We start from the raw sequence: 56,276 nt of genomic DNA, 5'->3' as shown, positions 1-56,276 counted from the left end.
GCCGTTCTCGCCGAGGATCTGGGTGATGGTGCCGGACTTGTCGGCCTCGATCTCGTTGAGGATCTTCATCGCCTCGATGATGCAGACCGTGTCGCCTTCCTTGACCTGGCTGCCGATCTCGACGAATGCCGGGGCGCCGGGGCTGGAGGAGCGATAGAAAGTGCCCACCATGGGCGACTTGATGGCATGGCCGGTGGAAGCGGCTTCGACCGGCGCAGCCGCAGGAGCGCCGACGGGAGCGGCAGTCGGCTGCGCCGCGATGGCAGGCCCCGCGGCCGGCGTCGCTATGGCCTGGACGTACTGCACCGGTGCGGCCACGCCGCCCTTCACGATGCGGACCTTGCCTTCGGTTTCCGTGATTTCCAGCTCGGAGATGTTCGATTCAGACACCAGGTCGATCAGTGTCTTGAGCTTGCGTAGATCCATGGGACTCCAGCGTATGCCGGTTATTAGAGTGTAACTCGCCTGAAGATCGGCTTATTTCGGCGTTTCAACGCCAACTGCGCGATTTGTGGGGCTGGATTCTAGCCGTGAACTATGCCCGCCGCCATGATTGGAGATCGCCGGCCTCGAGCTTGCCCATTTTACGCGCCGCCACGGCGCCGCTCCCGTCGACAAACAGCGTGAAGGGCAAGCCCCCCGCGGTATTGCCCAGTTGCTTGACCAGTTCGGTCCCTTGCAACCCGGCCAGCCCGATCGGGTAGCTCACCGGCGTCTTGCCCAGGAATTTTTGTACCGCGCTCGGTTGGTCGATGGCCAATCCGACAACTTGCCAACCGTTGGCCGCATTTTCGCGGAAAAAGGCGTCGATCATCGGCATTTCCTCGACGCAAGGGGGACACCAGGTCGCCCAGAAATTGACGATCAGCGGCTTGCCGCGCAAGGCGTCGAAAACCAGTTCACCGCCTTCCGGGCGCTCGAAGCGCTGCGACCAGAAGCCGTCATCCAGGCGTTCACCTCCTCCGCGTGCGGCTTGGCTTCGCCAGAAGGCACCCCCCGCCCCAGCGAGCGCCGCGACTGCGGCCACGCCACCATAAAGCCAGCCACGACGCGTTGGCCCGGAAGTCATCCGCTGTCCTTTTCGATGAGCCGCCTCAGAGCGGCCAAATTGCCTCGTGGCACGCGCCCCTGGGCGTCGTGCTTGAGCGCCCCCCTCAGATCGTCCAGGTCATAGACCAGCAGGTGCACGCCGATTTCCTCGCCAAGCGCGCGGCTGGTCGCGTGCACGCTCAAAGCTTCGACCTGCTCCCCGTGGAAGCCGGTGACCATGCGCGGCTCGTAGTCCACATGGTGATCGATGAGCGCGATCTCGGCCGACTTCGAGTCGTCGCAGAAGAGCTGGATATAGATATCCGACAAACGCGTCGCCGTGCCATGCCACACCGCGCCGCCCACGTGCGGCCGGAACTGGGCCATCCGCTCCATCCATTCCAGCGCCAGCACGCGCAGGGCGTGCAATTCCTTGGGCTGGGTGTCGGCGCAATAGAGCTGGATGTAGTCACGGACCTCGGCCTCGACTTCGTCGTTGTTCGGCAGTGCGGTGCGCACGGGCAGCCCCAGGTCGCGCAGCGCGCGGCGCTTGGCGGGCCCGTACTCCAGCCCTTCCTCGACGACGAGGCGGGCCGCAGCGGCGGCGATTTCCTGCTTGGACATGTCCATCGGTTCATTTTGCCCGCAGTACGGCCCTCGCAGAAGTCCGCATCACCTGCGTCCCTAGAATCGCCGCATGCACATTCACATTCTCGGCATCTGCGGGACCTTCATGGGAGGCGTCGCGGCACTGGCGCGCGAAGCCGGCCACCGGGTGACCGGCTGCGACGCCGGCGTCTACCCGCCGATGAGCGATCAGCTGAGAGCGCTCGGCATCGACCTGATCGAAGGCTTTGGCGCCGACCAACTGGCATTGAAGCCGGACGTCTTCGTGGTCGGCAACGTGGTGTCACGGGCCCGGCTGGCCGACGGGACGCCCAAGTTTCCGCTGATGGAAGCGATCCTCGACGCGGGCGCGAGCTACACCAGCGGCCCGCAGTGGCTGGCCGAGCAAGTGCTGCAGGGACGGCATGTGCTGGCCGTCGCCGGCACGCACGGCAAGACGACCACGACATCGATGCTGGCCTGGATCCTGGAGCGCGCCGGACTGGCGCCCGGATTCCTGGTGGGCGGGGTGCCGCTGGACTTCGGCGTGTCGGCCCGGCTCGGGCGGGGCACTTCTTCCACCTTCGTGATCGAAGCCGACGAATACGACACGGCCTTCTTTGACAAGCGCAGCAAGTTCGTCCACTACCGGCCGCGCACCGCGATCCTGAACAACCTCGAGTTCGACCACGCCGACATCTTCGATGACCTGGGGGCGATCGAGCGGCAGTTCCATCACCTGGTGCGCACCGTGCCGGGCACGGGGCGCGTGGTCGTCAATGCCACGGAAGAAAGCCTGCAGCGCGTGCTGGCCCAAGGCTGCTGGAGCGAACTCGCCCGTTTCGGCGCCGGTGGCGAGTGGCAGGCCCAGGGCTCGCACGACGCCTTCGACGTGCTGCGCCAGGGCGAGCGCGTCGGCCGGGTCGAATGGGCGCTTTCAGGCCTGCACAACCAGATGAATGCACTCGCCGCCATCGCGGCGGCCGAGCATGTGGGCGTCTCGCCCGCCGCCGCGGCCGATGCGCTCGGCAGCTTCCGCAACGTGCGCCGGCGCATGGAACTGCGCGGCACGGCGAACCGCCGGCAAGGCACTGTCACCGTCTACGACGATTTCGCCCATCATCCGACCGCAATCCGCACGACCCTCGACGGCCTGCGGCAGAAGCTCGACGCCGAAGGCAGGAAAAGCGACCGCATCCTTGCAGTCTTCGAGCCGCGCAGCAACACCATGAAGCTGGGCACCATGACGGCCCAGTTGCCCTGGAGCCTGGAAGCGGCCGACCTTTCCTTCTGCCACAGCGGCGGGCTGGACTGGGACGCCTGCGCGGCTCTCGCTCCGATGGGCGATCGCGCGCAAGTCGCAGGCAACATCGAGGCGCTGGTCGAACAGGTCGTCGCGGCCGCCCGAACCGGCGATCACATCGTCTGCATGAGCAACGGCGGGTTCGGCGGCATCCACGAAAAGCTCCTTTCCGCGTTGAACGCGACAGAATGAGCCCCATGCGAGCGAAGCAACTCATCGAGACCCTCCAGTTGCAGCCCCACCCCGAGGGCGGATGGTTCCGCGAGATGTTTCGTTCTTCGAGGCAGGTGATGCCCGCCGATGGCCGGCCGGCGCGCGACGCGCTCACCACCATCTATTTCCTGCTCGAAGCACACCAGCATTCGCGCTGGCACCGGGTGCAGTCCGACGAGGTGTGGATCCATCTCGAAGGCGCCCCGCTCGCGCTCTGGATCAGCGATGCGGCACTGCGAACCGCGCCGGCCCATGTGCGGCTGGGGCCGGTCGACGTGCACGGCATGCGGCCCCAGCACACGGTGCCGGCTGGCCAGTGGCAGGCGGCCCGGCCCATCGTTTCGCCGCAGGCGGCCGACGACGACTACACGCTCGTGAGCTGCACCGTCGGGCCCGGCTTCGACTTCAACGACTTCTCGTTCATGAAGACCGATGGCGACGAAGCCGCGCTGTTGCGCCACCACTGGCCCGACCTGGCGGCGCTGATCTGAACAGCGCCGCGGCCCGCCTCAACCGCGGCGCTGCTTGACGGCCTGCGACAGCACGTCCAGCACCTGCGTCGAATCGTCCCAGCCCAGGCAGGCGTCGGTGATGCTCTTGCCGTATTCGAGACCGGCGATCGGGTCCTTGCCCGGTGTGAACTTCTGGGCGCCGGCCGTCAGGTGGCTCTCGACCATCAGCCCGAACACGCTGCGGCTGCCGCTCGCGATCTGCCCGGCGATGTCCTTCGCCACGTCGATCTGCTTCTGGTGCTGCTTGCTGCTGTTCGCGTGGCTGCAATCGACCATGAGAGTCTGCGGCAGCTTGGCGGCTTCGAGGTCCTTGCAGGCGGCCGCGACGCTGGCCGCGTCGTAGTTGGGCGCCTTGCCGCCGCGAAGGATCACGTGGCAGTCCTTGTTGCCATTGGTCTGCACGATCGCGACCTGGCCGTTCTTGTGCACCGAGAGAAAGTGATGCCCGCGTGCAGCGGCCTGGATCGCGTCGGTGGCGATCCGGATGTTGCCGTCCGTGCCGTTCTTGAAGCCGATGGGTGCGGACAGCCCCGAGGCCAGTTCGCGGTGCACCTGGCTCTCGGTCGTGCGAGCGCCGATTGCGCCCCAGGAAATCAGGTCGCCAATGTATTGCGGCGAGATCACGTCGAGGAATTCGCTGCCCGCCGGCAGGCCCATGCGGTTGATGTCGATCAGCAACTGGCGCGCGATGCGCAGGCCCTCGTCGATGCGGAAGCTCTCGTCCAGGTACGGGTCGTTGATCAGTCCCTTCCAGCCCACCGTCGTGCGCGGCTTCTCGAAGTACACGCGCATCACGATCTCCAGCGTGCCGGCGTACTTCTCGCGCTCGGCCTTCAGGCGGCGGGCGTATTCGAGTGCCGCAGACGGGTCGTGGATCGAGCACGGGCCCATGATCACCAGCAGGCGGTCGTCCTTGCCGGCCATGATGTTGTGAATTGCGCGGCGGGTGCCGGTGATCAGCGATTCCACCGGCGTGCCGCGGATCGGGAAGAAGCGGATCAGATGCTCGGGAGGGGGCAACACAGTGATGTCCTTGATGCGTTCGTCGTCGGTTCGGCTGGTCTTTTCGACGTTCGCATACCAGGTGTCGCTGGCCGGGGCGGCTTTCGTGCTCATGTGTCGTCCTTTTCGGGTGTCTTGATTTCGCGAGGGCAATAAAAAAACCGCCGGGCTTTTGGCACCGGCGGTTTTGGGAGGTTCTGCTGTCTGCTGCTTTTACGCGCGCGCCTCTCGTCCGCCGGAAACCGGGAACCAAAAGTAGGCAAAGTAAAAAGCGCGTGCGGCGGACATAAGTCGCGAATGTAGCACAGGAAGGGCTCAGGCAGTGCCGCCGACGGTCAAGCCGTCGATTCGCAGAGTTGGCTGGCCCACGCCGACCGGCACGCTCTGGCCTTCCTTGCCGCAGGTACCGACGCCCGAATCGAGCGACATGTCGTTGCCGATCATCGTGACGCGCGTGAGCGCATCCGGACCGTTGCCCACGAGCGTCGCGCCCTTCACCGGGTACTGGACCTTGCCGTTCTCCACCCAGTAGGCCTCGCTCGCCGAGAACACGAACTTGCCGCTCGTGATGTCGACCTGCCCACCGCCGAAGTTCGTGGCGTAGAGCCCCTTCTTGATGCTCGCAACGATTTCTTGCGGCTCGCGGCCGCCGCCCAGCATGTAGGTGTTGGTCATGCGCGGCATCGGCGCGTGCGCGTAGCTTTCGCGACGGCCGTTGCCGGTGGGCTTGGCCTTCATGAGCCGCGCGTTCATCGAATCCTGGATGTAGCCCTTGAGGATGCCGTCCTCGATCAGCACATTGCGCTGAGTCGCATTGCCTTCGTCGTCGACGTTGAGCGAGCCGCGGCGGTCGGCGATGGTGCCGTCGTCGAGCACCGTCACGCCCTTGGCGGCCACTCTTTCGCCGATCCGGCCCGAGAACGCGCTCGACCCCTTGCGATTGAAATCGCCTTCCAGCCCGTGGCCGATGGCCTCGTGCAGCAGGATGCCGGGCCAGCCCGGGCCGAGCACCACGGTCATTTCGCCGGCAGGGGCGGGACGCGAATCGAGGTTGACCAGAGCCGACTTGACGGCCTGGTCCACGTATTCGGCGATGTGCTCGTCGTCGAAGTAGGCGAGCCCGAAGCGCCCGCCGCCGCCACCCGAGCCCACTTCGCGGCGTCCGTTCTGCTCGGCGATCACGGTGACCGACAGGCGCACCAGCGGCCGTACATCGGCGGCCAGCGTGCCGTCGGCGCGCGCGACCAGCACCACGTCGTACTCGCTCGCGAGGCCGGCCATCACCTGCGCCACGCGCGGATCGCGGGAGCGGGCGAGTTTCTCGACCTTTTCGAGAAGCTGGACCTTCGCGGTGCTGTCCAGCGTGGAAATCGGGTCGACCGCGCCGTACAGCGATCGGCTGGAAGCGATGCGACGCGCCGGCGCCTTGACCCGCGCCGTGCGTCCTGCGGCCGAAATCGTGCGAACCGTGCGCGCGGCGTCGAGCAGCGACGCCTCGGATATGTCGTCCGAATACGCGAACGCCGTCTTTTCGCCGCTGACCGCGCGGACACCGACGCCCTGGTCGATGCTGAAACTGCCGGTCTTCACGATGCCCTCCTCTAGGCTCCAGCCCTCGCTGCGCGTGTACTGGAAGTAGAGGTCGGCGTCGTCCACCTTGTGCGCGGTGATCTCGGCAAGCGCACGCGAGAGGTGCGTTTCGTCGAGACCAAAGGGCGTGAGCAGGAGTTGCTGCGCCGTGGCGAGGCGCTCGATGGTGGGTTCGCGAGAGATCATCGAGGCATTCTAGGGCTCGCCCCCAGGCTGCGCGCACTTCGTGTCGCTTCGCCCACCCCCTTCCGGGGGCAACACCGGCGGCCCGGCGAAGCCGGTTCCGCGGTGTTCACCGAACATCAGGACTGCATGAGCCGCTTGGCGCGGGAGATGGACATCAGGATGCCCAGGCCCAGCCCCAGCGTCACCATGGCGGTTCCGCCGTAGCTGATGAAAGGCAGCGGCACCCCCACCACCGGCAGGATGCCGCTCACCATGCCCATGTTCACGAAGGCGTAGGTGAAGAAGATCATGGTGACCGCCCCGGCCAGCAGGCGGGAGAACAGCGTCGGCGCATCCAGCGCGATCGCGAGGCCGCGGAAGATCAGGAAGGTGAAGGCCGCGATCAGGGCCAGATTGCCGGCCAGGCCGAATTCCTCGGAGTAGGCCGCAAAGATGAAGTCGGTGGTGCGCTCGGGAATGAACTCCAGGTGCGTCTGCGTGCCCTGCATGAAGCCCTTGCCGCCGACTCCACCGGAGCCGATCGCGATCATCCCCTGGATGATGTGGAATCCCTTGCCGAGCGGGTCCTTGGTCGGGTCGAGGAGCGTGCAGACGCGCTGCTTCTGGTAGTCATGCAGGATCCTCCAGTCGAATCCGTCCGCGCAAAGCTGCGATTCGAAGCTCACGATGAGCGTCACCGCCACGATGCCGATCACCACCGGCGGCACGATCAGCTTCCACGACAGGCCTGCGAAAAAAATCACGGACAGCCCCGTGGCCAGCACCAGCAGCGCGGTGCCCAGATCGGGCTGCTTCATGATCAGGCCGACGGGCACCGCCAGCAGGACCGTGGCCACCACGAAATCCAGCGCCCGCAACTGGCCTTCGCGCCGCTGGAACCACCACGCCAGCATCAGCGGCATCGCGATCTTGAGAATTTCGCTGGGCTGGATCACCACGCCTACGTTGATCCAGCGCTGGGCGCCTTTCTTGGTGATGCCGAAGAGCGCCACGGCCACCAGCAGGCCCACGCCCACGGTGTAGATCGGCACCGCGAAGGCCATCAAGCGCTGCGGCGGCACCTGGGCGACCACGAACATGATGAAACCGGCCAGCAGCATGTTGCGGCCATGGTCCATGAAGCGGGTGCCGTGGTCATAGCCCGACGAATACATCGTCATCATCCCGGCGAAGGCCAGGAGCAGAACGGCAAAGGCGAGGAAACCGTCGAAACCCTGGAACACGGGCAACAGGCGTCGCGCGAGCGAGGGTTGATGGAAAACGGCAGACATAAGAGAGCGAAAATTGGGAAGCGAATTATCGCGCCCCGCGCACCCGGGAGCGGCTCCGAGCGCAATTTCGGCCGGAGTGCCCATAATGCGCGCCATGCCGCGAACCACCCACCTGCTCTACCTGCATGGCTTTCGCTCCTCGCCCCGCTCGACCAAGGCCTCGCTCATGGCCCAGCGCGTTGCCCGCGAGCATCCCCATCTTCGCTGGTGGTGCCCCCAACTGCCACCGTCACCGCGGGAGGCCATCGACCTCGTGATGCGCGGCATCGCCGACTGGCCGCGAAGCTCGATGGCGGTGGTCGGCTCCTCGCTGGGCGGCTTCTATGCCACTTATGTCACCAGCACGACGCATTGCCGGGCGGTGCTGCTGAACCCGGCCGTCCATCCGGCCCGCGACCTGGTCCGCCAGATCGGCGACCAGACGCTCTGGCACAACCCTTCGGAGCATTTTCATTTCCGGCCCGAATACATCGGGGAGCTGCGTGCCCTCGACGTCGGCCCGCTGGCGCGGCCCGACCAGGTCTTCGCCATCATCGCGAAGGGCGACGAAGTGCTCGACTGGCGTGAAATGACCGATCGCTATCCGGGAAGCCGCATCGAGCTGCTCGAAGCCAGCGACCACGCGCTGTCGGATTTCGAGGAGCGCCACCTCGACGACGTGCTGGCCTTCATCGACCCTGTCTGAGGGTCTGCGAGCAGCCGGAATGCGCCGCAGCGCATGGGACAATCCGCGCCATGTTTGTATTGTTCGAAGAAGCCGGCAAGTACCTCGGTGGCCGCGTCCTGTCCGAGGCCGAGGCCTCGGCGCAGGTCGAACTCGAGACCGGCAAGCGCGTCAAGGTCAAGGGCGCCAACATCGTTCTGCGCTTCGAGAAGCCGGCCCCGCCCGAGTTGCTGGCCGAGGCGCGCGCCCTGGCCGCCACGGTCGATCTCGACCTGGCGTGGGAGTTCGCACCCGAGGGTGAGTTCAGCTTCGGCGAGCTGGCTGCCGAGTATTTCCAGGCCCAGCCGAGTCTGGTCCAGCAAGCCGCTGCGCTGCTCGCGCTGTTCGAGGCGCCGCACTATTTCCGCCGCGCCGGCAAGGGTCGCTTCAAGAAAGCGCCGGCCGAGATCGTCCAGCAGGCGTTGGCCGCGATCGAGAAGAAGAAGGCCGTTCAGGCGCAGATCGCCGAGTGGTCGGCCCAACTGGCCGCGGGCGAGTGCCCGGCGCCGGTGCGCGAGCAACTGTTCAAGATCCTGTTCCGGCCCGACAAGAACGCTCCGGAATACAAGGCCGTCGTCGAAGCCTCCCGCGCCACGCAGCGCGCGCCGCTCGACCTGCTGAAGCGTGCCGGCGCCATCGATTCGTCCTACCAGTTTCACTGGCGGCGCTTCCTGTTCGAGAACTTTCCGAAGGGCACGAACTTTCCGGCGCTCAGCGCGCCCGTCATCGCCGACGAACTGCCGCTGGCCGAAGTACAAGCCTTCTCCGTCGACGATTCGCAGACCACTGAAATCGACGATGCGCTGTCGGTGCGGGGCCTCGGCACCGGCACGGTGGTCGTTGGCATTCACATTGCGGCACCGGGGCTCGCGCTGGTGCCGGGCGGCCCGATCGACCAGGTGGCGCGCACGCGCATGTCGACGGTCTACATGCCGGGCCACAAGATCACGATGCTGCCCGACCACGTGGTCGAGGCCTACACCTTGCAGGAAGGGCGCGACTGCCCGGCCGTCTCCATCTACGCGACCTTCGACGAAGGCTCGCTCGCCCTGAAGGGCACCGAAACGAAACTCGAGCGTGTACCTATCGTCGCCAACCTGCGGCACGATCAGCTCGACACCGTCGTCACGCAGGAGTGGCTCGAAGATGCATCGGTCAACGCCGACAGCACGCCCGAGGTCGCCCAACGCGTGCGCGAACCGCTCTCCTTCCTGTTCCGCCTCGCGAAGCAGCTCAAGGCGCAGCGCGAAGTGGTGCGCGGCAAGCCCGAGAGCTTCAACCGCCCCGACTACAACTTCCGCCTCGTCGGCAACGACGGCGAGCCCACCGGCAACGAGCAGGTCCAGATCACCACCCGCCAGCGCGGCGCGCCGCTCGACCTGATCGTCTCCGAAGCGATGATCCTGGCGAACAGCAGCTGGGGCGGCTGGCTGGGCGAACTCGGGGTGCCCGGCCTCTACCGCAGCCAGGCCAGCCTCGCGCCTGGCATCAAGGTGCGGATGGGTACGCGCGCCCTGCCGCACGCCGGCCTTGGCGTGAAGAGCTACGCGTGGAGCACCTCGCCCCTGCGTCGCTACACCGATCTCGTGAACCAGTGGCAGATCATCGCGGCCGCCCGCCACGGCAAGACCGCGGCGTTGGCGGCGCCGTTCAAGCCGAAGGATGCGGATCTCTTCTCGATCCTCTCGGGTTTCGACGCGGCCTACAGCACCTACAACGCGCACCAGGGCGGCATGGAACGCTTCTGGACGCTCAAGTATTTGCAGCAGCAGGGCATCACCGAACTCGACGCGACCCTGATGAAGGACGTGCCGAACGGCGCGCTGGTGCGCGCCGACACGATACCGCTGGTGTTCCAGGTCACGGGAACGCAAGGCTTGCAGCGCGGCGCGCGCGTGCGCGTCAAGCTCGGCGAGATCGACGAGATCGCGCTCGACGTCCACGGCACTGTCATCGAGCGCCTCGATGCGGCGCCCGCCGAAGCGACGGCCGAGGACGAAGCCGGCGAGGACGAGGAAGAAGTCGCCGGCCCGATCGCGATCGCGGTCGACCTCACGGACAGCGAGGCTGCACCGGAGAACACGCCCGCATGAGCCCGAGGGAGACTGCCCCATGAACCTGCGCGACCTCAGCACACTGCAGATTGCGCTCGGCCTGTCGGTGATCGCCCATGCGGCCTTGCTGACGGTCCGCTTCGTCGACCCGGAGTCCTTCAACCGCGTCTTCAAGGAGACGCCACTGGAGGTCATCCTGGTCAATGCCAAGACCAACGAGCGCCCTGACAAGGCGAAAGCCATTGCCCAGGCCTCGCTCGCCGGCGGTGGCGATCTCGACAAGGGGCGCGCCACCAGCCCGCTGCCGCCCTCCACCTTCACGACGATCGGCGACGCGATGGAAGAGCAGCAGCGCCAGGTCGAGGCGATGCAGCAGCAACAGATGCTGCTTCTGGCGCAGATCAAGCAGCAGCTCGCGTCGATGCCGGTGCCCGACCCGCGCAGCCAGGGCAACCCGAGCGAATCCGCCGCGCGCGAGGAAAAGCGCCGCCAGCTCGTCAACCTGCTCGCCGAGATCGAGCGCCGCGTCAACGAAGAGAACGCACGTCCCAAGAAGCGGTATATCAGCCCGGCCACGCGCGAAGCGGCCTATGCGGCTTATGTCGATGCGCTGCGCCGGAAGATCGAGGTGCGGGGCACCGAGAACTTCCCCGAGGCCGCGGGCAAGAAGATGTACGGCGAGCTCACGATGATGGTCACCGTCAACCACGACGGCTCGATCCTCGCGACCGACGTCGTCGAAAGCTCGGGCAACCGCCTGCTGGACCGGCGCGCGCAGGCGATCGTGCGCAGCATCGGCAGCTTCGGCAAGTTCACCGACGCGATGCGCCGGCAGACCGACCAGATCGTGCTGCCCTCGCGCTTCAAGTTCACCCACGACGAGACGCTCGAGACGCAGCTTTCGTCCAGACAATGATCGGAGACGCCATGGACCTGTATTGCGTGATGGGCAATCCGGTCGAGCACAGCCGCTCACCCTGGATTCATGCGCGCTTCGCCGAGCTGACGGGCCAGTCGCTGAGCTACGGGCGCCGCCTCGCACCGATCGGCGGATTCGCCGACGCGGTGGCAGCCTTCCGTGCCGACCCATCAGGAACGGCGCGCGGCTGCAACGTCACGGTGCCCTTCAAGTTCGACGCGGCGGCGCTCGCGCAGCACCTGACGCCGCGTGCCACGCTGGCGCACGCCGTCAACGTGCTGAGCTTTCGCGAGGACGGCATCCACGGTGACAACAGCGATGGCATCGGGCTGGTCAACGACATCACGCTGCACGCGGGCGTGCCGATCGCTGGCAGCGAGTTGCTGCTGCTCGGCGCAGGCGGTGCCTCCGCAGGCGTGCTCGGCCCCTTGCTGGAAGCCGGACCGCGCCGCGTCGTGGTCGCCAACCGCACGCTCGCCAAGGCCATCGCGCTGGTCCAGCGCCATGCGGCGCTTGCGCTCCAACATCACGTCGCGCTGGAGGCGCAAGAACTCCACGCCGTGCCCGGTACCTTCGACGTGGTGGTGAACGCCACTGCGTCGAGCCTGGCCGGCGGCGAAGTACCGGTCGACGGCCGCGTGCTGAAGACCGGCGCACTCGCGATCGACATGATGTACGGCCCCGCGGCGGCCGGCTTCATGGCGTGGGCGCGTGCGCACGGCGCCGTGCCGCGCGACGGACTCGGCATGCTGGTCGAGCAGGCGGCCGAAGCCTTCGAGACCTGGCGCGGCGTCCGGCCGCCCGCGGCCACGGTGCTCGCCGAGCTGCGCGCCATCGTCGACGCGAAGTGAAGCCCTTTCTTCGTTGGCTCGGCTGTCTGCTGGTCGCGGCCTTCGCGCTCGAACTCTTCTTCATCCTGCGGATCGCCGCGATGGCGGCCATCGATCCGGAATCCACGGCCTTCCAGCGCTCCGAAGCCTGGCAGGTTGCCGTCCACGGACGCAGCAACGGCGAGCGCGACTGGAAGCAGCAGTGGGTCCCCTATTCGCAGATTTCCGACTCGCTCAAGCGCGCCGTGATCGCGAGCGAGGACAGCGAATTCATCTACCACCAGGGCGTCGAGTGGGAAGCCATCGAGCGCGCGCACCAACGCAACGCCAAGGCCGAGGAGATGGCTGCCCGGCGCGCAGCTCAGATGCGCGCACGGGGCAAGGAACCTCGCGCGCCCCAACTGCGCGGCGGCTCGACCATCACACAGCAGCTGGCCAAGAACCTGCTGCTGTCCGGCGAGCGCACCTTGCTTCGCAAAGGCCAGGAGCTGGTGCTCGCCACGGCGCTCGAAGTGATGCTGAGCAAGCAGCGCATTCTCGAGATCTACCTCAACAACGTCGAATGGGGTGAAGGCATCTTCGGCGCCGAGGCTGCCGCCCAGCACTATTTCAGGAAGCCGGCTTCGCGGCTCAACGCCGGTGAGGCCGCAAGGCTCGCAGTGATGCTGCCGAGTCCGAAACTCTTCGAACGCCGGCAAGGCTCGGGATATCTGGCGAGCCGCTCGGGCACGATCGCGGCGCGCATGCCGGCCGCGGAACTGCCGTAGGTACGCAGACGGGCACCGCTCGGACCGGCAGCGCCCATCGAGGTGTCAGCTGTTCTGATCGGTCAAGCGAAGTACCGCCGATCCCCCATCGAAATAGCGCGGCTCAATTCGGGCCAGAAGATGGCGGGGAGTTCCTTCGGCACACCACTGGCGCAGCATCGTCACCGCCGACTTCCAGCGAGATTCAGCATTTGGACCGCCTTGCCTGTACACCAGGTACTGAACTTCATGGTCTGACAAATTCAGATCCGGGCAGGCGTAGAAGTACGGGTCGTCGCCGAACGACGCGGTGTTGCCTTTCATCATCTTGAATACTTCAGCCGTACTAGCCACCCAACGTCGCCCCAAAGGCTGCTCACCATCCAGCACGATGACTATTCGCACGTACTCCCGAGCCGCCTCCATGATCTCGTCCGAGTCCAGCGGCTCAAGGAACACGGGGATACCGCCAGCCATGTCGGGATAGCGATGCACCATCAGCCGTTCGCCGGCTTTCGGCTGCTCGAACATGCGACTCATGGCATCGGCCCTCCCATCACGAGCCGTCGCTGCCGCTCGACCTGCGCCCGCTGGGCCTGGTATTCAGTCTGCTGGATCGCCTGCTGCTGATCGAAGGCCTGCACTTGCTGCATGGACTGCTGTGGTGTGGGCATCGGCGCATTCAGGTCCACCTTGGCGAACGGACCCGGCGGCCACGTCCGTTCGAACCAGACTTGCTCGGCCTTCTCGAGCATGCGGATTTTCCCCATGTTCTCGGCCGTGATGCCCTTCAGGTGACAGGCCGCCGTGAACTGCACCAGCCGCGACTCGGGTGCATCGGGGATGGCGCTTTTCAGTGAGTCGTACAACGCATGGAGGCGATGATGGGGATCGCGCGGGTCATCCAGTGCGGGCACGGAAATGGCACTGTGTCGCTGCCGGATGGGAATCGGCACATCGCGCTGGCGGCTCAGCCCGGTGTCGCCATCGTAGGCCGGAAACGGCTCCCGGCCGGGACCACGCCCGGCATCGTGCGGCGCATGCACGGATGAGCGGAGAGGGGCCATGCCGCGCGACGGCAGTTCGCGCCACGCGGGCAGAGGCCGGCCCTGTTCGTCGGTCAGCAGATCACCGTTGCGCGCGACCTGATGAACCTCGGTGTAGCGGGGAACGGGCCGGCTGGGATCGAAGCGGCGCTCGGGCGGCACATTGGCCAAGGGCACGTCACTGTTCTGAAGGAACGCGGTGGCGCCCTCCAGCGAAACGGCCCCGGTGCCGTGCAGGTCGTAGCTGCCGCCGATGCCGGAGTGGTTGCCGGCGATCTCGACCACCCGAACGCGCGGATCGTGGCGGTAGTCGGCGAGCCTGAACTCGCTGCGCAGTTCGTCCTTCGCTGCGAACACGAGGACCTGGCCCACGACATTCGGGGGCAGCGAGAGGTCTTCCTGGATGAAGGTGTGCACGGGATCGAAGAGCACCATGCCGGTGATGGGGATGGAGCCCGGTGGGGCGACCACCGTACCGTCTGGCAGCACGAGGCCTCGCTCGTGCAGGAGCTTGGCGAACATCACCGCGGTGCCGGTGCCACGGCTGAAGCCGGTCGCGGCGACGGAGAGATCGGCGTAGGTGGCGGTGGGGGTGGCTACTAAATAGTCAGAGGCTCGTCTTGCAAATTCCTCGAGCGCCACCTCAGCCGCCCGACGAACGGCGCTCGTCGGCAAAACCCCGGCATTGATCCAGTTGCCGTTAGTGCCGCCAGTGCCAACTCCTGCGTAGTACGCCGTCCGGAAATTTTCGCTCTCGTTCACCTTCGCCTGATCGTAGAGGTTAGCCACGTTGGTCTGGTACGGCTGTCCAGACAGTTGCAAGTTATTTTTGTCATTGTTGGTACCGTCAAAAGCTGCAAAGAAAAGAAACTTTTTGGTTGCAACGCCCGAGCTTTCCGGCAGTAGACGGCTTCGTATTGCCTCGAGCTCTGCGACTTCAGCGGGCGACAGATATCCTGCGATTGATGTTCCCATTTTTGAGGATCCCTGTTGATTTAAATCATTGTCTAAAAGTATTAACTGGATAAATTTCGTAAGTCACAAGATACCGGGATTCTGTGGTTTTCAGAATTGGCAAGTCGTACTGCCCCTTTGCTTTTGGGGTGACTAGATAAACGTACAACTGACTGCCGTCGATCACAAAAAGAACTCCGTGATCATCCATCCTTGCTGGCAGAAGATTGCGTAAATCGACTCGATCTTCAATGACTTCGCCCGTACTCTTGATGCGCCATTTCACATATAAAAATTCTCCGACAGGCATCAGTCCATTAACACTGGATTGCGGCCCAAGCCGATCCTTATCGAGTGGCACTCTATCTCTTACCATGTGATATTGATCTCCATAGCTGTATTCCAGCAAATCTATTTCCTTACCCCATTTGTCAGACTTTCCATCGAAAGAAAATCGATGAAATGCCTGTTTTGGTTCTATTGCACAGGCCGACAGCCCAACTAGCATCACTAGCAAGAATGAAATTTGCAGCCAGTGCGATATTCTTATAACTATTTTCATATTTCATTGCCTCCTATCAGAGAAACAGCTGCTTCGCCATAGAGTCAGCATCCATAAGTACTGTTCCAAAAAAATACACACTGCGTTGACTGACGGCTTCATCCTCCACGGTCAACGGCGCAATCCGCCTACTGTCCGCAAAAAAAATAGCCACCGGAATCGATTCCGGCGGCTTGCTATTGAAAATGAGAGTGCTCTGGCATTCCAGAGGCAAGTTCTGGAACGGTGGCAGAACGATCTTGAAGAGGGCCAGAAAGATGAGTCCGCGCCGAAGAAGACGCGGCTTTACCTCAACAGGCCCCTGATCAAGCGGCAAGGTTACGTATCAGACCAAAAGCGGATTGACCCGCCCCTTTCCAGCTTCTTCACCATCGGATGCTCGACGTTCACCGGCAGCCCGGGCTTCTCATCCGGTAGCGGTTGGCCAGCCTGCTTGAAGCACGCGTGCGAACCGCGTGCCCATGGACTACCCTTGGCTTTGCTCAGCGGGTTCAATCTCCACTTTCGGCAGCACTCGCTTCTTGAAGAGCGGGTCCTTGAAGTAGCGGATCTTCGAGCACCTGATGGGTGGGCAGCCCTCTAAAAAGATCAGTTCTTCCTCGGTCCCAAGTGCCTTTAACTCTTGCGGGAGCATCAGCGCGCGACGCTCCTCGGTGTGGGAATAGCTCGTCCCGCCCTGGCCCACCGTGCGATTGCGGCGGCGCACGGTGGTATCGCCGAGTTGCCTGGAATACTCCTCCGCATCACGCTGCTCACGAGGGGTGAACACGATGCTCGCCGCATGGTTGGTGATGTACGTACGCGCCTCGTCGGCTCCATAGGTCGAATCCAGTTGCGAAAGACTCTGGATGATCGAGAGGTCGCGCACCCAATAGCCGGCAGTGAGCGAGATTCGCTTGGACAGCACGTCCACCCGCCCCATGGCCGTGAACTCGTCCAACAGCAAGAGCAACTGGTTCTTGATCAATTTGTCTTCCTGAGGGGTGACTCTCAGGTTCTGTCCGACCACGGTAGAAAAGAAGATGTTGAGCAGCTTGCTTGCCTCGCCCAGTTTGTCGGGAGGAATCACGACGTAGATCGTGGTGGGCTCCTTGCGCAGTGTCGCGACGTTGAAGTCGCTGGCATTGGTGGCTGCGGCCAGGATGGGACTGAGGAATTGCTGCAGCGGCTCCTGCATCGAGCCGATGACCGACGAGAAGGTTTGCTCTGCCAGCGACACCACGCTACGAAAGGCAGTGCGCGTGACCTCGCTGGTAAAGGCATGTTCGCTTCCCTGGAGGATGTGCTGAATCAGTGCCTTCGTGTCCTTTCCGCCGGAGCCGGCAGAAAGTTTGTAGATGCGCTCGAAGCTGGGGAATCGCGGATCGGTGTTGGGGTCGAGGGTGAGTTCGGGAGCCGCCACCTGATCGACAAGTTGCCGGACCATATGGTCCCAGTGCTCGAACAGGTACGAAGCAAAGGCAAAGAATGCAGTTCGACTTTGGTTCGTCCAGAAGGGATCCTTGTGGGGCGCGTCGGGATAGAGGATGGCACCGATGGTCTGGATCTCGCTGATTCGAATGCGCGGATCGCCCGACATCATCTGAAAGGGGTTGAAGCGGTGCGTGCGACCCGCTTCGTCGTACGGCGCAAACACGCGAATCTTCTGCCCCTGTCGCGCCCGCCAACCACTTGTGAGTTGATAGAGCTCGCCTTTGAGGTCCATTGCAACGATGGAATGCCCATAGGTAAGCAGCACAGGTATGGCAACGCCCGTGGTTTTGCCCGTTCGCGTAGGCGCGGTCATGATCACGTGTTGCGTGCCGCCCAAGCGCAGGAGGTCACGACCAAAACGGCCGATGACGATGCCCTCGGGCGAGTCGTCGAGGAGTCCGGCTTTTTTCAGGTCCGCGCGCGTCGCGAATCGCGCATCGCCATGGATGGATTGCTGGCGCGGTTTGAACAGCGCGAAAGTCAGGGCGAGCCAGAGCAAGACCGGCAACCCGAATCCTAGACCGCCTGCCAATTTGATCTTGGTCGCAAACGGAGCAACCTGAGCAAGATCGAGTGCGCTCGCATAGCGCCAGTAAGTGTCCCAACCGATCGGCACGTCGTGCAAACCGAGGAACAGCAGAACCAGATAGCCCGAAAGAAACACGCCCGTGACAAGGGCGGCCAGCAACAAGCCCACGGCCGATGCCGCTTTTGCTTTTTTGACCACGAATTCACTCCCTGCATTTTTTGCTGATTATTGCGTCCGCCCAGACACGGCGCAAACACGCACGTCTGAAAGCGCGCGATATCTCTCTATCATCGCCGCCATGCTCGCAAAGTTCACAGGGTGGGGATTGCTGGCCTTGATCCGGTTGCTCACCGGCGCCCAGGCGCGATGGTGGGGCTGCCCGCCCAAGGCCGAACAGCGCATCTATTTCGCCAATCACCAAAGCCATCTCGACCTCGTCATGATCTGGGCCGCCCTCCCCGAGGAGTTGCGCAGCATCACGCGCCCGATCGCCGCGCGCGACTACTGGGCCAACACGCCCTTCAAGCGCTGGATCACGACCGAGGTCTTCAACGCGATCTATGTCGAGCGCGGCGGCGGCGCGCCGGTGGTGCCCCCAGCGCCGCCCGAGCCACCTCCGGTCGTGCGTATCGAACCGTCATTCGACGACGTCCCGCCGCCGGACCCGGAGCCCGTCGAGCCCTGGACGTCCCAGGTCGAGCTGCCGCTGTCGCAGCGAGCCGCGGAACCCGTACCGGCCGCGACGCCCGGCAGCCTGGAGGCACTCGCCCCGCTGCAGCCCCTGATCGAGGCCCTGCAAAGCGGCGACTCGATCATCATCTTTCCCGAGGGCACGCGCGGGCACACGGGCATGCCGCAGAAGTTCAAGTCGGGCCTCTTCACGCTCGCACAGATGTTCCCCGAGGTGGTGCTCGTACCGGCCTGGATCGACAACGTCCAGCGCGTGATGCCCAAGGGCGAGGTGGTGCCCGTTCCAATCCTCTGCTCGGTCACTTTCGGCGCGCCGATCCGCCTGGAAGAAGGCGAAGAGCGCCGTCCCTTTCTCGATCGGGCTCGCGAGGCGGTCGTCGCGCTGCGCGAGGTCTAGATGAACCAATACCTCCGCAATCTTTCATCGACCCATCAGGTCGCAGCGCTGTTCTTCATCGTGTTCGGGCTGCTCTTTGTCGTGAGCACGGTGGCCTTCCTGCTGAGCTTCAGGGAGCGCCGCAACCCGGTGCACGACGAGATCTGGCAACGCGAGCTGCTTCATTTCCGCTCGCTGCTGCGCACGACCTGGGTGATGGTGATCGTGTTCTGGGTCGGCTGGGCGCTGGGCGAGAAGGTCGCGACATTGCTCTTCGCGCTCATTGCATTCTTCGCGCTGCGCGAATTCATCTCGATGTCGCCGACGCGGCGCGGCGACCATCGAAGCCTGATCCTGGCCTTCTTCGTCGTGCTGCCGATCCAGTTCTGGCTGGTGGCAACGGCGCACTTCGACCTGTTCACGGTGTTCATCCCGGTCTACGTCTTCCTCGCGATTCCGGTCGTGAGCGCGCTGGCCGACGACCCGAGCCACTTCCTCGAGCGCAACGCCAAGCTGCAATGGGGGATCATGGTCTGCGTCTATGGCATGAGCCACGTGCCGGCGCTTCTGCTGCTCTCCTTTCCGGGCTATCAAGGCAAGAACGCGTTCCTGATCTTCTACCTGGTGTTCGTGGTGCAGACCTGCATGCTGGTTCAGCACCTGGTGTCGCGACGCAAGACGATGCCGGTCGAAGGCGCTCCGCCTCCGGAGCCGCCTAGCGGCTGGCTGGCTCAGGCGAGGTACCGCCTTTTCATGCAGCCGCCCTTCGCTCCGAACGTGAGCCGCAGCTTCAACTGGACGAGCTGGGCGCTGGGCATGGCGATTGCGAGCGTGTTCGGCGCGCTCCTTTCCTTCATCACTCCCTTCAAGTTCGGCCAGGCGCTCGCGATGTCGTTGATCGCCTGCGTGGCGGGCTCGATGGGCCATCTGGTGATGAAGGCGCTTAAGCGCGACCGCGGCATCCCCAACTGGGGCCGGCGCGGTGTCGGCGTGACCGGCGCCAACGGCCTGCTGGACCGCGTCGATGCGCTTTGTTTTGCAGCGCCGGTGTTCTTCCACGCAGTGCGCTGGTACTTCGACGTGTGAGCCGCTGATGCGCATCCTCGGCATCGACCCCGGACTGCAGACGACCGGCTTCGGCGTGGTCGACATGGACGGCCATGCGCTGCGCTACGTCGCCAGCGGCACCATCAGCACCAGGCACCTGGCACGCGGCGAACTGCCGGCGCGGCTCAAGGTGCTCTTCGACGGCATCGGGGAAATTGCCGAGCGCTACAAGCCGGATGCGGCGGCGGTGGAGATCGTGTTCGTCAACGTCAATCCTCAATCCACGCTGCTCCTGGGCCAGGCGCGAGGCGCCTGCATCACCGCGCTGGTCACCAGCAACCTCACGGTGGCCGAATACACCGCCCTGCAGATGAAGCAGGCCGTGGCAGGCCATGGCGGAGCCGCCAAGGCGCAGGTGCAGGAGATGGTCAAGCGGCTCCTCCAGCTTCCCGGCTTGCCGGGCAGCGATGCCGCCGACGCGCTCGGCATCGCGATCACGCATGCCCACGTCGGCAGCTCGATGGCGCGGCTCGGGCAAGCCACGGCACTGGGGCGCAGCATCAGCGGGATGTACAGGCAGGGGCGGACGCGCTAGCTAGCCAGCTAGAAGGCCCGCTCGGCAATGAGCACCGCGAAGAAGCCGAAGGCAGCCAGCAACGTCCACTTGAGCACGATCCAGCCGAACCGCCGGTACTTGAGCTGCCCGGTCCCGGCATAGAACGCGAAAGACACCCCGGCCACGAGCAGCAGCAACAGGATAGCCCACCGGAAGATCAGCATCGGAGAGGGAGAGCTACCAGGCGCGCGCGACCTCGGCGAAACCGGCTGGTGCACGCTTCTCGTCGTCGAAGGTCACGATCTCGTGGGCGTCGTCGTGCGCGAGCAGCTCGCGCAGCAGCTTGTTGTTGAGCGCATGGCCCGAGCGGAAGGCGCTGTAGGCGGCCAGCAGGGGCTGCCCGATCACGTAGAGGTCGCCCATCGCGTCGAGGATCTTGTGCTTGACGAACTCGTCGTCGTAGCGCAACCCGCCCGCATTGAGCACCTTGGTGTCGTCCATCACGATCGCGTTGTCGAGCCCGCCGCCCAGCGCCAGGCCCTTCGACCGCATGTATTCGACTTCCTTCGTGAAGCCGAAGGTGCGCGCGCGCGCGATGTCGCGGCTGTAGGAGCCGCTGCCGAGGTCGAACTCGACACGCTGGCCGGTCGAGTTGACGACGCGATGGTCGAAATCGATCTCGAAGCTGAGCTTGAAGCCGTGGTACGGGTCGAGCCGGGCCCACTTGGCATCGGCGCCCTCGCCTTCGCGCACCTCGACCGGTCGGGTCACGCGGATGAAACGGCGTGGCGCGCTCTGGAGTTCGATGCCCGCGCTTTGCAACAGGAACACGAAGGACGACGCGGACCCGTCGAGGATAGGCACCTCGTCGGCCGTGATGTCGATCTGCAGGTTGTCGATGCCGAGACCCGCGCAGGCCGACATCAGGTGCTCGACGGTCTGCACCTTGGCGCCGCCCGACGACACGGTCGAGGCGAGCCGGGTGTCGGTGACGGCCTCGGCCGTCATCGGGATCTCGACGGGCTCGGGCAAGTCCACGCGGCGGAACACGATGCCGTGGTTCACCGGCGCCGGGCGGAGCGTGAGTTCCACGCGCTGCCCGCTGTGCAGGCCGACGCCTACCGCACGGGTGATGGATTTGAGGGTTCTTTGTGGAAGCACGGGCGCGATTTTAGAAGCGCGAGGCGTCCGGCGCACCGCCCGCCTCGCTATGCCCGCAATAGCTTCCACCTTGATCCCGTCAATCGGCCTGGCGGCGCAGGAAGGCGGGGATCTCGAAATCGTCCATGCCGCCCGACGACAGCGCATCCACCTTGGCCGCGGCCATGGTGCGGTTGGTACGCCACACGCTGGGCACGGCCATGCCGTCGTAGTTGGGCTGGCTGCTCGCGTGCCCGTGTCCGCTCGCGCTGCCGAGGGTCGGCACGTTGAACGGGATGTTGTCGGTGCCGGTGCGGATCACTTCGAGCGTCGGTGCCTGGCGGCGTGCGTCCTGGCGCGAGAGGCCGGTCGCGACCACGGTGACGCGCATCTCGTCGCCGAGGTTGTCGTCGTAGGCGGCGCCGTAGATCACGTGCGCGTCCGGTGAGGCGTAGGCGCGGATGGTGTTCATCGCGAGCTTCGATTCGCTCAGCTTGAGCGAGGACTTCGACGCCGTCACCAGCACCAGCACGCCCTTCGCGCCCGACAGGTCGATGCCTTCGAGCAGCGGGCAGGCCACGGCCTGCTCGGCGGCGATGCGCGCGCGATCCGGGCCGCTGGCGGCCGCCGTGCCCATCATGGCCTTGCCGGGTTCGCCCATCACGGTGCGAACGTCTTCGAAGTCGACGTTCACGCCGCCGTACTCGTTGATGATTTCCGAGATGCCGCCCACGGCGTTCTTGAGCACGTCGTTGGCATGCGCGAAGGCCTCGTCCTGGGTGACGTCCTCGCCCAACACGTCGAGCAGCTTCTCGTTGAGCACGACGATCAGCGAGTCGACGTTGGCTTCGAGCTCGGCCAGGCCGGCGTCGGCATTGGTCATGCGGCGGCCGCCTTCCCAGTCGAAGGGCTTGGTCACCACGCCCACCGTCAGGATGCCCATTTCCTTCGCGACACGCGCGATCACCGGTGCGGCGCCGGTGCCCGTGCCGCCGCCCATGCCGGCCGTGATGAACAGCATGTGCGCGCCGGCAATCGACTCGCGGATGTCGTCGATCGCGGCCTCTGCGGCGTCACGGCCCTTCTCCGGCTTGCTGCCGGCGCCGAGCCCATTGGTACCGAGCTGGATGGTCTTGTGCGCATTGCTGCGCGACAGGGCCTGCGCATCGGTGTTGGCGCAGACGAACTGCACACCCTGGACGCCACGCTCCATCATGTGGGCGACCGCGTTGCCGCCGCCGCCGCCGACGCCGATCACCTTGATCTGCGTACCTTGATTGAACTCTTCGATCTCGATCATTTCGATAGCCATTTTTCTGACTCCTTGAATTTGCAGTTGCCGTTTGTTTGCGAATAAGTTGTTGTTGGAACCGAGAGCGCTCATGGGGGTGGACCAGTCCTTCGCCATCGCTCGTTGAAGTGACGAGGTGGACCGGCTCGCGCCAGCCAAAGAGGAAATGAATTCATCGCGTCGCCTCCCTGCCAGGAACGCCGCGGAACAGGCTCGGCCGGTCCTCTGGCTTTGCCCCCTGCAAAGGGGTGGGAGGCCGCACGCAGCGGGAAAGCCTGGAGGTCATCAGAAATTCCCCACGATGAAGTCCTTGAAGCGGCCGAAAGCCGTCTTCACGGAACCGTTCTTCTGGGCCACCTTGAAGCCGCGCAGGCGCGCGTAGCGCGCTTCCTCGAGCAGGCCCATGACGGTGGCAGCGCGCGGCTGCGCCACCATGTCCGACAGCGCGCTCGAATACTTGGGGATGCCGCGGCGCACGGGCTTCAGGAAGATGTCCTCGCCCAGCTCGACCATGCCCGGCATCACGGCGCTGCCGCCGGTGAGCACCACGCCCGAGGACAGCACTTCTTCGTAACCCGACTCGCGGATCACCTGCTGCACGAGCGAGAAGATCTCCTCGATGCGCGGCTCGATCACGCCGGCCAGCGCCTGCTTGCTCAGCATGCGCGGGCCGCGATCACCGAGGCCGGGCACTTCGACCTGCGTATCCGGGTCGGCCAGCAATTGCTTCGCATAGCCGTTCTCGACCTTGATGTCCTCGGCGTCCTTGGTCGGCGTGCGCAGCGCCATTGCGATGTCGCTGGTGATCAGGTCGCCGGCGATCGGGATCACGGCCGTGTGGCGGATGGCGCCGTTGGTGAAGATCGCCACGTCCGTCGTGCCGGCGCCGATGTCGACCAGCACCACGCCGAGCTCGCGCTCGTCCTCGGTCAGCACCGCCTGGCTCGACGCCAGCGGATTCAGCATGAGCTGGTCAACCTCCAGCCCGCAGCGGCGCACGCACTTGATGATGTTCTCGGCCGCGCTCTGCGCGCCGGTGACGATGTGCACCTTGGCTTCCAGGCGCATGCCGCTCATGCCGATCGGCTCCTTCACGTCCTGGCCGTCGATCACGAATTCCTGCGGCTCGACCAGCAGCAGGCGCTGGTCGCTGGAGATGTTGATCGCGCGCGCCGTCTCCACCACGCGGGCGACATCGGCCGGCGTGACCTCCCGGTCCTTCACCGCGACCATGCCGCTCGAATTGATGCCGCGGATGTGGCTGCCCGTGATGCCGGTGTAGACGCGGCTGATCTTGCAGTCGGCCATCAGCTCGGCTTCCTTGAGCGCCTGCTGGATGCTCTGCACCGTGGCGTCGATGTTCACCACAACGCCGCGCTTGAGCCCGTTGCTCGGGGCGATGCCGAGACCGGCCAGCTTGAGCTCGCCGTTCGACTGCACCTCGGCTACCACCGCCATCACCTTGGCGGTGCCGATGTCGAGGCCGACAACGAGATCTTTGTACTCTTTGGACATGAATCTTCCTCTAATCGCTATTTCTTCTTGGGGTCGGGAACGACCGTGGTGACGCCGCGCAGCCGCAGCGCGTAACCCTCGTTGTGCCGCAAGTCGGCACCCTCGACCGCTGCGACCGTGCGCCCGTACTGGCTCGCCACCGGCGTCACGGTCTTCAGGAAACGCTGCGTGCGGGCGGCGACCTCGTCGCCCTGCCCCCGCCCCAGTTCGATGACGGCGCCCGAATCGAGAAGCGCGCGCCAGCTGCCGCGGCTCGACAGGCTCAACTGCTCGATCGACAGGTCGTAAGGCTGGAACAGCGGCGCCAGCACCCGGTACATCCCCAGCACCTGGCCCGCCTGTTCGGGCGGCCCGTCAAGGCGCGGCAAGCGGTCGTCCACCTCCGCCACATTGGCCTCGAAGACTTCGCCGTAGCCATTGATGAGCTTCGAGCCGGCTTCGTCGCCCCAATGCGCAACCGGCACGTGCTCGGTCAGCGTTGCGCGCAGCTTGTTCGGGAACTCGCGTCGCACGACCGCCTTGCGCACCCAGGGCACCGACTCGAATGCGGTGCGCGCACGCGCCAGGTCGACCGTGAAGAAGTTGCCCGCCAGTTGCGGCGCAACGTTGGCGCGCAAGGTGACGACGTTGTTGTGGGTGACCTCGCCGTCGACCTTGATGCCGGCGAGCGGAAAGAACGGTTGGCGCAGCACCCACCATGCGCCCGCCGCCAGCAGCGTGCACGCGAACAGCGCGAACACCAGCGTCGCGGTCACGTTCATCAGCTTGACGTCGAAGGGCACGGGGATGCTGTCGCTCACGGACTGGCCTCTTTGGGTTCGGAGCCGGAATCCAGCGTCGCGGTGGCGAGCACGCGCAGGCACAGGTCTTCATAGCCGATGCCTGCGGCGCGCGCCGACATGGGCACGAGCGAGTGCGATGTCATGCCCGGCGAGGTGTTCATCTCCAGCAGGAAAGGCTTGCGGTCGCTGGCGCGGATCATCAGGTCGGCGCGGCCCCAGCCGCGGCAGCCGAGCTGGTGGTAGGCGGCCAGAGTGATGCGGCGGATCTCATGCTCCTCGTCGGCCGGCAGGCCGCTCGGGCAGTGGTACTTCACGTCGTGGGTGAAGTACTTGTTCTGGTAGTCGTAGGCGCCTTCGGGTGCGGCGATGCGCACCACCGGCAGCGCGACGGCGTCCAGCCCGCTGCCCAGCACGGCACAGGTGACTTCCTCGCCCTCGATGAACTCCTCGCAGAGCACGTCGGCGTCGTAGCGGACCGCCAGCGAGACGGCGTCCTGCATCTGCGAGTAGCCCAGGACCTTGGTCACGCCGATGGACGAGCCCTCGCGCGGCGGCTTCACGATGAGCGGCAGGCCCAGCACGTCGGGGACGGCATTGATCTGCTCGCGGCTTTGCTGGTCGAAAGCCAGCCGTACGTAGCGCGGCGTCGGCAGGCCGTCGGCGTGCCAGATGCGCTTGGTCATGACCTTGTCCATCGCCACGCTCGACGCCATGACACCGGAACCGGTGTACGGAATGCCGAGCAGTTCGAGTGCGCCCTGCACCGTGCCGTCTTCGCCATGCCGGCCGTGCAGCACGACGAAGCAGCGCGCGAAACCCTCGCGCTTGAGATCGCTCAGCTCGCGCTCGGCCGGGTCGAAGGCATGCGCATCCACGCCGCGCGAGCGCAGCGCCTCGAGCACGCCCGTGCCGGACATGATGGAAATCTCGCGTTCGGCCGAGCTGCCGCCAAAAAGGACGGCGACCTTTCCGAAGCCCTTGGAATCCACGAGGCTCACAGCGCCCTCCCTTCGCGCGTCAGGCGCTCTGATTTCGGGGGCACCGGGCCGCCCAGTTCAACCACTTTCGCGGGCACGGCGCCGATCGAGCCCGCTCCCATGCAGATCACGACGTCGCCCTCGCGCGCGTTGTCCAGGATCGCCTGCGGCATCGCGGCGATCTCGTCGACGAAGACGGGCTCGACCTTGCCCGCCACGCGCAAGGCGCGCGCCAGCGAGCGGCCGTCCGCCGCCACGATCGGCGCCTCGCCGGCCGCGTAGACCTCGCCCAGCAGCACCGCATCGGCCTGCCCGATGACCTTGACGAAGTCCTCGAAGCAGTCCCGCGTGCGCGTGAAGCGATGCGGCTGGAAAGCGAGCATCAGGCGCCGGCCCGGGAAAGCCCCGCGCGCAGCGGCGATGGTGGCCGCCATCTCGACCGGGTGATGGCCGTAGTCGTCGATCAGCGTGAAGCTGCCCGCGTCGTGCGACGGGACTTCGCCGTAGCGCTGGAAGCGCCGGCCCACGCCCTTGAAGTCGGCGAGGCCGCGCTGCACCGCTTCGTCGGGCACGCCCAACTCGACCGCCACCGCGATCACCGACAGCGCATTGCGCACGTTGTGCTCGCCCGGCAGGTTCAGCACGATGTCCAGGTCCGGCAGCGTCACGCCGTTGCGGCGCTGCGCGGTGAAGTGCATCTGCGAGCCGACGGCGCGCACATTGACCGCGCGCACCTGGGCGTCCTCGCCGAAGCCGTAGCTCGTCACCGGGCACGACACTTCCGTCACGATCTCGCGCACGGCGGGGTCGTCGGTGCACAGGATCGCGACGCCGTAGAACGGCATGCGATGCAGGAAGTCGACGAAGGCCTTCTTGAGCTTCGCGAAATCGTGCCCGTAGGTCTCCATGTGGTCGGCGTCGATGTTCGTGACCACCGCCATCACCGGCAGCAGGTTCAGGAACGAGGCGTCCGACTCGTCGGCCTCGACCACGATGTAGTCGCCGCTGCCGAGCTGCGCATTGGCACCCGCGCTGTTGAGGCGGCCGCCGATCACGAAGGTCGGATCGAGCCCGGCGGCCGCGAGCACGCTCGCGACCAGGCTTGTCGTGGTGGTCTTGCCATGCGTGCCGGCGATCGCGATGCCCTGCTTGAGGCGCATCAGCTCCGCCAACATCAGGGCGCGCGGCACCACGGGGATGCGCTTCTCGCGCGCGGCGACCACTTCGGGGTTGTCGGACTGCACGGCGGTCGAGGTGACGACGGCATCCGCGCCGGCGATGTTCGCCGCGTCATGGCCCACGCAAGTCGTGATGCCCAGGCCGGCCAGGCGCCGCAGCGTCGCGCTGTCGGCAAGGTCCGAGCCCGAGATCTTGTAGCCGAGATTGAGCAGCACTTCGGCGATGCCGCTCATGCCCGAGCCGCCGACGCCGACGAAATGGATGTGACGGATCGCGTGCTTCATGAGCGGCCTCCGTGGGCGAGTTCTTCGCAGGCGCGGACCACGGCGTCTACCGCCTCGGTCTTCTGCATCGTCTTGGCCTTCGCGGCCCGTTCAGTGAGCGCAGGGCGCCCGGTCTTCTGTAGCAAATCAGCCAACAATTCAGGTGTGAGTTCAGTCTGTTGAACGAGCCAGCCGCCGCCCGCGTCGACAAGGAAGCGGGCGTTGGTGGTCTGGTGGTCGTCCACAGCGGATGGGAAAGGCACGAACAGCGCTGCTGCGCCGACGGCCGCGATTTCGGTGACGGTGCTCGCACCGGCGCGCGCGACGATCAGGTCGGCATCTGCGTACGCGCGAGCGGTGTCTTCGATGAAGGGCGTCAATTCGCCTTCGACGCCGGCGGCCTCGTAGTTGGCCCGGAGCTCGTCGATCTGCTTGGCGCCGCTCTGATGCGTGACGCGGGGACGTTGCGCCGGCGCGATCAGGGCCAGTGCCTTCGGGACCACGGCATTGAGTGCCTTCGCACCGAGACTGCCGCCGACCACGAGCAACTGCAGCGGCCCGGTACGGTTCGCAAAGCGTGTCGCCGGGTCGGGCTGCGAAGTGAAGGCGGCGCGCAGCGGATTGCCGACCCACTGCCCCTTCTTGAGCACGTTGGGAAATGCGGTGAAGACCCGATCGGCCACGCCCGCGAGCACCTTGTTGACGAGGCCCGCCACCGAGTTCTGCTCGTGCAGCACCAGCGGCTTGCCGAGCAGCACGCTCATCATGCCGCCCGGAAAGGTGATGTAGCCGCCCAGGCCGACCACGACGTCGGGCCGCACGCGGCGCACGACACCAATGCTTTGCCAGAAGGCGCGCAGCAGACGCATGGGCAGCAGCGCCAGCGTGATCGGCCCCTTGCCGCGCACGCCGCCGAACTGCACCGGCTCGAAGGCAAAGCCGCGCGGCGGCACAAGCTGCTGCTCCATGCTGCCGGGCGCCCCGAGCCAGTGGACGCGCCAGCCGCGCTCGCGCAGCGCCTCGGCCACGGCGAGGCCAGGGAAGATGTGCCCACCGGTGCCGCCGGCCATGACAAGCGCGGTCCGGGTCATACGCGACCTCCGCGCATGAGAACGCGGTTTTCGTAGTCGATGCGCAGCACGACGGCGAGCGCCACCACGTTCATCAGGATGGCCGAACCGCCGAAGCTCATCAGCGGCAAGGTCAGCCCCTTGGTCGGCAGCGCGCCGAGGTTCACGCCCATGTTGATGAAGGTCTGGAAGCCGATCCAGATGCCGACCCCCTGCGCCACCAGGCCGGAGAACACCCGGTCGAGCGCGATCGCCTGGCGGCCGATGTGCATGACACGCCGCGTGAGCCAGAGGAACATGGCGATGGCGAGCAGCACGCCGATCAGGCCGAACTCCTCGCCGATCACCGCCAGCAGGAAGTCGGTGTGCGCCTCGGGCAGCCAGTGCAGTTTTTCGACGCTGCCGCCGAGGCCGACGCCGAAGACCTCGCCGCGCCCGATCGCGATCAGCGAATGCGAGAGCTGGTAGCCCTTGCCGAGCGCGTGCTCCTCGCTCCAGGGATCGAGGTAAGCAAAGATCCGCTCGCGCCGCCACGGGCTCGTCGCCACGATGGTGCCGAAGGCGACGACCACCAGCGTGGCGATCACGAAGAACATGCGGGCGTTGACGCCGCCCAGGAAGAGGATGCCCATCGCGATGACCGCGATCACCATGAAGGCGCCCATGTCGGGCTCGGCCATCACGAGCATGCCGACCACCACGACCGCCACGCCCATCGGCAGCACGGCGCGGAAGAAGCGCTCCTTGATCTCCATCTTCCGCACCATGTAGCTGGCGGCATAGAAGATCATCGCGAGCTTGGCCAGCTCCGAGGGCTGGAAGCGCATGAAGCCCAGCGGCAGCCAGCGGCGTGCGCCGTTGACGTTGATGCCGATGTGCGGAATGAGCACCGCCACCAGCAGCAGCAGCGAAGCGACGAAGAGCCAGGGCGCAATGCGCTCCCACGTCTTCATCGGAACCTGGAAGGTCAGCAGGCCCGCCACGAAGGCGATCACGAGCGAAGCCGCGTGCCGCGTGAGGAAGAAGGTGGGGCTGTAGCCGGCGCGCGCGAAGCGCGGGTTGTCGGGCAGCGCGATGGAGGCGGAATACACCATCACCATCCCCCACGCCAGGAGCGCGACGGTGACCCAGACCAGCGCCTGGTCGAAGCCGAGCACGCGCACGGGCGCGGCCTTTGTTTGCGTCATCCCGGCGTTGCCGAGGCGCACGGGCAGGTGCATGGGCAGCGCGTCGATGCCACTCTTTGCGCGGCTGAACCAGCCGCTGAAGCGGCCGGTCTTGTTCGGGGTGGCAGCAGTGGACGCGGTCATGCGGCCTCCCCCGTGCCGTCGTCGCGCGGCGAATCGACCAGCGCCTCGACGGCCTCGCAGAACACGGCGGCGCGGTGGGCGTAGTCCTTGAACATGTCGAAGCTCGCGCAGGCCGGCGACAGCAGCACGGCATCGCCAGGCTGCGCGCGGCCGGCAGCCATGGTCACGGCTTCGGGCAAGGACGCGGCGGACTGCATCGAAATGCCGGTGGATGCAAGTGCGGCCTCGATCAGCGGTGCATCGCGGCCGATGAGCACGACGGCGCGCGCGTACTGGCGAACCGGTGCGGCCAGCGGCGCGAAGTCCTGGCCCTTGCCCTCGCCGCCGAGGATCACGACGACCCGGCGCTCCTCGCCGAGCCCGATCAGCGCCGCGACCGTCGCGCCGACGTTGGTGCCCTTGCTGTCGTCGAAGTACTCGACCTCGTCCACCACGGCAACCGGATCGACCCGGTGCGGCTCGCCGCGGTACTCGCGCAGGCCATAGAGCATCGGCGCGAGCTGGCAGCCCGCCGCGGTGGCGAGCGCCAGCGCCGCCAGCGCATTGAGCGCGTTGTGTCGGCCGCGGATGCGCAAGGCGTTGGCGGGCATCAGGCGCTGGAAGAAGATCTCTTCCTCTTCGGCGGCGGCGCCGCGCTTGCGCTTCTGCGTCTCGTCGGCTTCCAACGCGCGGACCAGCCAGGCCATGCCGTGGAGGCGCTCGATGCCGTAGTCGCCGGGGCGCTTCGGCATGTCCGCGCCGAAGGTGATGACGGTACGCGCGACCTGGCCCTTGGGCAGCTTGGCCGGCGCGGGCCGCATGGCCATGACCGCGTCGTCGTCGCGATTGAGCACCATCGTGGCCTTCTTGCCGAAGACGCGTGCCTTGGCCGCCGCATAGGCGGCCATGTCGCCGTGCCAGTCGAGGTGGTCCTGCGACAGGTTCAGCACGGTGGCCGCTGTCGGCTCGAAGCCTTCGACGCCGTCGAGCTGGAAGCTGGACAGCTCCAGCACCCAGACGTCGGGCAGCGTCTCGGCGTCCATGCGAGCCGACAGCGTGTCGAGCAAGGTGGGACCGATGTTGCCGGCGACCGCGACCGTCTTGCCGGCGCGCTCCACCAGCTGGCCCGTGAGCGCAGTGACCGTGGTCTTGCCGTTGGTGCCGGTGATCGCCAGCACCGCCGGCGTATAGCCCTTGGGCTCCGGCGGCGGGATGATGACTTCGGGCAGCGGCGCGAAGGAATCGTCGTCTTCGTCGGGCGCCGCGACGGCCTCCGCGGCCTCCACGGCATCGGCGGCATCCGGGATCGGCGTCTCCGACGTTTCCGTCGGCAACGCCCCGGTCGAATCCTCCGGCAGCGGCGGCTGCTCCGCAGCTGCATCGACGTCCTGTGCCGCATCGACGGTTTCGGGCGCCTCGGCGACTTCGACGATGCGCAGGTCCGCTAGCGCGCGCGCAAACAGATCCAGTTCGCCACCGACCGGCAGGCCCACCGCCTTGGCCGCATGGACCACGGCAGCTACCGATGCCGGAGACAGGCCCGGCGACCGGAACACGGCGCGAATCGAAGTGCCTTCCACCAGCGCTGCGGAGAACGGGCCTCCGGCGAATTCCGCATCAGGCAGTTCCTCGCGCAGCGATGCGAGTTGCGGCGGCGCTTCGCGCGTGTCGGCCACCGTGACCTTCGCGCCATGGCGCGCGCACCAGCGCGCCATGGCCAGCCCGGACGCGCCGAGGCCCAGGATGAGAACGTGGAGGTCTTTGAGATGCCGCATCGTCTTAGCGCAGCTTCAAGGTGGAAAGGCCCACGAGGCAGAGCAGCATCGTGATGATCCAGAAGCGCACGACGACCTGCGTCTCGCGCCAGCCGCTCTTCTCGAAGTGGTGGTGCAGCGGTGCCATCTTCAGCACGCGCCGTCCTTCGCCGAAGCGCTTCTTGGTGTACTTGAAGTACGTGACCTGCGCCATCACCGAGATCGCCTCGACCACGAAGATGCCGCCCATCACGAAGAACACGATCTCCTGCCGCACGATGACGGCGATGGTTCCGAGCGCGCCGCCGAGCGCGAGCGCGCCCACGTCGCCCATGAACACCTGTGCCGGATGCGTGTTGAACCACAGGAACGCGAGGCCCGCGCCGGCCATGGCCGAGCAGAACACCAGCAGTTCGCCCGAGCCCGGGATGTGAGGGAAGAGCAGGTAGCGCGAATACACCGCGCTGCCCGTGACGTACGCAAAGACGCCAAGGGCGGAGCCGACCATCACGACCGGCATGATCGCCAGGCCGTCCAGCCCGTCGGTGAGGTTCACCGCATTGCTCGCGCCGACGATCACCAGGTAAGTCAGGATCACGAAGCCGATGCCGCCCAGCGGGTAGCTCACCTCCTTGAAGAAGGGCACCAGCAGGTTGATCTTGGGCGGAAAGTCCAGGTCGAAGCCCGAGCGGACCCAGGTGAAGAAGAGTTCGAGCACGCGCCAGTTGGAGCTCTCGGAAATGCTGAAGAGCAGATAGAAGCCCGCCACCAGCCCAACCACCGATTGCCAGAAATACTTCTCGCGCGAGCGCATGCCTTCGGGGTCCTTGCGAACCACCTTGCGCCAGTCATCGACCCAGCCGATCGCGCCGAAGCCAAGCGTGACCCACAGCACGATCCAGACGAAGCGGTTCGAAAGGTCGAACCACAGCAGCGTCGAGAAGGCGATCGAGAAGAGCACCAGCACGCCGCCCATGGTCGGCGTGCCGCTCTTCGTCAGGTGGGTCTCCATGCCGTAGCTGCGCACCTGCTGGCCGATCTTGAGCGCGGTGAGGCGGCGGATCACATAAGGCCCGGCGGCGAGACCGAGCAGCAGCGCGGTCAGCGACGCCATTAGCGCGCGGAAGGTCAGGTATTGAAAGACGCGCAGGAAACCGAACTCCGGCGAGACCGTCTGCAGCCATTGGGCGAGGGTCATCAGCATGGCGTGAATGGGCGCGGCTCATGCGGCATGACCGGCCTCCTTGTCTTGTTGTTGTGAGGCAGCGGCAATGGCCTGGACCACCCGCTCCATCTGCATGAAGCGCGATCCCTTGACCAGCACGCTCGCAGTGCTCGGCAATTGCGCGAGCACGGCCGCATTGAGGGCATCGATCTCGTCGAAGTGGCGGGCATCGGCGTCGGTCGCGCCCGCAAAGGCGGCGATGCTGTGCACCGATTCCTTGCCGAGCGCGAAAACGGTCTCGATACCGCGCTCTCGCGCCCAGGCACCGACTTCGGCATGGAACTGCGGACCCTGGTCGCCGACTTCTCCCATGTCGCCGAGCACCAGTACGCGCGGACCGGGCAGGCTGGCGAGCACGTCGATGGCGGCGCGCATGGAATCAGGGTTCGCGTTGTAGGTGTCGTCGACCAGCGTGATCGTGCGGCCGCCGGCAAAGGCGAGTTCACTGGCCTTGGAACGCCCCTTGACCGGCTCGAATGCAGCCAGCCCCTCGCCGATCTTGTCGAGCGATACGCCACTCGCCAGCGAACAAGCGATCGCCGCCAGCGCGTTGACCACGTTGTGGCGGCCGGCGATGCGCAGCGTGCTGCGCACCTCGCCCAGAGGCGTGCGGGCCTCGAACCGCCACGCGCCGTGCTGCCAGTCGGCGGCCACCAGCGCGATGTCGGCATCCTCATGGTCACCGAAGGTCAGGCAGCGGCGGGTCGCGCCTTCGTGCGCGATCTCGTTCCACAGGGGAGTGAACTCGTCGCCGTACGGGAACACCGCGGTCCCGTCGGTCGGCAGCGCCGAGAAGACGGACGCGTTCTCTCGCGCGACGGCTTCGACCGTCGCCATGAATTCCTGGTGCTCGCGCTGCGCGTTGTTGACCAGCGCGATATTGGGCCGCGCGATGGCCGCCAGCCGCGCGATCTCGCCCGGATGGTTCATGCCCAGCTCGACCACGGAACGCTGGTGACGCGCACGCAGGCGCAGCAAGGTCAGCGGCACGCCGATCTCGTTGTTGAAGTTGCCCGCGGTCGCGAGAGCGCCTTCGCCGCACGCGGTGCGGAGGATCGACGCGATCATCTGCGTCACGGTGGTCTTGCCGTTGCTGCCGGTGACGGCGATCAAGGGCAGTTCGAACTGGGAGCGCCAGCCGGACGCCAGCGCGCCGAGTGCGACCAAGGTGTCCGGCACCTCGAGTCCGGCGAGACCGGCGGCTTCGAGCCCGCGATGCGCGATAGCGGCCACCGCGCCGCTCGAGCGCGCATCGGCCAGGAAGTCGTTGGCATCGAAACGCTCGCCCTTGAGCGCGACGAACAGGTCGCCCGCCGCGAGGGTACGCGTGTCGGTGTGCACGCGCAGGATCGGCGTGGCGGCGTCGCCGACGAGGCGCGCGCCCGGGATCCACGCCTGGGCCTTGCCGAGGGTCATCATCGGCACGGGTGCGAGTGCATCGGTCATGCCGCGCTCCTCCGAGTGAGTGCATCGATGGCGTGCGCACGGTCGGAGAAAGCGATGCGCTCGCCCGCGATTTCCTGCCAGGCCTCATGCCCGCGCCCTGCCAGCAGCACCACGTCTTCAGGCCGGGCCTGCGCGAGCGTGTCGGCGATCGCCTTCGCGCGATCGGGCTCGACCTGGGCGGCTTCGGGCCGCGCCAGGCCCAGCAGGATCTGGCTGATGATGGCCGAGGGTTTCTCGCTGCGCGGGTTGTCGCTGGTGACGACCACGCGGTCGGCTTGCGCCTCCGCCACCGCAGCCATCATGGGGCGCTTGGTGTTGTCGCGATCGCCGCCGCAGCCGAACACGCACCACAGTGCGCCGCCACGCTGGTGAGCCAGGGGGCGCAGGCCGGCGAGCGCCTTTTCGAGCGCATCCGGCGTATGGGCGTAGTCGACGACGGCCAGCGGATGGCCGGGCACGCTCAGGCGCTCCATGCGGCCGGGCACGCTGTCAAGCCCCGTGCATGCCTGCACCGCATCTTCGAGCGACAGGCCCAACGCGCGCAAGGTGCCGAGCACGCCCAGCAGGTTGGCGACGTTGTACTGGCCGATCAACTGGGTCGACAGGTGCTGGGTCGTGGCGCCTTGCTCCACGACCGAGAAGTGGAGGCCTTGCGCGTCGTAGCCGATGTCCTCTGCCCGGAGGCGCGCAGGGGCGCCTGCGGCCGACACGGTCCAGATGTCGAGCGCGCCGACGCCGGTCTCGACCAGATTGCCGACCAGGGAGGCGCCGTGCACGTCGTCGATGTTGACGACCGCCGCGCGCAGGCCCGGCCAGCGGAAGAGCTCAGCCTTGGCTTGCCAGTAGGCATCCATGCTGCCGTGATAGTCCAGATGGTCCTGCGTGAAATTGGTGAACACCGCGACGGCGATGCGCGTGCCGTCGAGCCGGCGCTCCACGATGCCGATGGACGAGGCCTCGACGGCGCAGGCACGGAAGCGGCGGTTCGCGAAGCCGCGAAGTTCGCGCTGCAGCAGCACCGGATCGGGCGTGGTGAGGCCGGTGTAGGTGAGTTCTGGCGGAACGCCGACGCCCAGGGTGCCCACGACGGCGCAAGGCGTGTCGACCGAATCCGCCGCCGCCGACGACAAGGCCTGCGCCAGCCACCAGGCGGTGGAAGTCTTGCCGTTGGTGCCGGTGACGGCCAGCACGTCGAGTTGCGCCGACGGCTGGTCGTAGTAGGCCGCTGCGATCGGTCCCGTCGCAGCCTTCAGGCCCGGGTACGTGGCGATCGCCTCGCCCTCGAAACCGAATGCCGCGCTGCCCTCTTCCTCGACGAGGCAAGCCACTGCACCTTGCGCCAGGGCGGCGGCCACGTAGTGCCGGCCGTCCGTCGCGGCACCGGGCCAGGCGATGAAGCCGTCGCCCGCACCCACGGCACGGCTGTCGGCATGCAGCGCGCCGCGCACGCGGGTCAGGAGCCAGCGTGCGGCTTCGTCGGGGCTGCGAAGCGTCATCGTCATCAGAAGCTCTCTTCCACACCCTTGGTCACGACCAGGGGTTTGACCGCGAGATCGGGCGGCACGTTCATCATGCGCAGCGTCTGTTGCACGACTTCGCTGAAGACGGGCGCGGCAACGAGGCCGCCGAAGTACTGGCCGTTGCTCGGCTCGTCGATCATGACCGCCACGATGATGCGCGGCTTGTCGATCGGCGCCATGCCCGTGAACCAGGAGCGGTATTGCTTGCTGGCATATCCCCTGCCGACCTGCTTGTGGGCGGTGCCCGACTTGCCGCCGACCGAATAGCCGATGGTCTGCGCGAGCGGGCCCGTGCCGCCCGGTCCGGCTGCCATCTGCAGCATCTTGCGCACGGCCAGTGCGTTCTGTGCGGAGAAGACTTTCACGCCCACCGCCGGCTCGCTGCTCTTGAGGATAGTCGCCGCGATGACGTCGCCGTCGTGCGCGAAGGCCGTGTACGAATGCGCCATCTGGAACAGCGAAGCCGACAGGCCATAGCCGTAGGCCATGGTCGCCTGCTCGACCGGCTTCCATGCCTTCCACGGACGCAGGCGCCCGGTGACCGCACCCGGGAACTGGATCTGCGGCTTCTGGCCGTAGCCCAGCGCCGTGTAGGTGTCCCACATCTCGTGGGGGGTCATCTTCTGCGCGATCTTCAGCGCGCCGATGTTGCTCGACTTCTGGATCACGCCCTCGACCGTCAGCGAACCGTAGTTGTGGGTGTCGCTGATGGTGAAGCCGCCCAGGCTGTAGCGGCCCGGCGCGGTGTCGATCACGGTCAGCGGCTTGATCCGGCCGGCTTCGAGCGCCATGCCGACGGTGATCGGCTTCATCGTCGAGCCGGGCTCGAAGACGTCGGTCATCGCCCGGTTGCGAAGCTGCTCGCCCGTGAGGTTCTGCCGCTTGTCGGGCACGTAGCTCGGGTAGTTGGCCAGGGCCAGCACTTCGCCGGTGATCGTGTCGAGCACGACCACGCTGCCTGCCTTGGCCTTGTGCATCGTCACGGCGTCGCGCAGCTTCTGGTAGGCGAAGAACTGCACCTTGCTGTCCACGCTGAGCTGGATGTCCTTGCCATCGACGGGCGGCACCTGTTCGCCCACGCCCTCGACGACGCGGCCGAGACGGTCCTTGATCACGCGGCGCGAACCGGCCTTGCCGGCCAGGTCCTTGTTGAAGGCGAGCTCGATGCCTTCCTGGCCGTTGTCCTCGACGTTGGTGAAGCCCACCACGTGCGCGGCGGCTTCGCCCTCCGGGTACTGGCGCTTGTATTCCTTGCGCTGGTAGATGCCCTTGATATTGAGCGCGGCGATCTGCTTGGCGATGGGCTCGTCGACCTGGCGCTTGATCCAGACGAAGGTCTTGTCCTCGTCTTCCAGCTTCTTGTCGAAATCCTTCTGCGGCATGCCGAGCAGCTTCGCGACCTGCCTGAGCTTGGCCTTGACCTCCGGGTCGTCGCGCTCGACGTCTTCCGGAATCGCCCAGATGCTGGGCGCGACGACGCTGGACGCCAACAGCAGCCCGTTGCGATCGAGGATTCGGCCGCGATTGGCCGGCAGCTCCAGCGTGCGGGTGAAGCGCACCTCACCCTGGCGCTGGAAGAAGTCGTTGCCGATCACCTGCACATATGCCGCGCGGGCGGCCAGCACCCCGAAGCCGAGCGCGATGCCGGCAACGATGAACTTGCTGCGCCAGACCGGCGTCTTGCTGGCGAGCAAGGGGCTGGTCGTGTACTGGACGCTGCGGCTGCGGCTGTTGCGAGGCATCAGTGAGCCCCCTTTGTCGAAGCCGTGCGTGGTGCCGGCGCCGTCGGCGCCGGTGCGGCGACCGCCGGGATCACGGTGCCGTCCTGCCGCACGTACTGCGTGATGGCCGGCGTGGTCGTGCGCATCTTGAGCTGGTCCTTGGCCAGCTTCTCGACGCGCAGGGGCGTGGCCTGCGCGCGCTTCTCCACCTGCAGCCGATCCTGGTCCAGTTCGAGGCGACGGGCCTCCTGCTCGATACGGTGCAGCTCGGTGTAGAGCTGGCGCGACATGTACTGGGTATGGACGAGATAGATCGCCGAGCCCAGCACGGCGATCAGCAGGAGCAGGTTGAGGCGAGCCATGTCAACCCACCTCGGGTGTGCGCTCGGCCACGCGCAGGATCGCGCTGCGCGAACGCGGATTGCCATCCACCTCGGCCTGCGAGGGCTTGATGCGCCCGAGGGCACGCAGTTTCATCGCTTTCGGCACGGCAAACGGCGCGCGGCGGTCGTAGACCTCGCGCGAATGCTTCGCGATGAACTGCTTCACGATGCGATCTTCCAGCGAGTGGAAGCTGATCACAGCGAGACGGCCTTGGGGTTGCAACACGGACAGACTCGCTTCTAGCGCCTGTTGCAGCTCTTCAAGCTCGGCGTTGATGAAAATCCGAAGAGCCTGAAATGTGCGCGTTGCAGGGTTCTGGCCCGGCTCGCGGGTTTTGACCGTGCCAGCCACGAGCTCGGCCAGCTCGGCGGTGGTTGAAACTGGGCTCCGTTCTTGTCGGCGAGCAACAATCGCCTTTGCAATCTGAACAGCAAACCGTTCTTCGCCATAGTCACGAATCACCTCCGCAATCTGCTGTGTTTCGGCCGTCGCCAGCCACTCGGCCACGCTCTCGCCGCGCGTGGTGTCCATGCGCATGTCGAGCGGGCCGTCGAAACGAAAAGAAAAACCCCGTGCGGGGTTGTCGATCTGGGGAGAGCTGACACCGAGGTCCATCAGGAGACCTGACACACTCGCTGGCGGCAATTCCCCCAGGTCCTTGAATCCCTGGTGGCGGATGGAAAAACGCGCATCCTCGATGCGCGCTGCTTCGGCCACCGCTTCCGCGTCCTTGTCGAACGCAATCAGCCGGCCCGAAGGCCCCAGCCTTTCCAGGATCGCGCGGCTGTGGCCGCCGCGTCCGAAGGTCGCATCCACGTAGGTGCCGGTGACGTCCGAGCCTTCGGGAAAGAGCGCTTCCACCGCTTCGTTCAACAAGACGGTCGTATGAATCCATGGCTGTTCCACGTCGGGCCTCAGAACGAAAAGTCCTGGAACACATCAGGCATTTCGCCTTGGGTGGCTTCTGCTTCCTTGGCGTCGTAGGTGGCCTTGTCCCAGAGCTCGAAATGGTTGCCCATGCCGAGCAGCAGCGCGTCGCGGCTGATACCGGCGGCAGTGCGCAGTTCGGGCGACACGAGCACGCGGCCGGTGCCATCCATTTCGACGTCCATGGCGTTGCCGAGAAAGACGCGCTTCCACCACTGTGCCGACATTGGAAGTGCCGCGATGCGCTCGCGAAATTTCTCCCACTCGGGACGGGGGAACACCATCAGGCAACCGTGGGGATGCTTGGTGATCGTGAGCTGGCCGCCTGCGGTGGCGCTCAGGACGTCACGATGCCGGGTCGGCACGGAGAGCCGACCTTTGGCATCGAGACTGAGCGATGAAGCGCCTTGAAACACGAACACGAGACCCCGGTGGTGGGATGCGTCGCGTACCCAAAACAGGCACTGCTCGACACTTTTTCCCACTTAACTGCACTTTTTTGCACTGTAGCAGGAAACGTCTACTGCGCAACGGCAGGTCGCGGGAATTTTTTGTAATGGAATCAAGGACTTAGCGGTGTTTTTGCAACCGCCAAAAACCGAATCCCGTTGCAAATGAAGCACTTAGCTCACGCAATGAATGTGATGCGTGAACCGCCACTGAAGCAAGGACCTACATCAGAGGATGAATCGTGAAAGGTCTTCGTCGTGACTTAGTGCCGCGAGCCGCGCATCCACGTAGGCCGCATCGATGCGCACTGCCTCGCCGCCCAGCTTGGTGGCGCCGAAGCTCACCTCGTCGAGCAGGCGCTCCATGACCGTCGACAACCGGCGCGCGCCGATGTTCTCGGTGCGCTCGTTGACGTCGAAGGCAATGCTCGCGAGCCGCGTGATGCCCTCGGGCGTGAACTCCAGCGTCACGCCCTCCGTGGCCAGCAATGCCTGGTACTGCTTGACCAGCGATGCCTGCGTTTGCGTGAGGATGCTCTCGAAGTCGGCGACCGACAGGGATTGCAGCTCGACCCGGATCGGAAAGCGCCCCTGGAGTTCGGGAATCAGGTCGCTCGGCTTGCTCAGGTGGAAAGCGCCACTCGCGATGAAGAGGATGTGGTCGGTGCGGACCACGCCGTATTTCGTGCTCACGGCCGTGCCTTCGACCAGCGGCAGCAAGTCGCGCTGGACGCCCTGGCGCGACACGTCGGCGCCCTGCGCTTCGCTGCGCGTGGCGACCTTGTCGATCTCGTCGATGAAGACGATGCCGTTCTGCTCGGCGTTGTGGATGGCCTGGGCGCGGATCTCGTCCTCATTCACCAGCTTGGCGGCTTCCTCGTCGATCAGCAGGCGCATCGCCTCGGCGATCTTGAGCTTGCGCGTCTTGCGCTTGCCCTGTCCGAGCTGGCCGAACATGCCGCGCAGTTGTTCGGTCATTTCTTCCATGCCGGCCGGGCCCATGATCTCGAGCGGCGTGCGCGTGTCGGCGAGATCGATCTCGATCTCCTTGTCGTCGAGTTCGTGCTGGCGCAGCTTCTTGCGGAAGGCCTGCCGCGTGCTGTTGCTGCTGTCGGTCGCCGTGCCATCGACCGTGCGCGCCGGAGGCAGCAATACGTCGAGGATGCGTTCCTCGGCGCCGTCTTCAGCCCGCATGCGGACCTTGGCGCTTTCGGCCTCGCGCGTCTGCTTGACGGCAATCTCGGCCAGGTCGCGGACGATCGAATCGACGTCCTTGCCGACATAGCCCACCTCGGTGAACTTGGTCGCCTCGACCTTGATGAAGGGCGCGTCGGCCAGGCGCGCCAGGCGGCGAGCGATCTCGGTCTTGCCCACGCCGGTGGGGCCGATCATGAGGATGTTCTTGGGCGTGATCTCGGCACGCAGCTTTTCCTCGACCTGCTGGCGGCGCCAGCGATTGCGCAGCGCGATGGCAACGGCGCGCTTGGCGTCCGGCTGGCCGACGATGTGGCGGTCGAGCTCGGAGACGATTTCCTGGGGAGTCATGGACATGGGTTCACTCGATCCGTCTCACAGGGTTTCAATGGTGTGATGCATGTTGGTGTAAATGCAGAGCTCGCCCGCGATTTCCAGCGCCTTCTTGACGATCTGGTCGGCGGGCATCTCCGTATGGTCGACCAGCGCCTTGGCGGCGGCCTGCGCATAGGCACCGCCGGAGCCGATCGCGATGATGCCGTTCTCGGGCTCCAGCACGTCACCGTTGCCGGTGATGATCAGCGAGGTGGTCGCGTCAGCCACGGCCAGCATGGCCTCGAGGCGGCGCAGGACGCGGTCGGTGCGCCAGTCCTTGGTGAGTTCGATGGCGGCGCGCGCCAGATGGCCCTGATGCTTTTCGAGCTTGGCCTCGAAGCGTTCGAACAGCGTGAATGCGTCGGCCGTTGCGCCCGCAAAGCCGGCGAGCACCTTGCCGTGATAGAGGCGGCGCACCTTGCGCGCACTGCCCTTGATGACGATGTTGCCAAGGGTGACCTGGCCATCGCCGCCGATGGCCACCTGGTCGGCACCAGCGGCGGTCTTGCGGCGCACGCTGATGATGGTGGTTCCGTGAAATTGTTCCATGGGGCATTATCTCGCCCCCAGGCTGCCCACTTCGCGTGGCCGCACCCCCCGCCGGGGGCAATTCCGGCGGGCCGGCGAAGCCGGTTCCGCAGTATTCCTGGTGAGAATTCCGAACAGCCGCAGGACAGCGGAAGCCGCGCGGCCACACGAGGTGGCCGTGCCATGGGCGCTACTCTCTGATCTTGACGGTGGCGTGGTCGGCAATGCCGACCACGTTGAAGAAGGCCGCGATCAGGCGGTGCGCGTCGACGAACTGGAGGGCGTGGCCGCGCGCGTGGTGAGCGGTGACCCAGTTCAGGAGCGATCCTCCAGCGGCGAAATCGACTCGGACGAGGGCCGCGCAGGAAACGGTCGGCGTCGTTTCGCCGGTCAGCTCTTCATCAAGGCGCTGCCAGGTCGACAGCGCTTCGCCGATCAGATCGCCTGCGAGCACGGCCTGGCCGGCGCCGATGACGGGTACCGGTTCGGGTTCATCACGGCTGGCCGAGAGCGAAAAGCTCGGGGCGGCCGGCCTGGCTCTGCCGGGGGCATCGAGCGTGGCGTAATCGCCCTTGGGGTCTTCCCAGGGCGGCGGCGACACCTCGTAGGTGATGCAGTAGTTAAGCGCCAGCAGTTCGAACTCGTCGGCACGGTGCATCACGCGCAACGCCGCCATGTGCAGTTGCCACCAGACGGCATCGACGCTGCGGTCGTTGGCCGGCGTGGCTTCGGCCAGGACCAGCAGCAACTGGTCCGCCGCGGCAAAGCGCAGCTGGACGGTCGAATCCGCCCAATGCGTGAACAGGGCACGCAACGGGCCGGCCGCATCGCCCTCGATGGCTTGGAGGGCGCTCCAGTCGAGTTTCCAGGAAGGGCCAGCGGCGCCGAGCGCGCGCGTGAGGCCCATCAATCCCTCGCGGGTGAGGCGCGGTGGGCTCGACCAGTCAGCGTCACCCGCCGCCGGAGGATCGGCGGGCCGGACCTGGGCAGCGACCGATGCGCGGACCGTGTTCGCCAGGGCGCGGAACGAAACCCATTCGGGCGCCGCGCGCTTCATGCGCTGCGCATATCGCGTGCTGGCGGCGACGAACTTCTCGGCGTCACCGGTCGCGCAGTACAGGTCGAGCAAGGTGCGCCACGTGTCGTCGTGTTCGTTGGTCGGGCTGTCCGGTGCGAGCGCCTGGAGCAGGATGGCTTCGGCACCGGCGTCATCGCCATGGGCAAAGCGGATCGACGCTTCCTCGACGGACCCGTCGTGCGCCGGTAGCTGGCCCTGTCCCGGGACGCCGCCCTGCGGCACGCCGGGCACTGTGTCGGCATAAGCACGCGCGTGCTGCGCGGCCATGTGCCCGCCCTCGGCCGGTGCGCCCTCGGCGTCCCCCTCGCTGCGGGCGCCGCGCGCCTTCCACCATTGCTGCGACATCTGCTCCTCGATCTCGTCGATCTTCTTGAGCGTGAGCGCCCGCCCCTCGGTCTTGCCGGAGGTGCTGCTGACGTTGAAGGAGGATGGCGTCGCGGCAGGACCACCCGCCGCCTCGCGCTGACGCAGCTTGCGCAGCATGTCGAACTCGCGGCGGCGCACGAAGTCGTTGCGCTGCCGCCGCTCGATCATTTCCTTGAGCATTTCACGGCTGTAGCCGTTTTCGAGGGTCGACGAGTCGTCGGCGTCGAGCTCGGACCAATCCTTGAGCGGATTGCGCACGAACTTCGCCACTTTGGACAGCAAGCGACCGGTTTCTTCCTTGGCCATGCTCAGTGTCTCCCTTCAGCCCTTGGTGTCGATGCCGGGATCAATCTCCGAACATCTTCTGTTTCAACTCGCGGCGCTGCTGGGCTTCCAGTGACAGCGTGGCGGTCGGGCGGGCCAGCAGGCGGCCGACGCCGATGGGCTCGCCGGTTTCGTCGCAGTAGCCGTAGTCGCCGGCGTCGATGCGCTGGATCGACTGCTCGATCTTCTTCAGCAGCTTGCGTTCGCGGTCGCGCGTGCGCAGTTCGAGCGCGTGCTCTTCCTCGATGGTGGCGCGGTCGGCCGGATCGGGCACGACCACGGTGTCCTCACGCAGATGCTCGGTCGTCTCGCCGGCGTTCTCGAGGATGCCGCGCTTGAGTTCCTGCAGCTTCAGGCGGAAGAACGCCATCTGCTTGTCGTTCATGTACTCCGAATCCGGCATCGCGATCACTTCGGCATCGGTCAGCTCTTCAGCCGATTTGGCCTTCCAGTTGTTGGCGAGCTTCGGGTCCTTCTTGACCGCGACCGGCGGCGGAGGCACCAGCGCATTCGAGGTGATCTGCACGAAGCTGGATTTGGCCGCGGTGGAAGCCACCGATTGCGGCATGGACGGCACGGTCAACTGCGACAGCCGCGACACGCGTCCACCGCGTGCGGGTGCAGGCGCGGTGGTGCTGGCGGTCGTGGGAGGTGTCGCCGTGGTGGAAGAAGAGGCGGCAGCCGTTTTTTTCATGGGAGTCGATGGTGCAGGTGGCGCGGCATGGGGGCCGGCCGGTGTGGATGACGAAGCGCTCGCGGTCGCCACCTTGGCCTTGCCTGGAGCAGGGACCTTCGTTGGCGCAGCGGGCTTGACGGGCTTTGCAGCGGAAACCTTCTTCGCCGCGGGCACAGCCTGCTTGGCAACCGACGTCTTCTTGACGGCCGGTTTCGGCGCGGGCTTGGCTTTGGCGGCAGGCTTCTTCACAGTGACTGGCTCCTTCGACGAACTCGAACGCACATTCAATGGGTGTCTTCCCCATGGAATCCACGTCGCCAGTCGGCGCCGCGGAGCCCATGTTGTCAGGGTGCTCGCCGATGGCGAACCCCGGGGTTATACCCCCGAATTCGGCCCAGAAACGCACACAGTCCTATGGCGTAAGTCACACTTCGTCCTTAAAGAAGAACGGGGCAGGCCTCCGCAACAGGCGCGCGATTGTATAGAGAACTCAAGCCACTCGGGGAATCAGACGAGACACTGGTCGAGACCCTGCTCCAGGATCTCGCGCGGCAGGTCGATTCCGATGAACACCATGCGGCTGTTGCGCTTTTCGTCGGGTGCCCAGGCGGGGCCCAGATCGCTGCCCATGAGCTGGTGCACGCCCTGGAAAATCACCTTGCGCTCTGTTCCCTGCATGTGCAGGACGCCCTTGTAGCGCAGCATGCGAGGACCGTAGATATTGACGATCGCGCCCAGGAAATCCTCGAGGCGGGCCGGATCGAAGGCACGGTCAGCGCGGTACACGAAGCTCTTGACGTCGTCGTCATGGTGGTGGTGATGCCCATGACCTTCTTGCGCGTGCGAAGGGTGGTCGCAATCCTCGCCATGCACGTGGTCATGGTCGTGCTCGTCTTCTTCCTTCAGGAAGTCCGGGTCGATGTCGAGCTTGGCATTGAGGTTGAAGCCGCGCAGGTCGAACACATCCTTGAGCGGCACCTCGCCGAAATGCACCTTCTGCTGCGGGGCGCGCGGATTCATGTGCTTCAGGCGATGGATCAGCGCCTCGGTTTCCTCGGTCGCGACCAGGTCGCTCTTGCTGATGAAGATCTGGTCGGCAAAGCCGACCTGGCGACGCGCTTCCTGGCGGTCGTTGAGTTGCTGGGGCGCATGCTTGGCGTCCACCAGCGTCAGGATCGAGTCCAGCAGGTAGCTTTCGGCGATCTCGTCGTCCATGAAGAAGGTCTGCGCGACGGGGCCCGGGTCGGCCAGGCCGGTGGTCTCGATCACGACACGGTCGAAGTCGAGAAGGCCCTTGCGCTTCTTGGCGGCCAGCAATTGCAGCGCCTCGCGCAGGTCCTCGCGGATCGTGCAACAGATGCAACCGTTGCTCATCTGGACGATCTGCTCCTTCGACTCGGTGACGAGGATGTCGTTGTCGATGTTCTCCTCGCCGAATTCGTTCTCGATCACGGCAATCTTCTGGCCGTGCGCCTCGCTCAGGATGCGCTTGAGGAGGGTCGTCTTGCCGGAGCCGAGGAAGCCGGTGAGGATGGTGGCGGGAATGAGGGCCATGGAGTGCTCCGGAGATCAGGATTCGGGGAAAGGCGGAAAGTTTAGCGATGGCGCCGCGGCCACGCTTCGGCAAGGTCAAACGCTATTTGCGCACCACGACGAGGCCTTTCAAGTACTCGCCCTCCGGAAACTCGATGGTCATGGGATGGTCGGGCGAAGCGCCAAGGCGCTCGGTGATGTAGCCGTCGACCCCCGCATCGATGCCTGCCGAGGCCACGATCTTGTGGAAGAGGTCGGCGCCGATGCCGCCGGAGCACGAGAAAGTGAGCAGATGCCCACCTGGCGACAGCAGTTTGAACGCCTGCCGGTTCAGGTCCTTGTAGGCCCGCGCGGCGCGCTCGGCATGCGCCACGGTGGGAGCGAACTTCGGCGGATCGAGCACGATGGCGTCGAAGGTGCGGCCCTCCTCGACGAAGCGGCGCAAGGTGGCATTGACGTCGGCATCGAGGAATTCCGTACGCGCGCCCTCGAAACCGTTGAGTGCCACGTGGGCACGGGCACGTTCCAGGGCCGGCAGCGATGAATCGATGGAAATCATCTCCGCGCCGTCGACCGCGCCCGCCGCCTTCAGCCCGGCCAGCGCGGCGACGGTGAAGCCGCCCGTGTAGCAGAAGCAGTTCAGCACGCGCCGGAAGCGGCGATGCGCGGCCAGTTCGGCAAAACGGTGGCGGCTGTCGCGCTGATCGAGGTAGAAACCGGTCTTGTGGCCCGTCGCGACGTCGAGCGTCAAGCGCCAGTCGTGTTCGCGGATGGTGATTTCGGTCGGGCCGTTGCCGCGCAACCAGCCCGTGACGGGCTTCAGGCCTTCGCGCTCCCGGCCGCTTGCATCGGATCGCTCATAGAGCTTCCCAAGCCCGGTCGCCGCCAGCAACGCATCGGCCAGCACGGCTTTCCAGCGTTCGGCGCCGGCCGAAAGAAACTGTGCCGCCAACGTGTCGCCATAGCGATCGACGATCAGGCCGGGCAAGCCATCCGCTTCGCCATGGATCAGGCGCACGCCGTCGCTCTGCAGATCGAACAGGCCGCGCGCCTCGACCGCGCTCTTGACCCGCGCCGCCAGGAATGCAGCATCGATGCGCTGTTTTTCATCGAAGCTCCACGCCCTGGCGCGGATCTTGGAGTGCGGGCTGAAGGCAGCCCAGGCGAGAAACTCGCCCTCGGCGGATTCGACACGCACCGTTTCGCCCGCATCGCCTCCGCCCTTCGCAATCGCGGATTCGAAGATCCACGGGTGGCGCCGCAACAGCGAGCGCTCCTTGCCGGACCGGAGGCGAAGATTCTTCATGGGGGCTTGCTCTTGTTCTTGCGGAGGGTCTCGGCGATCGGCGCACCCTCGTCGCGTGCCTGAGCGCGCGGATGCGCGGCGTCATAGGCCTTGGCGAGATGCTGGAAATCCAGCCGCGTGTAGACCTGCGTGGTCGAAATGTTGGCGTGGCCCAGCAGTTCCTGCACCGCGCGCAGGTCGCTGCTGGACTGCAGCACGTGGCTCGCGAACGAATGGCGCAGCATGTGCGGATGCACGGGAGCGTTCAGTCCGGCCTTGAGGCTGCGTCTCCGCAACCGGGTCCACACCGAATGCGCCGAGAAGCGCGTGCCGTTGCGGCCGATGAAGAGCGCCGCTGCGCTCTCCGGCTCGCGCAGCCGCGCGGTATCGAGCGCCGGACAGTCGTCGCGCACCGCGAGCCAGGCGCGCAGAGCCTCGGCCGCCTTTGCACCCAGCGGCACGATTCGGCGCTTGCTGCCCTTGCCCAGCACATTGGCTTCGCCGGCATCCAGGTCGACCCAGCCACGCGCCGTGGTACTGGCACGCGCGTCCAGCCCCGTCAACTCGCCGACCCGCAGGCCGCAGCCGTAGAGCAGCTCGACGATCGCCCGATCCCGAGCCTCGGCCCAGGGGTCGGCCTCGGCGTCGTGAAGGTCGGCCAACTGCACGGCCTCGTCGACCGCCAGCGCCTTCGGCAGCGGCCGGGCGGCCTTGGGCGCATGAACGTCCCGCACCGGGTTCGCGACCACCAGCCCTTCGTTGCCGAGCCAGCGGTAGAAGCTGCGCCAGCACGACAGCACCAGCGCGATGCCGCGCGACTCTCGCCCGGCACTGTGCAGCTGCGCCATCCAGCGGCGGATGTGCGCAGTCTGCACCCTGTCGAGCGCCAGCCCGGCAGCCGTCGCCTTCTCAGCCAGCGTCTTCAGATGGAAGGAATAAAGCTCGACCGTGCGAGGGGCAAGCCGCCGCTCCACCCGAACGTGCTCCAGATACCGGTCGATCAACTCCAAGCTCACGCGCCCTCTCCTTCCAGAAATACCGTGGAGCCGGCTCCGCCGGTCCGCCGGTATTGCCCCCAGCCAGGGGGTAGGCGGCCACACGAAGCGGGCAAACCCGGGGGCGTACTAGAAGTATCCATTGGCCGCATTGTTCGCGATGGCCAGAGGCTCGCGCAATGCGCCCTTGAAAGCCATGCCCCACCGCTGCCAGCATGAGGTCGGCGCGGCGGCGTACTGAACGTCGAAGGCCTGGTCGAAGCCCGACGCGCGCGCCAGCCGCTCGGCACGCCACAGGTGATAGGGCTCCGTGACGATGATCACGCTCTTCGCGCCCGCGGCCTTCAGCACGGCGCGCGACATCGAGAGGTTCTCGCGTGTCGAGGAGGACACCGGTTCGAGGATCAACGGGCCGGTGTAGCCCGACTCGCGTGCGTGGCGCTCCATGACTTCGGCCTCGATGCGGCCGTCTTCGCTGTCGATGCCGCCACTCAACACGAGGGCCCGCGCGCGGCCCGCGTTCGCCAGGGCGATGCCGGCGTCGACGCGGCCGGTCAGGCAGGGGTTGGGCTTGCCGTCGCGGTACGCCCGGTTGCCCAGGATCAAGGCCGCATCGGCAGCGCGCTGCGGCGGATGGTCGAGAAGCCGCAGCCCATGTCGCCAGATCATGGCGTGGATGGCTGCGTAGCCCAGCAGCAGGACCAGCAGTGCGCCGATCAGCGAGCGCCGGACCGCGGGGCTCAAGACCGTAGCCGCGAAAGAGCGCCCGAGGCGAGTTCGGCGATGCGCTCCAGGAAGTCGGTGCCCATCTCGGGATTGAAGCGCTGGGCGTCGGGCGACGCGAGCACGAGCAGGCCGAAAGCTGGCGCGTCGGCTTCCTGCCGCAGCGGGATCAAGGCGATCGACACCGCGGCGTGCGGCTCGGCCAGCCAGTTGGCCGCCTCGAAGCCGGCGTTCAAGCCGCAATAGGGGGCCGTCAACGACGTTGCGAGGGTCTTCACGTCGTCGCTGACCCATTGGGCATAGGACTCGTCCAGATAGGCGCTGTCGCAGTCCCAGATCTTGATTGCGGTCTGCGGAACGAGGAACAGCGACTGCAACTGGGATGCAATCTGGGTCGGCAGTCCGCGCGGATCGCGCGTGGTCAACAGTCCGCGCGTCCAGCGCTGCAGTCGGTCGGCCGTGACCACGTTTTCGGTGCCGTGGCGCACCATGTCCATCACGCGGTGCTCCAGCGCTTTTATCTTCTCGCGGAGCATTTCGGCCTGGCGTTCCTGCAGGCTCACGGCGCGGTTGCCGTGCGGGCTGGTGAGTTGCACCTGCGCCAGCAACTGCGCGTGGCGCTCGAAGAAGTCCGGCGTGTTCGACAGGTAGTTGGCGATATCGTCTTCGGTGATGGGGTTCATGGCGTTCTGGTTGTAATGATTCATGGCTGGTCCGGCACCTCGATGTCGCCTTCGAACACAGTGACGGCGGGGCCGGTCATCAGCACCGGCGCGCCGTCGCCGGCCCATTCGATGGTGAGAAGGCCGCCGCGCGTCTGGACGTCGACCCGCGGATCGAGCAGGCCGAGCCGGATGCCCGCCACCACGGCGGCGCAGGCGCCGGTGCCGCAGGCCAGCGTTTCGCCGGCGCCGCGCTCGAAGACCCGCAGGCGCACATGCGAGCGGTCGACCACCTGCATGAAGCCGGCGTTGACCCGCTGCGGAAAGCGCGGATGGTGCTCGATCAGCGGGCCCTGGGTTGCGACCGGCGCGGTGTCGACGTCGTCGACGATCTGCACGGCGTGCGGATTGCCCATCGACAGGACGGCCACCGAGACGATGGCGGTGCCCGCGCGGGTGCCCATGGCCAGGTGCCATTTCTCCCACGCACCTTCGGGCTGAGGATCGAGGCCGGCGGTGTCGAAGGGCACGCGGGCGGGCTCGAAGATGGGCGCGCCCATGTCGACCGTCACGCGGCCGTCGGCGCCCATGCGCGGTTCGATCACGCCGGAGAGGGTCTGCACGCGCACCGTGTCCTTGGGTGTCAGCCCTTGCTCGCGCACGAAGCGCATGAAGCAGCGTGCGCCGTTGCCGCACTGCTCGACCTCGCCGCCGTCGGCGTTGTGGATCACGTACTGGAAGTCGATGCCTTCGCCCGGCGAGGGCCGCACGGTGAGGATCTGGTCGGCGCCCACGCCGAAGTGGCGGTCGGCCAGGAAACGGTATTGCGCCGTGCCCAGGCCGAGCGTGCCGCGGGTTTCGTCCAGCACGACGAAGTCGTTGCCGGCGCCTTGCATCTTGGTGAAGCGGATTCGCATCGCGGGATTATCCGCTGCGTCCATCACGCCGGCTGGCGTCGGTGCGGCCTTCCGCGGCTACCCCTTCCAGACCTGCGTGGCGGCATGGATCGCCAGGCCGACCAACCCGCCCACCAGCGTCCCGTTCACCCGGATGAACTGCAAATCCCTCCCGATGTTCAGTTCCAGCTCGCGGGTCATTTCGTCGGCATTCCATTCCGCGACCCGCTCGACGATGTAGCGGCGGATGTCCTCTCGATAGCGTTCGATCGCGCGCGGCGCGGCGTCGACGATCTGCTCGTTGATCCAGCGCCGCATGGCCTGGTCGGCCCGCAGCCGTGCACCCATGGCGCCGGCCATCGCGACGATGCGCTGGCGAATGCTCGAATCGCTCTTCGCCAGGTCATCGTGCAGCCATTCGAGCATCTCGCTCCAGAGACCGTGCAGGTAGTCGCCCAGCGCCGGGTGCGCCTGCAGGTCCGCGCGGATGGCCTCGCCACGCCGCTGGAACTCGGGGTCGGTCTTGAGGCGGTCGACGAATCCGGCCATGAAGGTGTCGAAGCGCAGCCGCAGGGGATGCGCGGGCTCGGCCGCCATGTCACTGATCGTGCGCGCCACCGCGGCAATGATCTTGCGGGTCGCGAGCTTGGCGGCGACCTGGTCCAGCCCCACGTAGCGCAGCGCCTTGACCTCGCGCGCGATCGCCTCGGTAATGCGTTCCTGCACCTCGTCGCCCTCGACCACGCCAGCCACCTGCACCAGCACGTCGTCGAGCAAGGCCTGGTGCCGGCCGCCCGCCGTCAGGGCGTCGAGGGCCTGGCCGGCGAGGCGCGACACGTCGACCTGTTCCAGCCCCGCCGTCGCCATGCGCCCGAGGAAGTCGCGGACCCGCGTGTCGTCGAAGGCGCTCAGCCCGTAGCGGACCGCGGCCACCAGATGCTCCCCGAGTTTCTCCGCGCGGTCAGGGCGCGAGAGCCAATCCGCGAGCCTGCCGGCCGGGTCGACCTGCTCCAGCTTGGCCAGCACTTGCGGCGTGCTCAGGAAGTTGTTGCAGATGAAACCGGCGAGCTTGGCCCCGATCCGGTCCTTGTTGGCCGGAATGATCGCCGTGTGCGGTATCGGCAGCCCCAACGGATGGCGGAACAGCGCCACGACGGCAAACCAGTCGGCAATCGCGCCGACCATGGCCGCCTCCGCGAAAGCAGCGACGTAACCCCACCCGGCATGCCTGGGTTCGAGCGCCGTCGCCACCGCGTAGAGCAGCGCTGCGGCGCACAACAGGCCCAGTGCAATCCTTTTCAGCGGATTTCCTTCGTCTTCGCCAAGCCTTGAAGGAACTCCTCGCAGCGCGCCAGTTGCGCGAGCGTGACGTACTCATCCGGCTGGTGCGCCTGCGTGATGCTCCCGGGGCCGCACACCACGGTCGGGATGCCGGCATTCTTGAAGAGCCCCGCCTCGGTGCCGAAGGCAACCAGCGTGGTGCGCGGCTCCCCGGCCAGTCGCTGTGCCAGCCGCGTCACTGGCTCGTTCTCGGAGCTCAGGAAGCTCGGGATCTCGCAGATGGTCTCGAAGCTGAAGCCGGCATCCGGTGCGATCTTCTTCATCGCGGCCTCCGTGCGACTCGCGTAGCTCGTGACCTCTTTCTGCATCTGCGCGGCATCTGCCGTGGGAAGGTTGCGGAATTCGTAGCGGAACTCCGCATCGCGAGGCACCACGTTGTCTGCGATGCCGCCGTGGAACTGGCCCACGCTGGCCGTGCTGAAGGGCACGTCGAACCCCGCATAGCGCGGTTCGTCGCGTTCGAATCCCTCGGCCATGTCGCGCAGCTTGCCGACCACGCGTGCCGCCATCTCGATCGCATTGACCGATTGCGGCGTGAGCGACGAATGCGCCTCCTTGCCGCGCACGCAGCACTTGTAGCGGTAGACCCCCTTGTGCGCGATCGCCGGCACCATGAGCGTCGGCTCGCCAATGATGCAGGCCAGCGGCTTGATGCCCTGGTCCTTCATGTCGGCAATCAGTTCCCGCACGCCGAAACAGCCGACTTCCTCGTCGTAGCTGAAGGCAAAGTGCACCGCGAAAGGCGAATCGCTTTCGATGAAGCGCTCCGCATTGGCCAGCGCCAGCGCGATGAAGCTCTTCATGTCGGCCGCCCCCCGGCCGTAGAGCCTGGGCTCGACATGGGCGACTTCGGCATCTGCATCGTCCTGCGGCCAGTCCTGCACGATCGCCGAGAGCGGATCGACGCTCCACTCCTGCCCGTCCCACGGCACCGTGTCGGTATGGCCCGAGACGATCACGCCCGCCTTCTTGCCGGCACCCAGCGTGGCGAAGAGATTGGCCTTGGTCTTGTCGGCGTTGTAGGTGAGCCGGCTTCGCACGCCGAGCCCGGCCAGGTGGTCGCGGGCGAAGTCGATCAGCTCCAGGTTGCTGTGGGCGCTCACGGTGTTCATGCGCACGAGCGTCTGCGCGAGTTCGAGGCTGCGGGGGGAAAGCACATGGGACATGCGGGGCATTGTCCGGGAAGTTCGCGATGACGCGCCAGCGTCGCCAATGCGGCAAACTCGCAGGGCACGATCTTTGCGGGCACTCCCCGCAAAGCCTAGACTCTTGCCCATGAAACTCATCGATTCCCTCGTCACCCAGGCGGCCGGCATCGCCGCAGTTCGACGCGATCTGCACGCCCATCCCGAACTCTGCTTCCAGGAAGTCCGCACCGCCGACGTGGTGGCGGCCAAGCTCACGGAATGGGGCATCCCGATCCACCGGGGGCTGGGCACCACCGGTGTCGTCGGCATCGTCAGGAACGGCACCAGCAGCCGCGCCGTCGGCCTGCGCGCCGACATGGATGCGCTGCCCGTCACCGAGCTCAACACCTTCGCGCACGCGAGCAAGCACCACGGCAAGATGCACGCCTGCGGCCACGACGGCCACACGGCCATGCTGCTCGCGGCGGCGCAGCATCTGGCGAAGCACCGCAATTTCGACGGCACGGTCTACCTGATCTTCCAGCCTGCCGAGGAAGGCGGGGGCGGTGCGCGCGAGATGGTCAAGGAAGGGCTGTTCGAACAGTTCCCGATGGACGCCGTCTTCGGCATGCACAACTGGCCCGGCATGAAGGCCGGCCAGTTCGCGGTCAGCCCCGGCCCGGCCATGGCGTCGAGCAACGAGTTCACCATCACGATCCGCGGCAAGGGCGGCCATGCTGCGCTGCCGCACACGGGCATCGATCCGGTGCCCGTGGCGTGTGAGATGGTGCAGGCCTTCCAGACCATCATCACGCGCAACAAGAAGCCGACCGATGCCGGCGTGATCTCGGTCACCATGATCCATGCGGGCGAGGCCAACAACGTGATCCCCGACAGCTGCGAGCTCAAGGGCACGGTGCGCACCTTCACGCTCGAAGTGCTCGACCTGATCGAGGCGCGCATGAAGAAGATCGCCGAGCACGTGAGCGCCGCCCACGACGCGGAGTGCGACTTCCACTTCCACCGCAACTACCCGCCGACCATCAACACCGCCGACGAAGCGAATTTCGCGCGCCGCGTGATGGCGGGCATCGTCGGCGAGGACAACGTGCTGGTGCAGGAGCCCGCCATGACGGCCGAGGACTTCGCCTTCATGCTGCTGGCCAAGCCGGGCGCCTACGCCTTCATCGGCAACGGCGACGGCAGCCACCGCGATCTGCACCACGGAGGCGGCCCGTGCATGTTGCACAACGCAAGCTACGACTTCAACGACGACCTGATCCCCTTGGGCGCGACCTGCTGGGTGCAACTGGCCGAGCAGTTTCTCGACACGCCGAATGGCTCGAACGGCCCGAAGGGTCCGGAAAAGGCCGCGGCATGATCGGCGTCGGCGAGGCTTTCTCGTCCCGCTATCTGCTTGCGCGGCAGAAGTTCCTGCGGGCCTGCGCGAGCACCGGCCTCGCCGTTCGCTCGCATGTCCATCCCCTGAAAGGGCGTGATGGCGAGGAACTGGCGATGGACGTCGCCCTGGACGGCAACCCCGATGCAGAGCGCCTGCTGATCTTGACCAGCGCCTGCCACGGCGTCGAAGGCTATTGCGGCAGCGGCGTGCAGGTCTTTGCCCTGCACGACGACGAATGGCGCGACAAGGCGCGCGACCAGGGCGTCGCGGTCCTGTATGTGCACGCGCTGAATCCTCACGGCTTTTCACATGGACGTCGCGTGACGCACGAGAACGTCGATCTCAACCGCAACTTCTTCGATTTCGACGAGCCCTTGCCCGTCAACGAGCCCTACGCCAGCCTGCATGCCCTGTTGCTGCCGGCCGAATGGCCGCCCACCGCGGAGAACCAGGCGGCCATTGGCTCCTGGATCGAGCAGCACGGCGCGGTCGCCTTTCAGGCGGCTGTGACGCGCGGGCAGTACCAGTTCGAGGATGGACTCTTCTTTGGCGGCAACGCGCCGACATGGAGCAACAAGACGCTGCGCGACGTGCTGCGCACGCAGGCGCAATCCGCGCGCCAGCTCGCTTGGATCGACCTGCACACGGGACTGGGCCCGAACGGGATCGGCGAACGCATCTTTTCGTGCAAGGACGACAAGGCGGCCTACGCGCGGGCCAACGCGTGGTGGGGCACGCCGGCTGCGCCAGTGACGTCCATCTACGACGGCTCTTCGACGTCCGCTTTCCTCACCGGACTGATGTGGAATTCGGTGTATGAAGAGTGCCCGCGGGCCGAATACACCGGCATTGCGCTGGAATACGGAACCGTGCCCGTCATGGAGGTGATGGGTGCGCTGCGCGCGGACCACTGGCTGCACCAGCATCCCGAGGCGCCGGAGGCATTGGCGGCATCGATTCGCGCACGAATGCTGGAGGCGTTCTACACGGACAGCGATGCCTGGCGCGGACAGATCATCAGCCAGGCGCGGCAGGCGATGTTCCAGGCGGTGGACGGCCTCTCCGCAACGGCGTGATGCCGATCAGCCGGGAAGCATGCGCTCTTCGGCAATCACGAGCAGGCCGTCCATGATCAGCCCGTCCACGAGTTCGAAATCGCCATTCATGCTCGGCGCCATCTTCCACCCTGCCCCGCCGGTCATGTAGCACGCCGGCTCGGCGCCGCAATGCGCGCGCACGTGCTGAACCATGCGCTCGACCGCGCCGGCAATCGCATAGGTGCCGCCGCTGGTCAGGGCATCGCTGGTATTCGTCGGAAACTCGCGCACGTCGCCCGTCGGCACGTGCAGGCCTGCCGTGCCGGATTCCAGCGCCCGCAGCATGATCCCGTGGCCCGGCAGGATGAATCCGCCAAGAAACCTTCCGTTGGTGTCGACAGCCTCCACCGTGACGGCGGTCCCGATCATCACCACCACCATGGGGCGAGCGGGCCCCTGGGTGAGCATGCGGTGGCGCGCGCCGATCATCGCGACCCAGCGATCGGCGCCCAGGCGCGTCGGATGGTCGTAGCCATTGACGATGCCGGCTTCCGCCAGGCTGGACACCACCCATCGCGGCGAGCAGTCGAAGCGCTCGACCAACTGCTCTTCGGCGCGCCGCCGCACGGCGTCGCCCGCCACCACGCAGCCGAGCATCGACGTCGGCGCTGGCAGGTCGGCCCAAGGCCCTTCTGCGAGCCGCTCGATGTGGTCCAGGAACTCGGCCCCGTGCGCGAGCAACGCAGCGCCCGGCCGCGCCACATCGTAGAGGGACCACTTGAGACGGGTGTTACCGATGTCGATCGCGAGGAATGCCATGCGCGGCATTATTGCGAGTTGTGCTTACGGCCGCTTGCATATGCGGGCCGCCGTCCGGCAAGGACCGTCATCTTCCGCGGTTAAAGTGGCCCTTCCAAAATCATTCAAGGAGTAACCATGGGTTTGCTAAGTTTCATCAAGGAAGCGGGCGAGAAACTGTTCGGCGGTTCCACCGCACACGCAGCGGAACCTGATGCGAACAAGGTGGCCGCAGACGCCATCAAGACCTACATCGAGACCCAGAACCTCGGCCTCACGAACCTCGCGGTGGAATACGTCGCGACCAGCGGCGTGGTCACGCTGTCAGGCAACGCGCCTTCGCAGGAAGCCAGCGAGAAAGCCTCGCTCGCGGCAGGCAACGTCGCCAACGTCACGCAGGTCGACAACAACCTGGTCGCACCGGCAGCAGAGCCCGCGCAGTATCACGACGTGGTGCGCGGCGACACGCTCTCGGCCATCTCCAAGAAGTACTACGGCGACGCCAACAAGTACAACGCGATCTTCGAGGCCAACAAGCCGATGCTGAGCCATCCGGACAAGATCTATCCCGGCCAGAAGCTACGCATTCCGAAACTCTGAACTCGCCCCCAGGCTTGCTCACTTCGTGTAGCCGCCCACCCCCTGCCGGGGGCAACACCTGCGGCCCGGCGAAGTCGGCTCCGCGGTGTTACTGAGCTCGCCCCCAGGCTTGCTCACTTCGTGTAGCCGCCCACCCCCTGCCGGGGGCAACACCTGCGGCCCGGCGAAGCCGGCTCCGCGGTGTTACTGAGCTCGCCCCCAGGCTTG

54 protein-coding genes (1 of these 54 running past the window's edge) are annotated in these 56,276 nt (G+C 66.1%); 13 read left to right on the top strand and 41 right to left on the bottom strand.

All coding sequences use genetic code 11. From position 1 onward, the window contains the following. The 3 genes from accB to QTH97_RS10175 form a co-directional block, all read right to left on the bottom strand. Positions 1-426, bottom strand: the 5' portion of a protein-coding gene (gene accB, locus QTH97_RS10185; protein WP_286568021.1) for an acetyl-CoA carboxylase biotin carboxyl carrier protein. The gene continues 42 nt to the left of window position 1, outside the view; 426 of the gene's 468 nt are visible here — the first part of the coding sequence; it begins with the start codon at positions 424-426; its stop codon lies off the left edge, out of view. Between the two features lie 109 nt (positions 427-535). Continuing rightward, positions 536-1,027 (bottom strand): TlpA family protein disulfide reductase, encoded by a 492-nt coding sequence (locus QTH97_RS10180; protein ID WP_444813414.1) that lies wholly within the window; start codon positions 1,025-1,027, stop codon positions 536-538. A gap of 38 nt (positions 1,028-1,065) precedes the next feature. Then, entirely contained in the window at positions 1,066-1,659 is a 594-nt protein-coding gene (locus QTH97_RS10175) for a hypothetical protein (RefSeq protein WP_286568019.1), read from the bottom strand. A 67-nt stretch (positions 1,660-1,726) separates the two neighbouring features. Here QTH97_RS10175 and mpl point away from each other — a divergent pair, with 67 nt between their 5' ends. Together mpl and QTH97_RS10165 are read left to right on the top strand one after the other, a co-directional pair. Next, positions 1,727-3,130, top strand: a complete 1,404-nt coding sequence (gene mpl / locus QTH97_RS10170) for a UDP-N-acetylmuramate:L-alanyl-gamma-D-glutamyl-meso-diaminopimelate ligase (protein ID WP_286568018.1) — start codon at positions 1,727-1,729, stop codon at positions 3,128-3,130. Beyond that, positions 3,127-3,642: a cupin domain-containing protein gene (locus QTH97_RS10165; protein ID WP_286568017.1), complete on the top strand. Its 516-nt coding sequence runs from the start codon at positions 3,127-3,129 to the stop codon at positions 3,640-3,642. The genes mpl and QTH97_RS10165 overlap by 4 nt, the downstream gene beginning before the upstream one ends. A gap of 18 nt (positions 3,643-3,660) precedes the next feature. Here the strand turns inward: QTH97_RS10165 and QTH97_RS10160 are convergent, their stop codons facing one another. The 3 genes from QTH97_RS10160 to rodA all read right to left on the bottom strand — a co-directional run bounded on the left by QTH97_RS10160 (position 3,661) and on the right by rodA (position 7,712). Next, on the bottom strand, positions 3,661-4,779 hold the full coding sequence (locus QTH97_RS10160; protein ID WP_286568016.1) for a 3-deoxy-7-phosphoheptulonate synthase: 1,119 nt from the start codon (positions 4,777-4,779) through the stop codon (positions 3,661-3,663). A 201-nt stretch (positions 4,780-4,980) separates the two neighbouring features. Beyond that, complete coding sequence (gene tldD / locus QTH97_RS10155) at positions 4,981-6,441, bottom strand: metalloprotease TldD (RefSeq protein ID WP_286568015.1); 1,461 nt, start codon at positions 6,439-6,441, stop codon at positions 4,981-4,983. A 116-nt stretch (positions 6,442-6,557) separates the two neighbouring features. After that, the gene (rodA, locus tag QTH97_RS10150) at positions 6,558-7,712 is read right to left on the bottom strand and encodes a rod shape-determining protein RodA (protein WP_286568014.1); all 1,155 of its coding nucleotides are present in this window, start codon (positions 7,710-7,712) and stop codon (positions 6,558-6,560) included. A 94-nt stretch (positions 7,713-7,806) separates the two neighbouring features. Between rodA and QTH97_RS10145 the strand changes: the two genes are divergently transcribed. Genes QTH97_RS10145 through mtgA form a run of 5 tightly spaced genes read left to right on the top strand, consistent with a single transcriptional unit; the run spans position 7,807 to position 12,985 of the window. Continuing rightward, the gene (locus tag QTH97_RS10145; RefSeq protein ID WP_286568013.1) at positions 7,807-8,397 is read left to right on the top strand and encodes a YqiA/YcfP family alpha/beta fold hydrolase; all 591 of its coding nucleotides are present in this window, start codon (positions 7,807-7,809) and stop codon (positions 8,395-8,397) included. A gap of 50 nt (positions 8,398-8,447) precedes the next feature. Then, on the top strand, positions 8,448-10,508 hold the full coding sequence (locus QTH97_RS10140; protein ID WP_286568012.1) for a ribonuclease catalytic domain-containing protein: 2,061 nt from the start codon (positions 8,448-8,450) through the stop codon (positions 10,506-10,508). 19 nt (positions 10,509-10,527) lie between these two features. Beyond that, entirely contained in the window at positions 10,528-11,385 is an 858-nt protein-coding gene (locus tag QTH97_RS10135) for an energy transducer TonB (RefSeq protein ID WP_286568011.1), read from the top strand. A gap of 11 nt (positions 11,386-11,396) precedes the next feature. Continuing rightward, complete coding sequence (gene aroE, locus QTH97_RS10130) at positions 11,397-12,239, top strand: shikimate dehydrogenase (protein ID WP_286568010.1); 843 nt, start codon at positions 11,397-11,399, stop codon at positions 12,237-12,239. Beyond that, positions 12,236-12,985 carry a monofunctional biosynthetic peptidoglycan transglycosylase gene (mtgA, locus tag QTH97_RS10125; protein WP_286568009.1) on the top strand — a complete coding sequence of 250 codons (750 nt, stop codon included), beginning with the start codon at positions 12,236-12,238 and terminating at the stop codon, positions 12,983-12,985. The genes aroE and mtgA overlap by 4 nt, the downstream gene beginning before the upstream one ends. Positions 12,986-13,030: 45 nt before the next feature. Here the strand turns inward: mtgA and QTH97_RS10120 are convergent, their stop codons facing one another. From QTH97_RS10120 to QTH97_RS10100, 5 genes are all read right to left on the bottom strand, one after another. Then, a complete protein-coding gene (locus QTH97_RS10120) occupies positions 13,031-13,504 on the bottom strand; it encodes a hypothetical protein (protein WP_286568008.1) in 474 nt (157 codons plus the stop codon). Further along, positions 13,501-14,985, bottom strand: coding sequence for a phospholipase effector Tle1 domain-containing protein (locus tag QTH97_RS10115; protein WP_286568007.1), 1,485 nt, complete (start codon positions 14,983-14,985; stop codon positions 13,501-13,503). Before QTH97_RS10115 ends, QTH97_RS10120 begins: the two co-directional genes overlap by 4 nt. Positions 14,986-15,010: 25 nt before the next feature. Then, the gene (locus QTH97_RS10110; RefSeq protein WP_286568006.1) at positions 15,011-15,526 is read right to left on the bottom strand and encodes a hypothetical protein; all 516 of its coding nucleotides are present in this window, start codon (positions 15,524-15,526) and stop codon (positions 15,011-15,013) included. A gap of 16 nt (positions 15,527-15,542) precedes the next feature. Then, positions 15,543-15,842, bottom strand: a complete 300-nt coding sequence (locus QTH97_RS10105; protein WP_286568005.1) for a hypothetical protein — start codon at positions 15,840-15,842, stop codon at positions 15,543-15,545. 150 nt (positions 15,843-15,992) lie between these two features. Continuing rightward, on the bottom strand, positions 15,993-17,726 hold the full coding sequence (locus QTH97_RS10100; RefSeq protein WP_286568004.1) for a type IV secretory system conjugative DNA transfer family protein: 1,734 nt from the start codon (positions 17,724-17,726) through the stop codon (positions 15,993-15,995). A 100-nt stretch (positions 17,727-17,826) separates the two neighbouring features. Between QTH97_RS10100 and QTH97_RS10095 the strand changes: the two genes are divergently transcribed. Genes QTH97_RS10095 through ruvC form a run of 3 tightly spaced genes read left to right on the top strand, consistent with a single transcriptional unit; the run spans position 17,827 to position 20,236 of the window. After that, the gene (locus QTH97_RS10095) at positions 17,827-18,615 is read left to right on the top strand and encodes a lysophospholipid acyltransferase family protein (protein WP_286568003.1); all 789 of its coding nucleotides are present in this window, start codon (positions 17,827-17,829) and stop codon (positions 18,613-18,615) included. After that, the gene (locus QTH97_RS10090; RefSeq protein WP_286568002.1) at positions 18,616-19,680 is read left to right on the top strand and encodes a phosphatidate cytidylyltransferase; all 1,065 of its coding nucleotides are present in this window, start codon (positions 18,616-18,618) and stop codon (positions 19,678-19,680) included. Positions 19,681-19,687: 7 nt separating this feature from the next. Beyond that, complete coding sequence (ruvC, locus tag QTH97_RS10085) at positions 19,688-20,236, top strand: crossover junction endodeoxyribonuclease RuvC (RefSeq protein ID WP_286568001.1); 549 nt, start codon at positions 19,688-19,690, stop codon at positions 20,234-20,236. Between the two features lie 8 nt (positions 20,237-20,244). Here the strand turns inward: ruvC and QTH97_RS10080 are convergent, their stop codons facing one another. From QTH97_RS10080 to argE, 29 genes are all read right to left on the bottom strand, one after another. Continuing rightward, positions 20,245-20,421, bottom strand: coding sequence for a hypothetical protein (locus QTH97_RS10080; RefSeq protein ID WP_286568000.1), 177 nt, complete (start codon positions 20,419-20,421; stop codon positions 20,245-20,247). 13 nt (positions 20,422-20,434) lie between these two features. Then, complete coding sequence (gene lpxC, locus QTH97_RS10075; RefSeq protein WP_286567999.1) at positions 20,435-21,358, bottom strand: UDP-3-O-acyl-N-acetylglucosamine deacetylase; 924 nt, start codon at positions 21,356-21,358, stop codon at positions 20,435-20,437. Positions 21,359-21,437: 79 nt separating this feature from the next. Then, on the bottom strand, positions 21,438-22,649 hold the full coding sequence (gene ftsZ / locus QTH97_RS10070) for a cell division protein FtsZ (protein WP_286567998.1): 1,212 nt from the start codon (positions 22,647-22,649) through the stop codon (positions 21,438-21,440). Between the two features lie 264 nt (positions 22,650-22,913). Beyond that, positions 22,914-24,143 carry a cell division protein FtsA gene (ftsA, locus tag QTH97_RS10065; RefSeq protein ID WP_286567997.1) on the bottom strand — a complete coding sequence of 410 codons (1,230 nt, stop codon included), beginning with the start codon at positions 24,141-24,143 and terminating at the stop codon, positions 22,914-22,916. Positions 24,144-24,160: 17 nt separating this feature from the next. Beyond that, complete coding sequence (locus QTH97_RS10060) at positions 24,161-24,943, bottom strand: cell division protein FtsQ/DivIB (protein WP_286567996.1); 783 nt, start codon at positions 24,941-24,943, stop codon at positions 24,161-24,163. Beyond that, positions 24,940-25,923, bottom strand: a complete 984-nt coding sequence (locus QTH97_RS10055; protein ID WP_286567995.1) for a D-alanine--D-alanine ligase — start codon at positions 25,921-25,923, stop codon at positions 24,940-24,942. Before QTH97_RS10055 ends, QTH97_RS10060 begins: the two co-directional genes overlap by 4 nt. Further along, positions 25,920-27,365 (bottom strand): UDP-N-acetylmuramate--L-alanine ligase, encoded by a 1,446-nt coding sequence (murC, locus tag QTH97_RS10050; protein WP_286567994.1) that lies wholly within the window; start codon positions 27,363-27,365, stop codon positions 25,920-25,922. The genes QTH97_RS10055 and murC overlap by 4 nt, the downstream gene beginning before the upstream one ends. Next, positions 27,362-28,435, bottom strand: a complete 1,074-nt coding sequence (gene murG / locus QTH97_RS10045) for an undecaprenyldiphospho-muramoylpentapeptide beta-N-acetylglucosaminyltransferase (RefSeq protein ID WP_286567993.1) — start codon at positions 28,433-28,435, stop codon at positions 27,362-27,364. Before murG ends, murC begins: the two co-directional genes overlap by 4 nt. Beyond that, positions 28,432-29,724: a putative lipid II flippase FtsW gene (gene ftsW, locus QTH97_RS10040; RefSeq protein WP_444813413.1), complete on the bottom strand. Its 1,293-nt coding sequence runs from the start codon at positions 29,722-29,724 to the stop codon at positions 28,432-28,434. Before ftsW ends, murG begins: the two co-directional genes overlap by 4 nt. Then, the gene (murD, locus tag QTH97_RS10035; protein ID WP_286567992.1) at positions 29,721-31,478 is read right to left on the bottom strand and encodes a UDP-N-acetylmuramoyl-L-alanine--D-glutamate ligase; all 1,758 of its coding nucleotides are present in this window, start codon (positions 31,476-31,478) and stop codon (positions 29,721-29,723) included. Before murD ends, ftsW begins: the two co-directional genes overlap by 4 nt. 4 nt (positions 31,479-31,482) lie before the next feature. Beyond that, on the bottom strand, positions 31,483-32,661 hold the full coding sequence (mraY, locus tag QTH97_RS10030; RefSeq protein WP_286567991.1) for a phospho-N-acetylmuramoyl-pentapeptide-transferase: 1,179 nt from the start codon (positions 32,659-32,661) through the stop codon (positions 31,483-31,485). 18 nt (positions 32,662-32,679) lie between these two features. Continuing rightward, positions 32,680-34,128 carry a UDP-N-acetylmuramoyl-tripeptide--D-alanyl-D-alanine ligase gene (locus QTH97_RS10025; protein ID WP_286567990.1) on the bottom strand — a complete coding sequence of 483 codons (1,449 nt, stop codon included), beginning with the start codon at positions 34,126-34,128 and terminating at the stop codon, positions 32,680-32,682. Next, positions 34,125-35,630 (bottom strand): UDP-N-acetylmuramoyl-L-alanyl-D-glutamate--2,6-diaminopimelate ligase, encoded by a 1,506-nt coding sequence (locus tag QTH97_RS10020; RefSeq protein ID WP_444813412.1) that lies wholly within the window; start codon positions 35,628-35,630, stop codon positions 34,125-34,127. Before QTH97_RS10020 ends, QTH97_RS10025 begins: the two co-directional genes overlap by 4 nt. After that, positions 35,630-37,390, bottom strand: coding sequence for a peptidoglycan D,D-transpeptidase FtsI family protein (locus QTH97_RS10015; RefSeq protein ID WP_286567989.1), 1,761 nt, complete (start codon positions 37,388-37,390; stop codon positions 35,630-35,632). The genes QTH97_RS10020 and QTH97_RS10015 overlap by 1 nt, the downstream gene beginning before the upstream one ends. Then, positions 37,390-37,731, bottom strand: coding sequence for a cell division protein FtsL (gene ftsL / locus QTH97_RS10010; RefSeq protein ID WP_286567988.1), 342 nt, complete (start codon positions 37,729-37,731; stop codon positions 37,390-37,392). Before ftsL ends, QTH97_RS10015 begins: the two co-directional genes overlap by 1 nt. Position 37,732: 1 nt before the next feature. Next, entirely contained in the window at positions 37,733-38,659 is a 927-nt protein-coding gene (gene rsmH / locus QTH97_RS10005) for a 16S rRNA (cytosine(1402)-N(4))-methyltransferase RsmH (RefSeq protein WP_286567987.1), read from the bottom strand. A gap of 8 nt (positions 38,660-38,667) precedes the next feature. Further along, positions 38,668-39,096 carry a division/cell wall cluster transcriptional repressor MraZ gene (gene mraZ, locus QTH97_RS10000; RefSeq protein ID WP_286568307.1) on the bottom strand — a complete coding sequence of 143 codons (429 nt, stop codon included), beginning with the start codon at positions 39,094-39,096 and terminating at the stop codon, positions 38,668-38,670. Positions 39,097-39,357: 261 nt separating this feature from the next. Then, positions 39,358-40,680, bottom strand: coding sequence for an ATP-dependent protease ATPase subunit HslU (hslU, locus tag QTH97_RS09995; protein WP_286567986.1), 1,323 nt, complete (start codon positions 40,678-40,680; stop codon positions 39,358-39,360). Between the two features lie 18 nt (positions 40,681-40,698). Next, complete coding sequence (hslV, locus tag QTH97_RS09990) at positions 40,699-41,247, bottom strand: ATP-dependent protease subunit HslV (protein ID WP_286567985.1); 549 nt, start codon at positions 41,245-41,247, stop codon at positions 40,699-40,701. Between the two features lie 169 nt (positions 41,248-41,416). After that, entirely contained in the window at positions 41,417-42,976 is a 1,560-nt protein-coding gene (locus tag QTH97_RS09985) for an STAS domain-containing protein (protein ID WP_286567984.1), read from the bottom strand. Positions 42,977-43,016: 40 nt separating this feature from the next. Next, positions 43,017-43,688 carry an RNA polymerase-binding protein DksA gene (gene dksA, locus QTH97_RS09980; protein WP_353655626.1) on the bottom strand — a complete coding sequence of 224 codons (672 nt, stop codon included), beginning with the start codon at positions 43,686-43,688 and terminating at the stop codon, positions 43,017-43,019. Between the two features lie 489 nt (positions 43,689-44,177). After that, on the bottom strand, positions 44,178-45,224 hold the full coding sequence (locus QTH97_RS09975) for a CobW family GTP-binding protein (RefSeq protein WP_286567982.1): 1,047 nt from the start codon (positions 45,222-45,224) through the stop codon (positions 44,178-44,180). A gap of 82 nt (positions 45,225-45,306) precedes the next feature. Then, positions 45,307-46,509: a class I SAM-dependent rRNA methyltransferase gene (locus QTH97_RS09970; RefSeq protein ID WP_286567981.1), complete on the bottom strand. Its 1,203-nt coding sequence runs from the start codon at positions 46,507-46,509 to the stop codon at positions 45,307-45,309. Beyond that, a complete protein-coding gene (locus tag QTH97_RS09965) occupies positions 46,506-47,504 on the bottom strand; it encodes a tyrosine recombinase XerC (RefSeq protein ID WP_444813411.1) in 999 nt (332 codons plus the stop codon). The genes QTH97_RS09970 and QTH97_RS09965 overlap by 4 nt, the downstream gene beginning before the upstream one ends. 108 nt (positions 47,505-47,612) lie before the next feature. Then, the gene (locus QTH97_RS09960; RefSeq protein ID WP_286567980.1) at positions 47,613-48,227 is read right to left on the bottom strand and encodes a YdcF family protein; all 615 of its coding nucleotides are present in this window, start codon (positions 48,225-48,227) and stop codon (positions 47,613-47,615) included. Further along, entirely contained in the window at positions 48,224-48,913 is a 690-nt protein-coding gene (locus QTH97_RS09955) for a DUF484 family protein (RefSeq protein WP_286567979.1), read from the bottom strand. The genes QTH97_RS09960 and QTH97_RS09955 overlap by 4 nt, the downstream gene beginning before the upstream one ends. After that, positions 48,910-49,785, bottom strand: a complete 876-nt coding sequence (dapF, locus tag QTH97_RS09950; RefSeq protein WP_286567978.1) for a diaminopimelate epimerase — start codon at positions 49,783-49,785, stop codon at positions 48,910-48,912. The genes QTH97_RS09955 and dapF overlap by 4 nt, the downstream gene beginning before the upstream one ends. A gap of 57 nt (positions 49,786-49,842) precedes the next feature. Beyond that, positions 49,843-51,042 carry a DUF445 domain-containing protein gene (locus QTH97_RS09945; protein WP_286567977.1) on the bottom strand — a complete coding sequence of 400 codons (1,200 nt, stop codon included), beginning with the start codon at positions 51,040-51,042 and terminating at the stop codon, positions 49,843-49,845. 20 nt (positions 51,043-51,062) lie between these two features. Continuing rightward, on the bottom strand, positions 51,063-52,271 hold the full coding sequence (argE, locus tag QTH97_RS09940; protein ID WP_286567976.1) for an acetylornithine deacetylase: 1,209 nt from the start codon (positions 52,269-52,271) through the stop codon (positions 51,063-51,065). A 109-nt stretch (positions 52,272-52,380) separates the two neighbouring features. On the opposite strand from argE, the gene QTH97_RS09935 reads away from it, so the two are divergent. Further along, the gene (locus tag QTH97_RS09935; RefSeq protein WP_286567975.1) at positions 52,381-53,613 is read left to right on the top strand and encodes a M20 aminoacylase family protein; all 1,233 of its coding nucleotides are present in this window, start codon (positions 52,381-52,383) and stop codon (positions 53,611-53,613) included. Continuing rightward, positions 53,610-54,710 carry a M14 family metallopeptidase gene (locus QTH97_RS09930; protein ID WP_286567974.1) on the top strand — a complete coding sequence of 367 codons (1,101 nt, stop codon included), beginning with the start codon at positions 53,610-53,612 and terminating at the stop codon, positions 54,708-54,710. The genes QTH97_RS09935 and QTH97_RS09930 overlap by 4 nt, the downstream gene beginning before the upstream one ends. A gap of 6 nt (positions 54,711-54,716) precedes the next feature. Here the strand turns inward: QTH97_RS09930 and QTH97_RS09925 are convergent, their stop codons facing one another. Next, positions 54,717-55,490, bottom strand: coding sequence for a type III pantothenate kinase (locus tag QTH97_RS09925; RefSeq protein WP_286567973.1), 774 nt, complete (start codon positions 55,488-55,490; stop codon positions 54,717-54,719). A gap of 117 nt (positions 55,491-55,607) precedes the next feature. On the opposite strand from QTH97_RS09925, the gene lysM reads away from it, so the two are divergent. Then, entirely contained in the window at positions 55,608-56,069 is a 462-nt protein-coding gene (lysM, locus tag QTH97_RS09920; RefSeq protein ID WP_286567972.1) for a peptidoglycan-binding protein LysM, read from the top strand. Positions 56,070-56,276 lie beyond the last annotated feature (207 nt).

Source organism: Variovorax gracilis, from assembly GCF_030317115.1.
Classification (GTDB): Bacteria; Pseudomonadota; Gammaproteobacteria; order Burkholderiales; family Burkholderiaceae_C; genus Variovorax; species Variovorax gracilis.
Note: the sequence above shows the minus strand (reverse complement) of the source record. Positions and strands in the feature narration are given on the sequence as shown.

Excerpts from the sequence above, each read along its gene's own strand:
- lysM (WP_286567972.1), top strand. The coding sequence starts at position 55,608 with ATGGGTTTGCTAAGTTTCATCAAGGAAGCGGGCGAGAAACTGTTCGGC.
- QTH97_RS09935 (WP_286567975.1), top strand. The coding sequence starts at position 52,381 with ATGAAACTCATCGATTCCCTCGTCACCCAGGCGGCCGGCATCGCCGCA.
- QTH97_RS10080 (WP_286568000.1), bottom strand. The coding sequence starts at position 20,421 with ATGCTGATCTTCCGGTGGGCTATCCTGTTGCTGCTGCTCGTGGCCGGG.
- QTH97_RS09930 (WP_286567974.1), top strand. The coding sequence starts at position 53,610 with ATGATCGGCGTCGGCGAGGCTTTCTCGTCCCGCTATCTGCTTGCGCGG.
- argE (WP_286567976.1), bottom strand. The coding sequence starts at position 52,271 with ATGTCCCATGTGCTTTCCCCCCGCAGCCTCGAACTCGCGCAGACGCTC.
- QTH97_RS09955 (WP_286567979.1), bottom strand. The coding sequence starts at position 48,913 with ATGAATCATTACAACCAGAACGCCATGAACCCCATCACCGAAGACGAT.
- ruvC (WP_286568001.1), top strand. The coding sequence starts at position 19,688 with ATGCGCATCCTCGGCATCGACCCCGGACTGCAGACGACCGGCTTCGGC.
- QTH97_RS10015 (WP_286567989.1), bottom strand. The coding sequence starts at position 37,390 with ATGCCTCGCAACAGCCGCAGCCGCAGCGTCCAGTACACGACCAGCCCC.
- dapF (WP_286567978.1), bottom strand. The coding sequence starts at position 49,785 with ATGCGAATCCGCTTCACCAAGATGCAAGGCGCCGGCAACGACTTCGTC.
- QTH97_RS10140 (WP_286568012.1), top strand. The coding sequence starts at position 8,448 with ATGTTTGTATTGTTCGAAGAAGCCGGCAAGTACCTCGGTGGCCGCGTC.
- QTH97_RS10145 (WP_286568013.1), top strand. The coding sequence starts at position 7,807 with ATGCCGCGAACCACCCACCTGCTCTACCTGCATGGCTTTCGCTCCTCG.
- QTH97_RS10160 (WP_286568016.1), bottom strand. The coding sequence starts at position 4,779 with ATGAGCACGAAAGCCGCCCCGGCCAGCGACACCTGGTATGCGAACGTC.
- QTH97_RS10020 (WP_444813412.1), bottom strand. The coding sequence starts at position 35,630 with ATGACGATGACGCTTCGCAGCCCCGACGAAGCCGCACGCTGGCTCCTG.
- tldD (WP_286568015.1), bottom strand. The coding sequence starts at position 6,441 with ATGATCTCTCGCGAACCCACCATCGAGCGCCTCGCCACGGCGCAGCAA.
- QTH97_RS10165 (WP_286568017.1), top strand. The coding sequence starts at position 3,127 with ATGAGCCCCATGCGAGCGAAGCAACTCATCGAGACCCTCCAGTTGCAG.
- murG (WP_286567993.1), bottom strand. The coding sequence starts at position 28,435 with ATGACCCGGACCGCGCTTGTCATGGCCGGCGGCACCGGTGGGCACATC.
- QTH97_RS10025 (WP_286567990.1), bottom strand. The coding sequence starts at position 34,128 with ATGACCGATGCACTCGCACCCGTGCCGATGATGACCCTCGGCAAGGCC.
- ftsL (WP_286567988.1), bottom strand. The coding sequence starts at position 37,731 with ATGGCTCGCCTCAACCTGCTCCTGCTGATCGCCGTGCTGGGCTCGGCG.
- QTH97_RS10115 (WP_286568007.1), bottom strand. The coding sequence starts at position 14,985 with ATGGGAACATCAATCGCAGGATATCTGTCGCCCGCTGAAGTCGCAGAG.
- mpl (WP_286568018.1), top strand. The coding sequence starts at position 1,727 with ATGCACATTCACATTCTCGGCATCTGCGGGACCTTCATGGGAGGCGTC.
- murC (WP_286567994.1), bottom strand. The coding sequence starts at position 27,365 with ATGAAGCACGCGATCCGTCACATCCATTTCGTCGGCGTCGGCGGCTCG.
- murD (WP_286567992.1), bottom strand. The coding sequence starts at position 31,478 with ATGCGGCATCTCAAAGACCTCCACGTTCTCATCCTGGGCCTCGGCGCG.
- QTH97_RS09985 (WP_286567984.1), bottom strand. The coding sequence starts at position 42,976 with ATGGCCAAGGAAGAAACCGGTCGCTTGCTGTCCAAAGTGGCGAAGTTC.
- mraY (WP_286567991.1), bottom strand. The coding sequence starts at position 32,661 with ATGCTGATGACCCTCGCCCAATGGCTGCAGACGGTCTCGCCGGAGTTC.
- QTH97_RS09925 (WP_286567973.1), bottom strand. The coding sequence starts at position 55,490 with ATGGCATTCCTCGCGATCGACATCGGTAACACCCGTCTCAAGTGGTCC.
- dksA (WP_353655626.1), bottom strand. The coding sequence starts at position 43,688 with ATGAAAAAAACGGCTGCCGCCTCTTCTTCCACCACGGCGACACCTCCC.
- ftsA (WP_286567997.1), bottom strand. The coding sequence starts at position 24,143 with ATGTCCAAAGAGTACAAAGATCTCGTTGTCGGCCTCGACATCGGCACC.
- QTH97_RS09970 (WP_286567981.1), bottom strand. The coding sequence starts at position 46,509 with ATGAAGAATCTTCGCCTCCGGTCCGGCAAGGAGCGCTCGCTGTTGCGG.
- hslV (WP_286567985.1), bottom strand. The coding sequence starts at position 41,247 with ATGGAACAATTTCACGGAACCACCATCATCAGCGTGCGCCGCAAGACC.
- QTH97_RS10110 (WP_286568006.1), bottom strand. The coding sequence starts at position 15,526 with ATGAAAATAGTTATAAGAATATCGCACTGGCTGCAAATTTCATTCTTG.
- QTH97_RS10175 (WP_286568019.1), bottom strand. The coding sequence starts at position 1,659 with ATGGACATGTCCAAGCAGGAAATCGCCGCCGCTGCGGCCCGCCTCGTC.
- hslU (WP_286567986.1), bottom strand. The coding sequence starts at position 40,680 with ATGTCCATGACTCCCCAGGAAATCGTCTCCGAGCTCGACCGCCACATC.
- QTH97_RS10095 (WP_286568003.1), top strand. The coding sequence starts at position 17,827 with ATGCTCGCAAAGTTCACAGGGTGGGGATTGCTGGCCTTGATCCGGTTG.
- QTH97_RS09975 (WP_286567982.1), bottom strand. The coding sequence starts at position 45,224 with ATGGCCCTCATTCCCGCCACCATCCTCACCGGCTTCCTCGGCTCCGGC.
- ftsW (WP_444813413.1), bottom strand. The coding sequence starts at position 29,724 with ATGACCGCGTCCACTGCTGCCACCCCGAACAAGACCGGCCGCTTCAGC.
- ftsZ (WP_286567998.1), bottom strand. The coding sequence starts at position 22,649 with ATGGCTATCGAAATGATCGAGATCGAAGAGTTCAATCAAGGTACGCAG.
- rodA (WP_286568014.1), bottom strand. The coding sequence starts at position 7,712 with ATGTCTGCCGTTTTCCATCAACCCTCGCTCGCGCGACGCCTGTTGCCC.
- QTH97_RS10120 (WP_286568008.1), bottom strand. The coding sequence starts at position 13,504 with ATGAGTCGCATGTTCGAGCAGCCGAAAGCCGGCGAACGGCTGATGGTG.
- aroE (WP_286568010.1), top strand. The coding sequence starts at position 11,397 with ATGGACCTGTATTGCGTGATGGGCAATCCGGTCGAGCACAGCCGCTCA.
- QTH97_RS10090 (WP_286568002.1), top strand. The coding sequence starts at position 18,616 with ATGAACCAATACCTCCGCAATCTTTCATCGACCCATCAGGTCGCAGCG.
- QTH97_RS10135 (WP_286568011.1), top strand. The coding sequence starts at position 10,528 with ATGAACCTGCGCGACCTCAGCACACTGCAGATTGCGCTCGGCCTGTCG.